Raw genomic sequence first — 56,247 nt, forward strand, 5'->3', positions numbered from 1 at the left:
AGGCCTGATAGATCGTGGCGTAGGTGCCAAGACCGAAGTCGATCTGATCGCGCGCCAGACGTTGCAGATTCTCGACAGCACCGCCGGTTGCGACCACCGTGACATCGAGCGCATCGGTGTTGTCGTTTATCGCCTGGGCCGCCGACACGGCATAGGTGTAGTGAACAGAACTCAGTGCCGTGCTTCCGTAAGTCAGGCGCTCCTGCGCATAACTTGTCGATGCCGTCAGCAGCAAACCGACAACAGTTGCTGTCGCAGCTTTCCCAAATGCGTTCATGTCTTCTCCTCCCATGAAGTGTTAGTTGGACTGCAATCCCGGCAAACCGACGACTCCACCTCCCTCCCCGGAGACTTCGTCAGGGTGTGAAATTGAATGTTCCTTTCGGTCCGAGGTCGTGCCCGAGACTAGTACCCGCCAATTCAACCAGCCGGCAAAGGATCGGGCGAGTTTCCCTGGGATCGATGATCTCCTCGATTGCGAAGGCTTCCGCGCTCCTGAAGGGCGAGGCGAGTGGGCGCAACCGCGCCTCGATCTCCTGTTCTTTCGCACCAGGGTCTTCGGCAGCAGCAATTTCCCGCCGGAATGCGGCAGCCACACCGCCTTCGATCGGCAGGGAGCCCCATTCGGCAGATGGCCAGGCCATCTTATAGTCGACACCATTCTTGTTGCAGGTCGCCATGCCCGCCATGCCGTAGCACTTCCGGATCACGAGAGTCGTCGTCGGCACCGTGAGCTGCGCGGCCGCGTGAACCACACGCATTCCTTCCAGCAACGTGGCATGTTCCTCCGCATGGCGGCCGACCATGAAACCTGGAACGTCCACCAGGAAGATCAAAGGTATGCGGAAGGTATCGCAGAGCTGCATGAAACGAATCTGCTTCCGCGCCGCCTTGTGATCGATGGCACCGCCATAGAACATCGGATTGTTCGCGACGATGCCTGTGGGACGTCCGCCAAACCGGGCAAGGATCGTATGCACCGCCTTTCCATGGGTGGGCTGGATCTCGAAACCCGAGTCTCGATCGGCGATCATCCGAACCAGCCGACGCATGTCGAAGGCTTGCCGGCGGTTCTTCGGAACCAGGCTCGCCAATGCGTCCTCGCAACGATCGACAGGATCATCGCAGCCCGTGACCGGGGGCAGTTCCCAGACGTTCTGTGGCATGAAGGACAGAAAGCGTCGTATCTGCTCGAAGGCCCCTTCCTCGCTGTCGGCTGCATTGTGGATGGTTCCAGCCATGTCAACTGCGACATGGGCACCGCCGAGTTCTTCCTTGTCGATGTCCTGCCCAAGTGAGCGTCTTACCACCGGGGGACCTGCCGCGAATATCTGGCTCTTGCCGCGAACCATGATGGAGAAATGCGACAGGATCGCGCGACCCGCGGGTCCGCCTGCCGCCGTACCGAGCACTGCGGAAACGACCGGCGAGCGTCCAAGGAGGGACACCGAACGCTCGAACCCGTGTACGCCGGGAAGCACCGCATGGCGGCGCTTCTCGATCGATGCGACCGACCCGCCAGCACCGTCGATGAGGTTGACCAGCGGCACGCGGTAATGAAAGGCGAAATCCTCGACCAGCCCCCCCTGCCCGCCCTTCCGGCGCGGCGCACTGAAGGTCGTACCACCACGTACGGTAAAATCCTCACCACCGACGGCGATGGTACGCCCGTCTATCGCGACGGTTCCGCAGACGTAGGGCGCGGGTGTCACGCCGGTCAGGGTTTCGTTGTCGTCGTAGTGACCGGCTCCGGTCAACTGCGCCAGTTCGTGGAAACTGCCCATGTCGGCGAGGCGGTCGATGCGTTCCCTGACGGTCAATCGTCCTGCTGTGTGCTGACGATCGACCGCAGCCTCGCCACCCTGCTTCAATGCCTCTGACCGACGGAATTCCAGTTCCTCAAGGTCAGAGCGCTCCAGGCAATGTCCTGCCGGATTTGTGTCCATGACACTCATGACCGGATAACGCAGAGGACCGCGTCCTCGTCGACGGCCGTGCCCTCGGCAATCGTCAAGCCCTCGACCGTTCCGCTAGCGGCGGCGGTCACCGGGATTTCCATCTTCATCGACTCGAGGATCATCAGCACGTCGTCTTCAGAGACCTGCTGGCCTTCCTTGCACTCAAGCTTCCAAACGGAGCCTGTGACAGGAGAGGTTACATCGGTGGTTGCCATTGTCTTGGCCTTTCGTTCTCAAGTCTGGTTCTTCGGCGTATGCCACGGCTCAATATGTCGTCGGCCAGCAAGCCATCTGGTGTCGCCCGACCCCAGCGGTTGGCCGCATCGTATGAATCTCGAGCATTTCCAGCAGGTAGGTGCGGGTTTCGGTTGGCCGGATGACCGCCTGGACCGCGTTCATTTCCGCGAGGCCGAAGACTGTGGAATCCTGCTCCATTGCCGTCCGGATGCGGTTGCGTTCCTCGCCACTGGCATCCCGCCCCCAGGTCACGACATCGACTGCGTAATTCGGGTCCATGAAACTGACCTCGGCGCTCGGCCATGCCGCGACCGCGTCGGAGTTCATCCCGCCTCCCATGTTCAGATAGGCCTGACCGTAACTCTTGCGCATGATGACCGAGAGCTTTGGCACGGTGCAGAGTTGGAGGGCCGACATGAAGTTCATGATCTTACCCGGCGCCTTTCGCCGCTCGCCTTCGATGCCGATCACAAAGCCAGGGGTATCGACCAGCATCACGATCGGAATATTGAAGGAATCGCACATCACCAGGAAGCGGGTGATCTTCTCGCAGGCATCGACGTCCAGCGCACCCGCCTTGAACATCGGGTTGTTGGCCACGAAACCCACGCTTTGACCACCGAGCCGCGCAAGCGCGGTGGTCGCGACCTTCCCGAGCCGTGGCTTCAGTTCGAAAACACTGCCGGGATCGGCGATCGCCTCGACGACCTTTCGCACGTCATATCCCTGGCGGCGCCCCTTCGGGACAAGCAGATTCATACGCGCCGCGGCCGCGCGGATATCGTCGCTGCCCTCGTCTGGCGCTTCCAATCGCGGCGGCGCCTCGTTGGCATGGGACGGCATATAGGACAGGAACCGCCTGATCTCCTCCAGCGCCTCTTCATCCGTGTCGACCACTCGGTCGATCAGACCCGTCCGGTCGCTGTGTAACTGCCATCCGCCGAGGTCTTCCGGCTCCACCGTCTGACCGATGGCGAGGGATGCAAGGCCGTGACTTGCGACCGCGAGAACCGCCCCTTTTCTCATGACCGCAAAGTCAGACAGACACGTATACCAGGCAGACGACCCAAAGCATTGTCCCAAAACCGCCGCAGCCCAGGGTGTCTTGCGATCACGAATATATTGAGTGGGATCATTGCCGAGCATTGTTCCCATTCCCCGCGCGCCCATGTTGTCGGGCATCCGGGCGCCGGAGGATTCGCCGAGAAACACAATCGGCATCCCACGCTCCGTAGCTGCACGCTTGACATGGCCGATCTTGCGCATGTTGGTCATGCTCGAGGATGCACCCTTGACGGTGAAGTCGTTCGACACGACCGCCACCGGACGCCCTCCAACGCGTGCGAAGCCAGTCACCTTGCCGTCCGCCGGAGTGGTCGAGCGATCCTCGGCGCGTGTCGAAACCCCAAGTTGGCCGATCTCGCGAAAACTGCCTTTGTCGATAAGGTGCTCGATGCGCTCCCGCGCGTTCAGGATGCCTTTGTCCCGGCGTTTCGCAAGTTTCGCCTCGCCTCCCATGGAGAGTGCGGCCCTTTCGCGCCGGGTGAGTTCCTCCTCGATCGGATCCGTCTCCACGCCATGTAGAGCGATCTCGTTCATTTGCTGCCTCCCGCATTTGCATGAGCAAGGACTTCGGTCGGCTCGACACCGGCGATCTCCTCACCTGTATAAAGAATTTCGTCATCGATCAGTCGAGCGATCTCGGTGAGCGAAAGGCCCAGGTCCTTTTCCAAAACCGACAACGTGTCCGCACCGATGGGTCTGCCGGGCCAATCGATGCGGCCGGGCGTTTCAGACAGCCGGGGCACAACATTCGGCATGGCGACAGGCCCGAGTTCATCATCCTCAGCCATCGCGATGGCGCCACGCGCCGCATAATGCGGATCTCCGAAAATGTCGCGCATGTCGAAGATGCGGGACACCGGCACGTTGACGCCCTGCAACACGGCCTCGACCTCGGACACCGACAAACGCGACGTCCACTCACCAATCAGCTTGTCGAGATCGTCCTCATGTTCGGAACGTGCGACTGGGTCGGAGAAGCGCGGATTCTCCATCAGTTCCGGCTGTCCCATCGCACCGGCCAGTCGACCGAACAGAGAGTTCGTGATCGCCGCGATGTGAACATATCTCCCATCGCCGGTGGGATAGAGCGAATTAGGTGTGTTGTCCGGCAGACGCGGGCCGGCCCTTCGTGCGACCACGCCGAGCTGCTGGAAGGCCGGCACATGCGGCTCCATGAAGCTGAACGCAGACTCGTACAACGCTGCATCGACAATTTGTCCGCGCCCGGTCATGTTTCGCGACAACAGGGCCATGGCCGCGCCGAATGCGCCGTATAGCCCGGTAATGTAATCCGTGAGCGACACCGCAACCCGAGCCGGCGGCCTGTCGGGATCTCCAGTGATCTCACGCATCCCGCTCACCGCCTCGCAGACCACGCCATATCCGGGGCGTGCCGAATAGGGTCCGGTCTGCCCATAACCGGAAATCCGAACCATGATGAGGCCGGGATTGGCCTTTGAGAGCGTCTCATAGCCCAGGCCCCAACGTTCAAGGGTGCCGGGTTTGAAATTCTCGACGACGATGTCCGCCTTCTCGCACATCGAAGCGACAAGCGCGCGCCCTTCCGGTCGCCGAAGATCGATCGAGACGTTGCGCTTGTTCCTGAAAATCGACGCCGCATAGAGTGATCGACTGCCATGGCGCTTGCCCATGGAGCGCACCGCGTCGCCGTCCTTCTGCTCGACCTTGATCACGTCGGCACCGAAATCCGCAAGCAACCGGCCGCAGAAGGGGCCGGCAACCGTAGAGCCTAGTTCGATAACCTTGCAGCCCTGCAACGGGCGGTCGGATGCGATCGGCGCCTCGGTCATTTCGGAATGCGCTCCCCTGTTTCCTCCCTGGCGCAGCCGAATATCGAAAGCGCCTTCGAGGCAAAACTTGACGAATGTCGTCACAACTGTCAACAATTTAAATTACAAAAATGTCGCCTTAAAAATTGAACGGAAATGGCGTGGTGATCGGAATTCCTTCATTCGGCGCTGCAGACGTCCTGCACCCAGCGCGCAAGAGGCCCGCATTTCTGGACGTCGAAGATCTTGTCTACGAGGTCGATGGAAACCGTGTTCTCGACCGGATGAATATCCACTCATCGGCCGCGCGAATTGGACTGATCGGCCGCAACGGCTCCGGCAAAAGCACGCTTGCCCGGCTTCTCGGCGGTTTACTGGAGCCATCCTCAGGACGGGTGACCATCGCGGGATTGAACCCATGGCACGACCGCAAGGGGGCTCTCGCCACCATCGGCATCCTGTTTCAGAATCCCGACCGCCAGATCATCTTCCCGATCGTCGAGGAAGAAATTGCCTTCGGCCTTCGCCAGCAAGGGCACAGCCGCGAGGAAGCAGAACGCCGGACAGGGGAAATCCTCGCCATCTTCGGCAAGACGCACTGGAAGGATGCCCCCATCTCCTGCCTTTCGCAGGGACAAAAGCATCTGCTTTGCATGATGTCGGTTTTGGCCATGCGTCCGAAACTGGTGATCGCCGATGAGCCTTTCGCCGGCCTCGATATCCCGACGCGTCGTCAGATCAAGCGCTATCTGGAGATGTCTGAATGCGGGATCATCCTTGTGACCCACGATCTTCAAGACATTGCGGACTACGACGAAGTGTATTGGCTCGATCGGGGAAAGCTTCTGGCCCAAGGACACCCGGATGACGTGCTGCGTTGTTATTCCAAAGAAATGAACCGGCAGGGAGAATCTGATGATATCGCCATTCTCGCCGGTTGAGTCCCGGGCCCACGAATGGCCTGCATTCTCCAAGCTTCTGGCACTCTGTGCCCTGTCCACTGGTCTGTTCTTCACCGACAACGTTACGGTGCTTTTCGCCGCATTCGCCTGTACCGCGCTCGTCTATGGGATCGCAGGCCCGGCCTTTCTGCGCACAGCCCTGGTAACCCTTCGGACTCTTCTACCGGTCGTAGCTCTGGTTACAATCTGGCATGGAGCCACCGGAGATCCGCGGGGCGGCGCAGTCATCATCCTGCGAATGATCACGCTGGTCGTCTGGGCCAGCGCCTTTACGATGACCACGCGACTCGGCGAGATGGTCGAACTGGTTCGAAGCTGCGCAAAGCCTTTTGAGCGGATCGGCTTCCCTGTTGGAAGCCTCGGGCTGGCGATACCCCTGACGATCCGCTTCATACCCGTCTTCATCGCACGAACGAGATCCATGGACGAAGCCTGGCGCGCACGATCGGAAAGCCGCCGGAAATGGCGCCTCTTCCTGCCGCTTCTGCTGGCGGCGATGGACGATGCCGACGACGTGGCCGAGGCAATCCGCGCCCGCGGCGGAACAAACCCCTGAGAGAGAAAGAACGAACATGGAACGAAACATCGCCCAGATTTCGCTGTTCGCCGCACTGATCGCCGCGCTCGGCCTCATGCCACCGCTAATGATGGGATTCGGAGTTCCCATCTCCGCCCAGTCGATGGGCGTCATGATCGCAGGCACGATCCTCGGCGCCCGAAAAGGCGCCGCCGCAGCGGCCCTGCTTCTTCTTCTCGTCGCCATAGGTCTGCCGATGATGTCGGGCGGACGCGGTGGCCTAGGGGTTTTCGTTTCGCCAACCGGCGGCTTCGCGCTCGGATTTCCCTTCGCAGCCTGGGTAACGGGAAAGGTGGTCGAAACCTTGCCGCTCAAGCCGGTGGGTCTGGCGGCCGCGATAGGATCGGTCCTTGGCGGGGTCGTTACCCTCTATGCCTTCGGCATCGTCGGCATGTCGATAGTCCTCGACAAGACGCTGGCTGAGGCCCTTGCGCTCTCCATCGTGTTCCTGCCTGGAGATTTTGTGAAAGCTGGCGTGGTCGGGGTCATCGCCCAATCCCTCGCCCGTGTGTACCCGCAGGCCTTGCCTTGGTGCGATTCGAATACAAGGATATCCCGCCTTTGACCGCCTCAACCCGTTGAGAACGTCGACAATGTTGGCTACAATACTGACTCATTAGCTAGAGGAAATTGGTCATGTCGAGACAGGCGGAAGCCAGAACGATGTCTGTCGACGAGGTGGTCGATGCGCTGCGCCAGCAGATAGTCGACCATGACCTGCCGCCAGGCTCGAAGCTTCGCGAAACGGCTCTTGCGGAGTCGTTCGGGATTTCCCGCCCCAGGCTTCGAGAAGCCTTTGGCATACTTGAAGACCGCGGACTGATCGAACGCATCCGCAATCAAGGCGCGGTCGTCTCGCGTCTCACTGCCGACCAGGTAGAGGCCCTCTTCGACGTGCGCGAAGTGCTTGAAGCTCTTGCGGTGCGCCTTGCAACCCAGAACGCTCCCAAGGATACGTGGGATGATCTAAGCTATCGGTTCGGCGAACCGGCGCGGGCGGCCTTGGCCCGGAACGATATCAACTACTACGTAGAAGCAATCAACGCCTTCAGGAGCCAAACTGTCCTGGAAGCCCGTAACGAGTTCCTCACGCAAAGTCTCGACAAGCTTTATGACCGGACGCGGGTGCTTGTGCGCCGCCTCGTGCTTGTACCGGGGCGCATTGCCGCCGCACTGGACGAACACGAACGGATTCTCGATGCCATGATGGCCGGCGAAGCTGAGCGCGCCGAGGAACTGAAACGCGCCAACATCCGAAGCGCGCGGCAATGGTTTTCCGACTACAAGAAGTTTCTTCTTTAGCGAGCCCATACACGACTTCGCGCGACTGGGGGCGGGCCACCTTCCCACCCCTGCCAGAGAATGAGCCGCTCAAGCAGAGAGGTCGTCCTCGGCTCCATTCGGCACTTCGGCAAGGACATCAGAAAATACCTCAGGTTCCGAGCAGCGGGACAAGGCGGCAGGCAGCCGGAGCCGCCCGCCACCTATGCGTGATCAGAAGTCGAAATTGCCGATGTTTTCCTTGGTGAAGACGGTGCGCTCCGGTAGCAGAATGATGCCATTGCCTTCGGCTTCGTAGTCATAGCCCTGAACTTTGTTTGCCGAGACTTCCACGGTGCCGATCCCCGGAATCTCGAGCTTGTCGCCGACGTTCATCGGGCCGTTCTTCAGGACATGGTCGGCGACGTAGATCGAGATCTTGCCCTGCTGCGTGACGTCCCACAGGCCAAAGCGCTGGATCGTGCCGCGTTCTATATAGGGACGCATGACATTCGGCGTGGAGAAGCCGACGATGGTCACGCCCTCGGCCCGCTTCAGATTTTCGGCTGCCTGTGCAGCGGCCGGCAGGGCGTTAGCATCGGGCGCGATGATCGCGTCGAGGTCCGGGTAGGTCTGAAGGATACTTTCCGCCGTCTGCAAGGACTTCTGTGCATCATTATAGCCGTACTGGGTGGTAACGATTTCCCAACCAGGGTGCTCCTTCGCAATCTTCGCCTTCGCGGCTTCGGCCCAAGCGTTCTGATCGGTCACGGTCGGGCTGGAATAGAAGAAGGCAACCTTGGCCTTTTCCTTCGTCACGCCTTCGGCCGCCATATCGACCAGAAGTCCGCCGAGCTGCTCGGGCGTACCCTGGTTGATGTAATAGCTGCGGCACTCGGGGTTGACGTCACTGTCCCAGGTCATGACGAGTACACCGCGCTCCATGGCCCGTTTCAAGGCAGGGCAAAGGCCGTCCGGCGAGACAGAGGAAACGACAAGAGCGTTGTAGCCCTGATTAACGAAGTTGTTGATGAACTGAACCTGGCCGGAAACGCTAGGCTCGGTTGGGCCATCATAGGTGACCTTCGCACCCAGCTCTTCACCAGCCTTCGTCGCACCGGCACCACCGGACGTGAAGAAGCCGACACCCACGAGCTTGGGAATGAAAGCAATCTGGCTTTCGGCATGGGCCACACCAGAGGCGAGTATGGTGCCGGCTAAAAGCACCGCGCCCGCAAGGCCGGATTTCGTGATAGATTTGATCATTCTCATTCTCCTCCTGAAGTGACAGCCGCCCGGTTTTGCTTTTGTTGCCGGGCGACGGCGATGAAATCGGCCAGCATTGCGCTTCCATGACGCAATGCGACCGCGACAACCAGCAACCCTCCCGAAAGTGCGCTGGAAACCTGGCTGGGGACGCCGGCCGCCTGCAATCCCTGTTGCAGATAGCCAATGACGAAGGTGGCGATGAGGGTGCCGAGGATGGAACCCTGTCCGCCATAGATGGACGCGCCGCCCAGTACGGCGGCGGTGACGGCCGGCAACAGCGTCGCCGACCCCAGGTCGACGCGCGCGGAACCGAAATAGGCCGACATGACGAGGCCGGCGATAGCGGCGGAGACACCCGTGACGACATAGGTGATCGTCTGTACGCGGCCGACCGGGATGCCCGCGAAGCGCGCGGCGCTTTCCGATTGACCGGAAAGGAAGACAGCGCGACCGAAACGGGTGAAGTGCAGCAGAACGATCAGTAGGAGGGCAAGCACGAGGAAAAGCGCGAGCGGGGCCGGCAAGCCAAGGAATTCCGCGTAGCCGAACGCGTTGAAACTTTCCGGGAAATTGCCGATGCCTTCATAACCGCCAGCGCCGACGAGGCCGGAAGCAACCGTTGCGGTGCCCTTGAACAGATAGAGGCTGCCGAGCGTGACAACGAGTGGCTGGATCTTCGACAGATGAATGACCGTAGCATTGACGAGACCGCATAGCGCGCCGGAAACGAGAGCAAATGCGATCGAAAGCGGCAGCGGCAGGCCGTAAAATGTGGCGACGCCGAAGACGATGGCGGCAAGACCGATCACCGAGGCGAAAGACACGTCGATGCCACCGGAAATAATCACAAGGGTCAGAGGCAGGGCGACGATGCCGATCTGCACGAAATCCGAAGTGCCGTAGATCAGGTTCGTGAGGTTCAGGAACCGGGGATTGATGAAGCCGAAGACGGCGAGCTCCACGACAAGCATGGCAAGGAGTGCGGTCTCCCAACGGAAGATCAGCTTTTTCATCGGCCAGCCTCCACTGCCTGCGTTTTGGTTGTTTCAGCGGATGGGGCGGGGCTGCGTTCGTGCACGGCATAACGGCGCGCGCGGATTCGGCGGTCGACGATCTGACGAATGCGTCCGTCGAGCAGCAGCACCGACAGGAGGATCGCGCCTGCAATGAAATCGTTCCAGTAGGCCGGGATTTTCAGGAAGACGAGCGCGCTGTCGATCGAGGTGATGAAGATGACGGCGGCGGCGACACCCGCAACCGAACCAGTGCCGCCGAGCAGGCTTACCCCGCCGAGCACGTTCACGGCGATGGCTTTCAACTCGATGCCGTTGCCGGCCTGATTGGGAATGAAGCCGATCTGCGCAGCGAAGACGAGCCCGGCCAGCGCCGCGCAGATGCCCGTCACGATGAAAGCAGTGAACTGGACGCGTTTGACCGGCACGCCGAGATGGTGCGCGGCCTCACGGTTGTCGCCGACGGCATAGAAGTAACGTCCGAAGTGCGTCTTGCGCAGGCCAAGCCAGACAAGCACCATAAGAACGAGTACGACAACGGTGAGCGCCGAGAAGCCAAAGCCGAGATTGCCAGCCAGCGCCTTGAGATTTTGAGGCAGATCCTCGATCCAGCGTCCACCCGTCAGGACAAGCATGATACCGCGATAGAGACCTAGCGTGCCGAGCGTTGCCACGATGGAGGGAATGCCGAGATAAGCGACCATCAGGCCGTTGAAGGCGCCGGCGGCGGCTCCCGTCAGCAGGCAGAAGGCAATGGCAAGCGGCAAGCTGACGCCGGCATCGAGCGAGAGGCCCAGAACGGCCGCGCTGAGGCCTAGAACCGAGCCGCTGGAGACGTCGATATTCCGCGTCAGGATGACGATCATCGTACCGAGCGAGATGAGCATCAGTACAAGACTGTTGGAGACGACGACCGATGCGGTCGCGCCGGAGAGATAGCCGGGTGCAGCCGCGCCAATGGCGACATAGGTGAGCACAAGGACGACGAGGAGCGTTGCGACACGGTTGCGCGCAAGAAAGTCAAGCATGACGAGCCTCCGAGGCGCCGAAGGCGAGGCGGGCGATGGAGTCCACCGAGATATTGTCCGTCAGCTCGCCACCGGATTGCCCGAAGGCCATCACCTCAACGCGGTCTGCAAGCTGTTCGATCTCGTCAAAATCGGATGAAATCAAAACGATGGCGACGCCATCGGCTGCAAGCTTGCGGATAAGGTCGTAGATATCATTGCGCGCGGCAACATCGACACCTCGCGTCGGCTCGTCGAGGATCAGCACTTTCGGACGGACCGAAAGGCATTTTGCGAGCAATACCTTTTGCTGATTGCCGCCTGAAAGGCTGCGCGCCTCCTGGCCGGGATCGGCGCACTTGATTCCCATGCTGGACCGGAACTGGTTGAAACTCTTCCGTTCCGCGCCAGGCCGCAGGAAGAAGGGCAATCGGTGTACGAGATAGGACGAGACGTTCCAGAAAAGCGGCGCTTCCAGGAAAAGACCGTGCTGTTGACGATCTTCCGGCAGATAGACGAGGCCATGATCGATGCAGACGCGCGGCGACCGCCTCTTGAGATCCGCACCGTCGAAAACGACGCTGCCCGTCATCTGGGGGCGCAAGCCAAAGAGGGTCTCGGCAAACTCCGTGCGCCCCGCGCCGACCACGCCGGCAAGGCCGAGAATCTCGCCTGCCCTGACGTCGAGGCTGATATTGCGGAATCCCTCGCCGCTGAGGCCGCGCACGCTGAGACGTGGTTTGCCGATCTGCGAGATTTTACGGGCGGTACGGTCCTTGCCGGGCATTTCCGTGATCTGTACACGGCTCATCGCATCGATGATCTGGGCGTCACTATAGCCGTCGAGCGCCCCCGAAAGCACGATCACGCCATCGCGCAGCACACTGATCCTACTACAGATTTCACGAATCTCGCGCAACTTGTGCGAAATGAAGAAGATGCCCACGCCTTGGGCCTGGAGTTTGCGCACGCGTTGGAAAAGTGCACTGGTCTCGAAGGGAGTAAGGGCGGAGGTCGGCTCGTCCAGAATTAGCACGCGCGCATCGCGCACAAGACCGCGCAGGACTTCCACGATCTGGCGTTCGGCGATTTCAAGTGTGGCCGCCTGTGCGTCGAGATCAAGGGAAACGGAAAGCTCGGAGACGAGCTGCTCGATCCGCGACCTCAGCGCGCGGGGGGAAGCGGTAAGGCCAAGGCTGATATTTTCCAGAACGCTCTGGTTGGGCAGGATATGAGCTTCCTGCGGCACCAGGTAGAGACCGAGTTCCTGCGCCGCTGCCGGCGAGGCGTGAGCCAGCGCTTCCCCGTTGATTTCGATAGCGCCTGAATTCGCCGGGATAACGCCCGACATGATCTTCATGAGGCTCGACTTGCCGGCGCCGTTGCCGCCGAGAAGCGCGTGCACTTCTCCTGCCTGCAATGTGAGTGAAACGCCCTTCAGCACCGGAACGGCGCCGTAGGATTTCCAGATGTCCGTCAGCTTCGCGACCCTCCTGACCGCTGGGCCATCACTCATTCTGCACCTGTTCACATGTAATATCTGACACTCATGTGATCATAGTGATTGATGATCGTCAATACGCTCAGATCACCCGGTGCGGCACCAGGTCGAAATTACCATGTATTATGAGAGGCTTTTTGCTGAAAACCGAGGAATTGACGCGAGAAAGGATTTTTACCCCAACAACGCGTTGACGTATCAAAAGTTTTCTTGATATTCAAATGATCACAATTGATCGAAGGAAGCCTTTGGATGGCCTTGGACAACGGGGAATGGAGTTACGCCGACGCGGACGAGGAGATTCTCACACGCATCGCCTGGTATTATTATAATGACGGGCTGACGCAGAACGAGATCGGCGAAAAGCTCAACTTGTCGCGTATCAAGGTTTCGCGCTTGCTCGAAAGCGGTCGGCGTTCCGGCATCATCCAGGTACGGATCAATTCACGCTATCAGGGCTGTCTCTCATTGGAGCGGCAAATCAAGGAGCGCTACGGGCTGCTCGAAGCCTACGTGGTGCCGGAGCTTCCCGGTCAGGATCCGAGCGACCGGCTCGGTCAGGCAGCGGCGCAATTCCTCATGCAGCGCTTGCATCCGAACGATCTTCTGGCGGTTGGCTGGGGCGCAACGGTCTCGAATACGATCCAGCGGCTCGGCCACCTCGCCAACGAGCGCAATATCGGCCTCGTAAGTCTCACGGGCGGCGTTGGTACGTATGTCGATGGTATGCGTACGGCCAATTGGGGCAGCGGTGTGCATCTCGTGCCCGCGCCGCTCGTCGTCCGTGATCCGAATGTGGCGCGCAATCTCTCATCTGAACCTGCTGTCGCCAATTTGCTCGATATGGCGCTGAATGCCACTTACCAACTCGTCGGCATCGGTGAGATTTCCGCCACCTCCACAGTTGTCCGCTCCGGTTATGTCAGCCCGGACGAGGTTGAACCGCTGCGCCGCAAGGGCGCGGTTGGCGACATTCTCTGCCAGTTCTACAACGAGCGCGGCGAAACGCTCGACCTGCCGCTGCACGACCGGGTGATCGGCGTAAAGCTGGCGGCGCTGTCGCGTGCCGAAAAAGTCGTGGCGGCAGCCGGCGGCATCCAGAAGGTGCAGGCCATCCATGCGGCGCTTCGTGGAAAATTCGTCGGCATCCTCATAACCGATGAGACGACGGCTGCCGGCCTCATCGAGTTCAGGGACTGAACCATGACGACTTCCTATCTACTCGCCGTCGACGCCGGTACCGGCAGCGGCCGCGCCGTGATCTTCAACGAAAACGGGAACCAGATTGCGAGCGCGCAGCATGAATGGTGGCACAAGACCGATCCGCGCTTTCCGGGATCGATGGATTTCGACGTGGACGGCAATTGGTCACTGCTTTCGCGTGCAATCCGGCAGGCAATCGCCGAAGCTGGTATCACCGCCGCGGAGATTCGCGCCGTCAGCGCCACCAGCATGCGCGAGGCCTTTGTTGTCTATGATCGCAGCGGCCGCGAAATCTGGGCCTGCGCCAATGTCGATAGCCGGGCCGTCGCCGAAGTGCGCGACCTGAAACGCGACTTACCCGGCCTTGAGCGCGATCTTTATGCCGAGACCGGGCAGACCTTTGCGCTCGGCGCGCTGCCGCGCCTTCTCTGGTTGAAGCGGAATCTGCCAGACGTGTATGACCGCATCGATCGGATCAGTATGCTCTCCGACTGGGTCTTGATGCGCCTTTCCGGCGTGATCGCCAGCGACCCTTCGAATGCGGGGACGACGGGCCTCTACGGCTTAGCGAAACGCGACTGGTTGCCGGAGGCAATGACCAAGGCCGGCATGCGCGATGACATTTTCCCCGAAAGCGTCGAGCCCGGAACGATCATCGGACACGTCACTGATAAAGCAGCGGAAGAGACAGGCCTTACCGCCGGAACACCCGTCGTCATGGGCGGCGGAGACTGTCAGACCGGCGCTGCAGCGATCGGCGTCGTCAACGAAGGCGATTGCGCCGTGCTTGGCGGCACCTTCTGGCAGCAGGTTGTCAATGTCGGACCCTCGGTTTCCGATCCCTCTATGGATCTGCGTATCAATCCGCACGTCGTGGCGGGTCTCAATCAGGCGGAGGCAATCAGTTTTTTCGTCGGTATGGTGATGCGCTGGTTCCGCGACAGCTTTGGCGCGGAGGAAGTGGTCGCCGCAGGGCGAGGCGGAGATGCCTATCGTCTCCTTGAAGAAAAAGCAGCACGTGTGCCGGTCGGTGCCCATGGCATCATCCCGGTCTTTTCCGACGTCATGCACTACGGCAACTGGTATCACGCCGCACCCTCGCTTCTGAATCTTTCCATCGATCCGGAAAAATCCGGCAAGGCTGCAATTTTCCGTGCCCTGCAGGAGAACGCAGCCATCGTCGCGGCCCGCAATCTCTCGGCCATCTTCAAGCTCTCCGGCAAGACGCCGGAAAAGATCGTCTTCGCAGCCGGCGCATCCAAATCCGCCCATTGGTCGCAGATCCTTTCGAGCGCCACCGGCCTTCCGGTCGTCACCCCGGTCGTCAAGGAAGCAACCGCGCTCGGGTGTGCGGTTGCTGCAGCCACCGGTATCGGCCTCTACCGCGATTTCGTCGAGGCAGCAGAAGGCTGGGTACGCTGGGACGGTCGCTTCGAGCCGAATCTCAAGCACAAAGCGATTTATGACGAGGCGGGTAAGCGCTGGGCGCGGGCCTATGCGCTGCAGCGCCAGCTTGTCGACGAGGGTGTCACCACAGCCATGTGGAAAGCACCAGGCCTTTGACCTTTCAACCGAGACTTCAACACAACGGGAATTGAGACATGCTCATCCAAATGGTCAGCATCAACGTCAAGCAGGGCTATGCCGAAGAATTTCTGGAGGCGTTCCGCATCAATTATGAAGGTACCCGCCAAGAGCCAGGCAACCTTCGCTTTGACGTACTTCGTAACCCCGATGACGACCACCGTTTTGTCATTTACGAGGTTTTCAAGTCGTCGGACGCGCTCGATGAGCATCGCAAAACTCCGCACTATCAAGAATGCGTCCGCAGGATCGATCCGATCCTCAACGGCCCGCGCACCAAGACTTTCTACAATGTGGAGATGGCAGATTTTCTTGGTGCCTGAGTTCGCTGCGACAATCCCTGCTACCAGAACCGCAATTCGTATGGCACTAGGCGTTCGCTGCAACTCATCCGCCCCCGGCAATCAAGACTGATAGTCAAGGATTGCCAGCGGCATGCGATCAACGCGGCGTTGATAATAAACTATGAAGAAGTGCCCATAGCCAGCTCAGGAAGGTTGCGGTCGCCCCATCATCAGTCGCAGCGATTCGTATATCATAACGGTCTTGCCGTTCTGGTTTCGCACGCTGTTGCGTATGCGCACTAAGGTATCGCCGACGCTGTCGATGGCTCGACAAAGACACATCCACTGCCCGTGAACCTTGATGTAGGTCTCGTTCACATGCCACGGGCAGTCGGCGGACCGCTTGCAGCGGTTATCGTTACAGCAACACCTGCGAGGAGTGGACAACCAGCAATGGTTCGTCGAATGGTCAACGCTGACGCCGCGTTCAGCCATCATCTCCTTCAGATCCCGCAGACTCAGGACATAGGCCAGATACCATCGCACGCATAGCCGGATCACCGAGTGATCGAAGTGGCCACCTTTGAATATCATGAAACGCGCTTCCAAATGGGGTTGACCTCATGCCATCAGCGGGTTTCCGAAAAGTCTGCAACAGAACTTTCCCTGTCCGCCACCCAGAAGCAGTCGGACAGGAACCCAGCCCGATCCAACCGAGACGGTCAGTTGCGTCTCATTCAAATCGCAATGGTCGATAGCGACGGGCATCATTATATTGCAATATTTTGCAAATATATTAATTTGTTGCAATTGAATGCATAAATGAGATACGCCCACAAGCACTTGATTGACTGCCAGGGAGCTTAAGCAATGGGTGCGGATGCGGCGAATGGTAATGGGATTGGGGAAGCCACCTGCTTGAGAGAAATGGCGAATGCCCTGCGTATGCTAGCGGTGGATGCAGTGGAGAATGCTCAGTCGGGACACCCTGGTATGCCATTGGGCATGGCCGACCTAGCCAGTGTACTGTTTACCCGGGTTCTTAAATTCGATGCCGCTGATCCCGACTGGCACGATCGCGATCGATTTGTCCTGTCGAACGGCCATGGATCCATGCTTCAATACGGACTCCTCTACCTTTCCGGTTACCCGGACATCTCCCTTGAAGACATAAAACGTTTTCGCCAGCGTGGCTCCATGGCTGCCGGGCATCCCGAGTTCCGTCATCCACGCGGAGTGGAAACGACAACCGGTCCCTTGGGTCAAGGTGTTGCGAACGCCGTTGGAATGGCGCTGGCCGAGCGCATATTGAACGGGCGCTTCGGCGACAAACTGGTTGATCACCGCACCTATGCATTCTGTGGTGACGGTTGTCTGATGGAAGGGGTGGCGCAGGAAGCCATCTCGCTTGCCGGGCATTTGGGACTTTCGAAGCTGACCCTTGTATTCGATGATAATGCGACGACAATCGACGGGACAACGAGCGTCGCGACATCGGAAGATCACATCAAGCGTTTCGAGGCGGCGAACTGGGCCACGATCCGCATCGATGGCCATGATATGAAGGAGATCGAGAACGCCTTTGCATTCGCCGCGATAAGTGACAGGCCCACGCTCATCGCCGCCCGCACCCGCATTGGGTATGGAGCGCCGACGAAGGAAGGGAAGTCGGTGGCGCATGGGGCACCTCTGGGCACCGAAGAGGTTGCCGGATTGAAAGCCAGCCTGGGTTGGGAGACACCAGCTTTCGAGATTCCCGCCCCCATCCTGAATGCATGGCGTCTGGCCGGGCAGCGCAGCAGGAACTTGCGCCAAGACTGGTCGGAGCGCCTGTCAGCGTCGGGTCGTGGTGGCGAGTTCTCTGCGGCAGTGGAAGGCCAGCGGTCCGGTGATCTGGAAGCACACTTCACCGGGGCGATCGCGGCTCTGGTGGCCAACCCGGTCAAGGAGCCGGTGCGCAAATCAAGTCAGCGCGCATGCGGCCTCTTGCTGCGAGATCTGGAAGAACTCATCGGCGGTTCCGCCGATCTCACGGGGAGCGTTCTGTCCGCAGCCGAAACCATGCGACCGATCGTTCCGAACGACTACTCAGGCAATCATGTAAGCTATGGGGTGCGCGAGCACGCCATGGCCGCCGTGATGAACGGCATGGCGGCTCATGGAGGCGTTTTCCCTTATGGCGGAACATATCTGACGTTCAGTGACTATTGTCGGCCCTCATTGCGCCTTGCTGCCTTGATGCAGCTGTCTGTGGTGTTCCTCTTCAGCCACGATTCGATCGGCGTGGGTGAGGATGGGCCGACCCATCAGCCGATCGAGCAACTGGCTTCTCTGCGTGCTATCCCCGGTTTGAACGTGTATCGGCCTGCGGATGCCATTGAGGCTCTGGAGTGCTGGTATGATGCAGCAAATCGGAATGGTCCGGCAGCGATGGTTGTGTCCAGACAAGCCACGCCACAGGTGCGCACCAGAGCCGAGAACCATATGCCCGCCAGGCGCGGCGGATACGTGCTTTCGCCATCCGATGGGCCGCGTGACGCAACGCTGCTTGCCACGGGCACCGAAGTCGCGCTTGCACTCGCCGTAAAAGATGTCCTGCAGGTGGAGGGCTACAAGATTGCCGTGGTTTCCATGCCCTGCTGGGAACGTTTCGATGAGCAGGACAGCATCTATCAACGGGATGTTCTTGGAAACGCCGCACGCTTTTCGATTGAAGCCGGTTCACGATTTGGATGGACCCAGTATGTAGGTCATCGGGATCATGCATTCGGGATCGATGATTTCGGTCTCTCGGCACCCGGGCCGCAAGTGTTCGAAGAGAAAGGTCTGACGGTCGAGCCTATCGCGCGCCGGATAATGGAACGACTTACCCGGTCAGAGGCTGAGCAGACGCTGGCTTGACAAGCTGGCGCGATGTGCCGCGATAATCGCGCGGTAGGGGCGTTCCCTCACCGAATGACGTTAATCTTTGAATGCGGGCGCTATGTATCTGGGTATCGATCTGGGAACCTCGTCGGCAAAATTGCTGATCGTCGATGAGGCTGAACGCGTTCAACTCTCTGCGACGCGACCGCTCCAGACACATTACCCACGCCCGGACTGGTCGGAGCAGAATCCCTCCGACTGGGTGGATGCCGTGTTCGATACGCTCGCCGAGCTTGCCGCCGAAAAACCCCATATTCTAGCTGACGTCAGATCGATTGGCTTTTCTGGTCATATGCATGCCTGTTTGCTGCTGGACGAGGCAAACGAACCGGTCCGTCCGGCTATCCTTTGGAACGATTCACGCGCGGCAGCGATCGCTGAGCGCCTGAACGCGGATTATCCATATCTGGCGGATCAGCTTGGCGTTCTTCCCATGGCTGGCTTCACGGGACCGAAACTGGCCTGGCTCGCGGAAAACGAGCCGGAAACATTTCAACGCGCAAGGCGGCTTTCGTTTCCAAAGGACTATCTTCGCTTCAAGCTTGTGGGTGAGCATGCGACCGATCCCTCCGAAGCCGCCGGCTCCTGGTTGTTCGACGAACAGAATCGAAAATGGTCTCAACCGGCCATCGAGGCTTGTGGTGCACGCCAGCTTACATTCCCGAAAGTTTGCGAATCCGCCTCCGTTGCGGGCGTTCTGCACCTGGAATTGGCCTCCCGCTGGAATATGCGTGACGATGTGCAGGTGGTTGTCGGCGCCGGCGACGTTGCAGCGGGGGCCGCCGGTGTGGGTGCTGTCTCTCCCCGGAAGGGATTGATCTCGATTGGAACGTCAGCGCAGCTGTTGACCAGCCATACAGCCTATGCTCCCAACACGCTTCAAACGGTTCACGCCTTTTGCCATGTGCTGGAAGGCGTCTGGTTCAATATGGCCGCGGTGCTGAACGGAGCAAGCGCATTGGGAGCGGTTGCCCGTTGGACAGGCCATGCCGAGCGCATGGGCGCGATGCTTGAAACCGTCGAAGCGCATTACACGGGCCCGTGTGATGTACTTGCCCTGCCATATCTCGCAGGTGAACGCACCCCTCACAACGACGCGACAGCGCGAGCGGCCTTTATTGGCATGTCTGCCGAAACCCGAGCGCATCACCTGGCTCAAGCCATGATGGAGGCTATCGCATTCTCTCTGGCAGACGGGTTGGAGGTGCTGGGCGGCGGCGGGAAGTCACCGACATCGTTCATACTCATCGGGGGCGGTGCTCGCTCACCATTCTGGGCGCAGATGATAGCCAACATTCTTGGCGTAGTGCTCGAAACCAGCGATGTTTCAGAGATGGGGCCTTCATTTGGCGCCGCACGTCTGGCGCGGTGCGCTTTCCAGACGTCGATCACCCTGGAACACTTCAAGCCGCCAGTCGCGCGACACAGGTTCGTCCCCGATGCCCAGTTGCACGCCGCCTATCAGCCACGGCTGGAAATTTTCAGGTCCCTCTACCGTTCTCTGAAGCCTGAGTTTGCCAAACTTGCATCTTCAGGCCCCTAAATTTAAGTCCGATGGTGAACCGCCGGAGGATCGGGTTTGAAACGGTCAGGCTGGCACCATCATCAGTGATCCGGAGTCTGTGATGCCGCGCCCGCCCAGGAATGAAGCAACCGTCATCAAGATAGCCCAGATGCGTTATGACCAGGGCCTCTCTCAAAGCGAGATTGCCGAGAAACTAGGCGTGTCCGTCGCCACTGTAAGCCGGCATCTCCAGATCGCCATGGATCATGGCATCGTCGAGATTCGGGTGGCTGAGAACCTCCATCGCGATACCAGTCTTGAGAAAGAGCTGTCCCAGGCCTTCCAGCTGCGTGACGCTGTTGTGGTGATCAACCAGTACGGAGCTTCCGAGACCAGCCGTGTACTGGGCAGCGCCTGCGCGCGGTTTCTTTCGCAGAACATGCACCGAGGCGACATAATCGGCGTTTCCAACGGCGAGACCGTGGCCTCCGTTGCAGCCGAGATGCGAAGGGCCAAATCGAGGGATCATCAGGTCGTGACGTTGATAGGCGGCGTTGGAAAAGCGGAGGAGCCCACTCACACGGCACAGATTTGCCGCGCATTCGCAGATGCCATCGATGCCAAGGCGCGCATTCTGCCGTTACCGGCCGTAGTGGAGAGCAGCGACATTGCTCTGACGCTTAGAAGCACGGACGCTTTCCAGGACATCAATGGACTATATAGTTCGATGAGCATGGCACTGGTCGGCATCGGCTCGCTGCACGCGGCATCGTCAAGTGTACGCGACGGCTTGTTTACCCAGCAACAATTCGCCGACATCGAGAAGCAGGGTGGGGTCGGTACCATCTGCGCGCGCTTCTATGATGGCGAGGGGCGCGTTCTGAAATCAGGCCTCGAAGAGCGAACCCTGTCGATCTTCCTGGACCAGTTTGCCCAGATACCGATGCGCGTGGGTGTGGCCTACGGTGAAAGCAAGGTGGTTGCCATTCATGCCGCCGTCAGGGGAAAGTTGGTGAACGTATTGGCAACCGACGAAACGACAGCCCGAGCTCTGCTTCAGAATCCTAAATAAATGCAAATAATTACATTTATGTAATTCATTGCAAATATTGCCGTTTAATCTAGGGTGTTGGGACCAGAGAATGCTCGACATTTCTCGAGCGGGTTTGTTTCCGGGCGGGTGGAGCGTGAAGCCTGGCAGACAAGAGGACAACCCGCTGTCCCGACAAATGTTCGGGTGCATGAAGCTGGTGCACGCGGTGTGATTACTGCGGACATTGCATTTATGAACCGGGAGGATCTGTGATGAATAAGACGAAGCTTGGAATTGCAGTGCTGTTTTCAGCAGTTGCGTTTGCGCCTTTGAATGCGCAGGCAGCTGACATATCTGCCTGCCTGATCACGAAGACCGATACCAACCCGTTTTATGTCGCCATGAAAAACGGTGCGATGCAGAAAGCGGAAGAACTCGGTGTGGAACTGAAGACCTATGCCGGACGCATCGACGGTGACAGCGAAAGTCAGGTCTCGGCCATCGAGGCGTGCATTGCCGATGGGGTGAACGGCATCATGCTTACCCCGTCTGACACGCGTGGCATCGTACCGACCGTGAAGAAGGCGCAGGATGCCGGCATTCTGGTGCTTGCGCTGGACACGCCGCTGGATCCGATCGATGCCGCCGATGGTACGTTCGCGACTGACAATTTTGCTGCCGGAGAGGCCATCGGCACGTGGGCCAAGGCATCGCTTGGCGATGATGCCGCGAATGCGAAGATCGGCCTGCTGAACGGGCTGGTCAGCCAGTCGAGCGTCGGGGTCCTGCGCAATCAGGGGTTCCTTACGGGTTTTGGTATCGATCTTGAAGACCCGAACAAATGGGGTGATGAAACCGATTCCCGCATCGTCGGCAACGATGTCTCGCAGGGAAGCGAACAGGGTGGCCGCACGGGCATGGAGAATCTGCTGCAGATCGATCCCATGATCAACCTGGTCTACGCGATCAACGAACCCGCCGCAGCCGGTGCCTATGAGGCACTGAAGGCACTCGGCCGGGAGGGTGATGTCATGGTGGTGGCGGTTGATGGTGGCTGCCCGGGTGTCAAGAATGTGAAGGAGGGGGTCATCAACGCGACCGCGCAACAATATCCGTTGCGCATGGCATCTCACGGTGTCGAGGCCATCGTCGAATGGGCGAAAAACGGCACGAAGCCCCAAAAGACCGAGGGCAAGGATTTCTTCGATACAGGCGTTAATCTGGTGACGGAAGAACCCGTTGACGGGCTGGAATCGATCAACTCCGAAGAGGCTGCCAAAATCTGCTGGGGCTAAGGACTGCTCTGTCACTCAAAATGGTCACGCGGTTCGATATCGAACCGCGTGACGGCTCGACTCCCCAGGCGGCAGATAGCTTGATGACATCGCACGATTCTACGCCGGCAGGCACAGCAATTTCGACGAAAACGGCGGATCGCGAAAATGCCCCACTTGCCGATCTCACGACATTCGGCCGAGGCAGACAGACTCTGCTCGACCGGTTTCAGAACCTCGTTCACGCGCAGCCGGCAGCGATACCGCTGCTTGTTCTAATCCTGGCCATTGCAGCCTTCGGCCTGTTGCTGGGAGGAAAATTCTTCTCCGCCTTCGCCCTGACCCTCATCCTGCAGCAGGTGATGATTGTAGGAATTGTCGCCGTGGCTCAAACGTTGGTCATTCTAACCGCCGGCATCGATCTATCGGTTGGTGCGATTATGGTGTTTTCATCCGTAGTGATGGGGCATTGCACGTTTCGCTACGGTATACCGGCAGAGGTTGCAGTGGTGATCGGCCTGGCAACCGGCGCACTTTGCGGTGCGGTGAGCGGTATGCTGGTTTCACTGGTGCGGTTGCCACCATTCATCGTCACGCTTGGAATGTGGCAGGTCGTCCTTGCGAGCAATTATCTCTATTCATCCAATGAAACAATCCGCTCGCAGGATCTTGCTGAACACGCACCGCTTCTCCAGTTCTTTGGCGAAAGCTTCAGGATTGGCGGCGCCGTTTTTACCAATGGCGTGATTGCGATGGTACTTCTGGCAGCGTTCATACATTTCGTGCTGAACAACACAGCCTGGGGGCGTCACCTCTATGCCGTGGGCGATGACCCCGTGGCCGCTCAACTGGCAGGCATAAACACCCGCGGTGTGTTGATATCGGTCTACACGGTTGCAGGCCTGATTTGTGCTTTTGCCGGATGGGCGTTGATCGGACGGTTAGGTTCCGTCTCTCCGACCGCGGGGCAATTCACCAATATCGAATCAATCACCGCAGTAGTGATCGGCGGCACCTCCTTGTTTGGTGGGCGCGGAAGCGTGCTAGGCAGTGTCTTCGGGGCATTGATCGTGGGTGTGTTCTCGCTTGGATTGCGCATGCTTGGCACCGACCCGCAATGGACATATCTGATGATCGGAGCTTTGATCATTATCGCAGTCGGTATTGACCAGTGGGCCCGGAGGATGGTCGGATGAGTTCCGCAGACACCATTCTCTCCGCGCGAAATCTCTTCAAACGCTATGGTCGGGTCGTGGCAATGAACGGTGCCGACTTTGATCTACTTCGTGGAGAGGTTCTGGCCGTCATCGGCGACAACGGCGCCGGCAAATCTACTCTCATTAAGACGTTGTCGGGTGCGACCGTCCCGGACAGCGGTGAAATCCTTCTCGACGGCCAACCTGTCCATTTCACAAATCCTCAATCTGCCCGTTCCGCAGGCATCGAGACCGTTTATCAGGATTTGGCTCTGTCCCCTTCGCTTTCGATCGCCGAGAATATCTTCATGGGACGGGAACTGCGCAGGCCCGGGCTCCTGGGGTCTGTCTTTCGAATACTCGATCAAGCGAAGATGAACGAACGTGCCCGGAAGGAACTCAGCGATCTCGGCCTCCTAACGATCCAGAATATCATGCAGCCTGTGGAGACGCTTTCAGGCGGCCAGCGACAAGGTGTTGCCGTTGCGCGTGCAGTAACGTTCGGTTCGAAAGTGGTCATTCTTGATGAGCCAACCGCAGCCTTGGGGGTAAAGGAATCCCAAAAGGTGATCGACCTCATCAAGGACGTTCGGGCAAGGGGTATCTCAATCATCCTGATCAGCCACAACATGCCCCACGTTTTCGAGGTGGCCGACAGGATTCATATCCATCGGCTAGGACAACGCTTATGTGTAATCGATCCTACACAGGTGGGGATGTCTGATGCGGTCGCTCTCATGACAGGCGCAAAACAGCCTCCAAATGAGAAGACGTAAGTGGCCCAAACGAGAATGAAAACCCAGCAAATTGCCTCTGCTTTCTGACGCTTTTAGGGGTCCGACATCAGCGTCAATGAGACAATTTTGGCTTAAGGACTTCTGGCTCATCATAGCCCTTCAAAGAGCGAAGATGAGACGGAGAACCGGGACTCGGAAGGAGCCGGCAGAAGAGAATATCCCCATCGTGCTGGAAGGCTTGCGCGGTGAGGAGTCGATCACCCCATTGTGCCGGCGTGAAGGCACAGCTGAGTGTCTATATTACAATTGGTCGAAAGAGTTCCTCGAAGCCGGCAAGAAAGATCAGCCCCTGATAAATATGACGACGAGAACGGCGCAGAACACGATATCGCAAACCCTACGAATCCTGGTGACATCCGGTCGGTTTTCGGGTTTCATCCAGCGAGAGCCTTCTTCTATCATCGGCACACCTCGTAGCGCTCCGGTACGCATTCTTCGATCGTAACCAGCAAGTTCGGCCAACGGCTCCGTTCAGGTGAAATTGATCACTCTGCGCAGCCGTACGGTAATTTCGGTCACATTGACTGTGCCTTCGTGGTCTCCTGCCTTGGTGCGATCAACCCAGCGAATGGATCAAATGGGTGAAGCCTGCAATGTGGTTTCCACTCCGAATGTTTGTTTATTGCGCTGACGGCGCCCTACCCACGAAATCCCGGATGCCAAGTACCTCATAGCGTGTTTTCCCAGCTTTGGTCCTAAGTGGAGTATAGTCTGTTACGGACAATCATCAGCGCCAGCAAGTTTAGGCCTTCAGGCCCAGTCGATACGAAGCTCCGCCCATAGCCACCTCAGGAGGGCTGTGGGCGCCCCATCATCAGCCGCAGCGGTTCGTATATCATAACGGTCTTGCCGTTCTGGTTTCGCACGATGTTGTGCGCGCGCGAGACCACAGTGTCCCTTGCTGTCGCGGTGCACGTCTGTCACCTCAATCTCAGCCTCGAGCATGGTACCGGCCACCACTGGTCCCTTAATGTCCATCGGTGTGCCAAGAAAGGTGAGCCCAGTCTCTTGCGCCGTCGCATTCAGGGCCAATCCTTCGGCCACCGCGAAATCGAGCGCGCCAGAGTTGACCATCGTCGATATCGAACAGATAGGCAGCCACCGCGCCCGAAGGTATATCTCCTAGCGGCGCAGCGTCTGGGGGCCGGCTCAGCCCCGGATCCTGCCAGTCTCGCAGGTGCAAAGTCTCGGCGGTCTGCGCAAACCGAGCGACGCGGTTCCGGAAAGCGGTTCAATCGCTCTCCGTTTCGATCGATAAAGCTTCGGCCCGCATGGCCTGCCGGCTGAGCAGTCCCGCATCCTCGAGCGCTTCGATGTCGGGCAGGTCGCGCAGCGACTGCAGGCCGAAGGCGGACAGGAAGTGTTTTGTTGTCACATAGGTGTAGGGCGCGCCGGGTGTCGGGCTGCGTGGGCCGGAGGCGAGGAGACCGGCTCCGCGGAGCGCGGCGATCGTATCGCGACTGACCTCCCTGCTAAAAATCTTCGACAGCTCGCCGCGCGTGATGGGCTGGAAATATCCCACCGCCATCAGCACCGTCGCCTCGAACTCCGAAAGTGCCGGAGCGGCGCCGCGCGTGGGCGCGGCGGAGGCACGGATGGTGTCGGCGAAACGCGTGCGCGTGCGATGCTGCCAACCGCCAGCGACCGCGACGAGTTCATAGGGCCGCCCGCGCAGCTCTTCCTGCAGATCGTCGATCAGAAGGTCGAGGCTGCAACCGCGACCGACCACCCGCGCAAGCGTCTCGCGCGACACCGGTTCGGCCGAGGCGAAGATCACCGCCTCGACGCGCAGAATCCATTCCCGCCAACGCAGTTCCGGCGGCAGGTCCGCAAGCTCCCGATCATAAAGACGTTCGTCACCCGCATCAGGTCCCGTTCCTGACCGAGGCTTGGCTGGGCGCGATCCGGTCATCGTCACAGCCCATAGATCCGGAAGGAGGAACGACCGGAGAGCTCGCGCACGGCTCCGAGCCCTTGCAAGCGGTCGAACAGTCGCGTCGCCGCCCATCGCGACAGATTACTACCAGGGTCCGATGCGGGCATGGCGTCCTCCTCGAGCAGCTTTTGCAACACGGTGCCCGCACCCCTCGTCCGCACCTTCGGCGCCACAGCGGCAAGCTTCTCGGCGCGCCGTCCGATCTCGCCTGCGCTCCGCAGGGCATCCTCCGTCGCCTCAACCAGGGCGAGACAGACGGCCCGCGGGAAGGCGGGTTCGCCTGGATGCACACGGCCCCTGCCCCCGACTGTGCGGAACGCCGGGCCGTAGCGCGCCGCCATCAGCAGCGGCACCGGTCTCTCCCAGTTCAGCATCGCGGCAAGCAGGATATCGGCGAGTGCCCAGGCAAGCGGCTCCGCATCGGAACGGTCGCCGTGGATCGCCGTCACCAGTTCTGCCGCGGCAAAGGGCGCGGCACGACCGGACTGTAGTGCTGCGTCGGCGTGGTCGACCGCCATGGTCAGTGGGTGGCTCCATGGCAAGCCCAGCAGATCGGCCAGCTCGGCAACGGCCTTCGCGGAGAAGCCAGTTTTCCGACCCGCCAGCCTTTTGTAAGCCAGAAACATCCTGCCCGCCGGGCCGGGATCGGCGTCCGGCCCCGTCAGAAGCACGGCGTCGCGAAGCGCCGCTTCATCTTCCATGCGCCCCATCAGTCGCACGGCCGCTGCTGCGCATTTCAGGGCCTGACGGGATCGCCAGCAACCGGCCCAGGCGAGATCCATCCGCACCAGATCATCTAATGATTTCAACGCCGCCCCGACGACGAAGGCAGCATCTGCCTCGGCAATCTCGGGTTCGCGCGGCGAAGCCCATCGCGGAAGCCGGGCAGCTGAGGCAACGGGGCTGGCGATTACTGCAAGGGGCGAATCCATACAATGGATGATAAATCAGATGTGCGGTTTTATCCAGGTATCATCCCCAAAACCGCACAGCTTGTCTTTATCAAAAAACGAGTGATAATCTTGCATTATCGTTCATTATGGATCATGCGGGAAATGACCTCATTCGTCGACCAAAATCACCCCGACAAGGCAGATCGACATGCAGAACGATCACAGGACACGCAGCGTCATCTCGACGATAAAGCCTCGCGATTGATGATTTCTGAATCTGGAGGCGACGACGATCTACCCGATATCATCGGTATCGTGATGGAAATGGGTCGCACCGGCGCTTCCTCTCGACCCCAAGGCGGCGATGACGGCAGCCATTCTCCTCTTCCGTCGCAACCAGATGCATCCCCACTTCCCGATCACCTGGAAAACCTCGCGGGCCGGGCACGGGGATATCTCGAAGCCGCGAGTTCTGCCAATACCCGTCGTGCCTATTCCGCCGATTGGAAGCATTTTTCAACCTGGTGCCGCAGACAGGGGCTCGGGATCATACCCCCCTCCCCCCAGACCGTTGGGCTTTACATCACCGCTTGCGCCTCCGGTGACAGCGGCGGGAAACCCAATTCCGTGTCCACGATAGAGCGCCGTCTTTCCGCACTTTCGTGGAACTATTCCCAACGCGGCCTGTCGCTCGATCGCAAGGACAGGCACATCGCCACCATCATGGCGGGAATTCGCAACACGCATGCCGTGCCGCCCCGCCAGAAGGAGGCGATCCTGCTCGAGGATCTGGTCGCCATGCTGGAAACGCTCGACCGGGGGTCCTTGCGCGGCCTGCGCGACCGGGCGATCCTGCTCATCGGTTTCGCCGGCGGCCTGCGCCGATCCGAGATCGTCGGCCTCGATATCGGCCGCGACCAAACGGAAGACGGCCGCGGTTGGATCGAAATCTTCGAGGAAGGACTTTTGGTGACCCTGCGCGGCAAGACCGGCTGGCGCGAGGTCGAGATCGGCCGTGGATCGACGGCGACCACCTGCCCCGTCACCGCGCTCGAAACCTGGTTGAAATTCGCCAGGATCGCGCATGGTCCCCTGTTCCGCCGCGTTACCGGAAAGGGACGGCAGGTCGGTGCGGAACGGCTGAAGGATCAGGAAGTGGCCCGGCTCGTCAAGCGGACGGCACTTGCGGCCGGGGTGCGCGGCGATCTGCCCGAAAGAGAGCGGGAGAAGAAGTTTTCCGGCCATTCCCTGCGCGCCGGCCTGGCCTCCTCCGCCGAGGTTGATGAACGCTATGTGCAGAAGCAGCTCGGACATGCTTCCGCTGAAATGACCCGAAAGTATCAGCGCCGCAGGGACCGCTTCCGGGTCAACCTTACAAAGGCATCCGGGCTTTGAAATCCCCCTCCCCTGCCTTTCCGTCCCGGACAAATTCCAGACTTCATCCATCAATCCCGTGAATCGGACCGTCCCGACCGATTCACCAAATCCATTGGACGCTCGCCCACGCCTTCGGGAAAGATCGGGTCATGATTGAAAAAAACTCATGTCGCCTGTTCAAGCGCATCGATCCCGAGCGCAATATGGCTCGTTTCTACACGCTCTCCGTGGAGCCGACATTGTTTGGCGATGCCGCGCTTGTACGCCAATGGGGGCGGATCGGCACACGCGGGCAGTTGAAGATCAACCTGTTCGACACCATGCCGGCTGCCGAGGAAGCCCTGTCGCGCCTTGCTGCCCGCAAATTGCGTCGTGGCTATCGCGCAATCTAAGGCATCATGCGGAAAACAAGGAGATGGGTGTCCTTTGTGTGTCCGAAAGGGCGAGGCGGCTCCTCACAGCCAGGAAGCCGGCGTTCTGGGAAGCCGGTGCTCCGGATCGATTACCCGCAATTGCGGACCTTCCTCACCGTTCCAGCGCCACAGGGCCACGCACTGCCCGCCCGGTGACATGAAAGAGGGATAAACAACCCCGTCAAATCCCTGCTCCATAAGCTCTTCCCGCGCCCTGTGGCTGCCGGGCATCCGGCCCGCATCCATGTCCGCCCGCCATTCGCACTGATGCAGTTCATCTGAAAAGCCAAACTCTGAAAGCCGGGCGGTGTCCGTAAGATCCACCAGTCTGGCTGCGGAAAGCCGAAGCTGTGCAATCAATGCCGGGTGCTGCACAAAGCCCTGATTGTATTCGGCCCAGGCCGTCGACATTTCGCGTGCGGCATAAATGGCTGCTGCTCCGACAGGATTCCAGCGCCCGCCGAAACGCCGCGCTCCCTCTCCCGAAAGCGGTGCATGCGCCCAACGCGGCACATAAGCCCGCCAGAGTATCTCTTCCTGCATGTATTCAGGCATAGACGCCCGCGCGCACAGCCTCCAGATAGGCCAGCACCTTGTCGGACTTGCCCTCGCTCACCAGATCATAAGCGGTCTTGCCCGCCCATCCCGGGATTGGCTGATGCTTGAACCATATGACGGCTCGGTGCTCCTCCCCCGCCATTTCCGCCGCCATCGCCAGTATGCGCACAACAGGGCTGAGGGCCTGATCCACCTTGCGCTGACCGGATTTCGCCGTCAGCGTATTGCGGGCAACGCCGATCAACCGCGCGAGCTCTATCATGGTAACCCCAAGAAGCTCCGAGACCCGTTTGGCCGAAAGAAAAGGCGTTCGCTCATCAGCGAAATGAGCCGCCGCGAAATCGAGGTCTGCCGCCGTCATCTCATCTCTCCCGCATACGCAGATTGAGTATAAAATGAGCTCAATTTGAACTCCACTGCGTCAATTTATGCGCAGAACATGTCATTTTCAAGCCGATCTTCCACGTTCTCCATGCCCGACGGCCTTCTGACGCGCAGAAAGCAGCGCATTGAGCATGGGCTTCACGGAAAACGCACCGCCCTCGGCCCGTTCTGTCAAACGCCGCAGATAACCACCTGGCGACCGGATTGCTTCTGCACGCTCCAAAATGGCCGCAATGGTGATCGCGGCATTGACTTCGCCCATCCGGGACCGGGCTTCCGCCCAGGCATCCGGCGAAACCCCAAGCATGGAACGCACTGTTTCCGCAGCTTTCATGAAATCGCGCCAATCGCTCAAGCCTCCCGGCGCATAATCGCGGATTTGCGGACACGCCGATGTCACCAGATCAAGGGGCATTGCCGGACCTCGGTCCTGATCCGACCTGTCCGCCTCACCCTGTTGGGAGCTGGCAACAGTCGCTTCCCTTTCAGATTTGGCCGCAGCTTTCGCTTCAAGTTTTTCCTTGCTTTTTTCAGATAGGGATTCTGGGTTTGAATTATGAATATGGCGCTCATTTTGATCGTCATTGGCGCTCATATTTCTATTTTCAGACTTATGTTCTTCTGCCTCGCGATACTGCATCTCCGCTTCTGAGAGTCCGTCGAGATAGGCCTTCTCGATCTCGATCCTCAGGCTGGCCAGCGCATCGCGGCGTTCCTTCAGCGTCTCCCAATCCGTATTGCGGCCAAGTCTGCCGGAGAGCCCTAGGAAACGCTCGGAGAAACCCTTGAAGGAAACCGCCCTGCCCTCATCTTCTGCTGCCTGAATGATGGCAGCGATATCGCGCAGGTGGATCGTCACCTCACTGCGCAATGCTCGCAAAGCCTTGGCATGACGCCGTGCGTCGGCCGCATAAGTCTCGATCTCGGCGGCACGCATGACCAACGGAGCCAGATCGAAGCCAAAGGCCGCATCGATCCTGCCATCCTCGCTACGGGTGGCGTATCGCTTCCCGTTGGCGCTGTCACGGCGCAGAATGAGACCCGCATTCACGAGAGCCGCCAGATGGCGCCGCAGCGTCGCCGGCGCCATGCCCCGCGCACGCAGCGACAGTTCGGCATTGGATGGAAATACGATCAGATCCGTGCTTGGATCGAGCAAACGCTCCGTGCTGAAGCTCACCAGTGCCTCCAGCACCACAATGGTCCGATCAGCCAGACCGAGCGCCAGGCGGGCCTCCGTCACGGCTCGCAGAAGCTGCCATTTGTCCACCGCGCTGTCAGCGCCGCCACGGCCCTGCATATCCTTTGCGTCGAACGCAGCTCGGGCGCGGCGAACCTGCTCATTCACTAGAAACTGGGCACGCGCCAACCCTTTCCCGCCGAAGGGCGAGATTGCAAATCTCTCCGTCATCGTCTCACCTTTCATCAGGCAAGAAAAAGACACCCACCGGAACACACCGGTGCTTGACATTGAACGATGGAAGTGATTCTTTCAGACTGCTACATCGAAAGGGGCTTCCGGAATGGTGACGTTCTGGGGGCCTTTTTTCTTGCGTGTTTTTCCTTTTTTCTCGTCCTCTTCAAAGGGCCGAGCGGCCCAAAAACATTCAAGCGTCCAACGGCTGCTCCGTCTGACAGCCTGCCGTTTCAGCCGCGTTCCTTCTCGAAACGCTCCGCCAACTCAGGCAGAAGGGCTGCGACATAATCCGCGAACCCCGGCCTCACTTTTTCATCGAACTCCATCCGGGGCTTTTTGCCGGAAATAACATGCGCCAGCGGGCGTCCCTTGCGGTCCGCCACAAGCGTTGGCTTGGATGCCTTTCCCTTTACCCCGGCCTTGCGTTCTTCACGTTTCGCAAGCCGCTCGAACAGCATTCCGAAACGTTCGTCGGAGCTGGCGGCACGGAAAGCATCCGAGTGGATGACATCCTGCGCGATCACAATAGCAGCATCGTCCTGGAGGAAATCGGCCAACAACATCCAGCGCGGGCGGCCGGCCTTGGGCGCGGGGCCGATAGCGCCGGCGATCTGCGCCGGCACGGCATCTGCGACCTGCAGAAAGCGCGTCATTTCCGCCTTGTGCAGTGACAGAGCGCGCTGAACAACGCCGCGCTCGAAACCGTGACGGATGAGCGCTGCAGCAAAGAAAGCGCGCTCGATAAAGGAGAGATTGCGCCGCTCGGTGTTTTCCTTGCCCTGCGCCAGCACGAGCTGATTGTCATCGAGCGCGCGCACGATTGCCTGCACGGGGCGCGCAAGACGCGCCGCCGCTCGCACACGGCGATGACCGTAAGCGACCTGGTAGCGGCCATTCGCGGTCGGATGCGGGCGCAGGAGAACCGGTACCTGCTGCCCGTTTTCCCGCACGCTCTCGACCAGCGCAGAAAATTCTTCGTCACCGTCGTCTTCGCGGCTCAGGCGGTCGCGCACCAGAGAGGGATCGATCAGGTTCGGATCGATTTCCACGACGCGCTCACCCTTGGCCAGCGCATCCTTGAGCGCGCGCGCATCCTCAACCTCGCGGCTCATGGACGACAGGGAAAGCCCCATCGCCTTGACGGCGCCGGAGGCCGTCCGCGAGGTTTCAGAAACAACAGGCCTGGGCGTTGCTTTCGTTTCCGGGGCCGGCTTCGCCATCGGGGAGGGCGCTTCATCGCCCGGCACCGGCGCTCCACCAAACAGGGCCTTGAGGTGATCCTTGCGCTTGCTCATGCGCCGTCTCCCGCCTCATTGCGGCCCCAGGCCTCTTCGATCAGGGTCTCGATCTCATCGTTGACAGATGTCAACGCCTCCATGGCGCGGTCATAGGTGGACCGGGTGAAATTATCCCGCCCGACTTCGTAAAGCGTCTGCTTGGTGAGCCCGGCATCGGAAATGGCGGTCGATTTCACCATCGGCGCGGTGAGTACGCGCGACCCGAATTGCGAACGCAGGAATCCCACGATCTGTGTTTGCGGCCCGTCATTGGGCTCGTATCGCGTCACGAGATAGCGCAGGAAATCGAAATTGAGCGTTCCGCCCGCAGAACGCACGACCGACAAGAGATCGGCAGTCATGTAGAGAAACTGGCTCATGGAGGCGACATCGAGCATCTGCGGATGCACGGTCACGATCACGGAGGTGGAAGCGCACAGGGCGGACAGCGTCAGGAAGCCGAGTTGCGGCGGGCAGTCAATGACCACGACATCGTAATCGTCGGCGACAGAGGCCAGCGCCCCTTGGATGCGTGCGAAGAAAAAATCATCCGGCGTGCTGCCGGGGCCGCGCTCTGCCAGCATGCGCGGCGTCGTGTGTTCAAACTCGTGCAGCTCGAGATTGCCGGGCACGATATCAAGCCCGTCGAAATAGGTTTTCCGGATAATATCGGAGAGCGGCCTGCGCTCCTCGTCATAACGGATTGCGCCATAGAGCGTGTCATTGCCCGACAGGTCGATTTCCGGCTGGTACCCGAAGAGCGCAGACAGCGAGGCCTGTGGATCGAGATCCACGGCAAGCACCCGATACCCCGACAAGGCCAGATGCTGAGCCATATGGGCGCTTGTGGTGGTCTTGCCGGAACCGCCTTTGAAATTGGTGACGGCGATCACCTGCAGATGTTCCTGCTCGGGATTGCGCCATTTCACATAGGAGCGGGCCTTCGAAAGATTGCCCTTGGCGCGCGCCTGGTCCGCCAGATAGTGGCGCAGCGCATTGATATCGGCAAGCGAGTAGAAGCGGCGACCGCCCACCCCCGTTTCCGGCTGAGGCCCCTCGCCGGCGATAGACAACTGCCTCAGATAGCCATCGGAAACACCGATCAGCCGTGCGGCCTCGCCGCTCGAAAAGGTCCGCAATGTCTTCTGCGCGGCTGGCGGAAAGAGCCGGTCACGCATGACGCGCAATTGCTCGGACAGTTGCGTCGCATCCGCCGCAATGGCTTCATCTGCCGGCAGCACCCTTGGCGCCCCCGCCTGATCCGCAGCCATATCCATCACCTTGTCCAAGCCACGCTCTCCACTTTGTTCGCCGGCCATATCCGTGCCCAAATCCATGCCCAATCCATGCCAAGCCGCTCCTTGCATCCAGCCCTTTCCTGCGCTCGTTGACAGCTGTCAACGAAACGCCCCATGCCGCTAAGCGCCATGCAGAGGCCCATGCCAGGCAGACGGATGCACGACAAAAGCATACGATCCGACGAACCGAAGGGGAGGGTAACCCGATTCGCTGCCCGACGGCGAGTAGCCTACGCCGTGGGGCAAAGATACGCTCTCCAAGCGGACACACTGCATGTGCGGCGCAAGTCGCTCGAAACCGCTAGTAACATCTATAACATGCGGTTACGGAAAAAACGTGCAATCGCCGACAGCACCGTTACTATTGGCCCGAGGACGCCCATCAACGTCAAGAAATTTTTGGTTAACAAAGGGTTAACGCGAGCGGCCTACATCGCGATCTTCCGTATCATGGCGCCCGAAAACGCCATGTTCACAACCTCTTAGGCGCCGGCATTCCGCAAGAACGCTTCGAAGGCAGCCGCCAAACATTTTTCCCGAGCCGCCCCAAGATCAGCTCAATCGGGGTTTCAAAACAAAACGGTTGCGTCAGGGGAGGCTAGAATCATCACATGCCCCAAACCGGGCTTGCCAAGTACCAGCCACTCCTGTCCATTCCCCAGGCGCATCACACAGGTACGAATACGGCCGCTAAGCTCGGTCCCTCCTATCAGCACCAATGTCGGGAGATGCTGCGATGAAAACGATCACCAAACTCTGGCAGGCGAGCCTTGTTGGCGCTTCGGCCTTCCTTCCCTTGCAATCGGGGGCATCTGCTTCCGAAAGCCGTGTGGAAGCCATAACGCTGTCTTCCGGAGGCCTTGCCGAGGTCAACCGCAGCGCACGCGTCAGCGGCAACGAGACGGTCGAAATCGAGATACCGCTCGAACAGGTCGACGACATTCTGAAAAGCCTCGTCGTACGCGACCCCTCCGGCAAGGTCGGCGGTCTCACTCTCGACGGTCTGTCCCCGGTCGAGGAAACATTTCGCCGTCTTCCCTTCGGCCCCGACACGATGGGCTCTCTGCCGGACCTCGCCGCCTCGCTTCAGGGCGTCAGTATTCGCGCGACATCCGGCGGGCGCACGGTGGAAGGCGTGGTGCTCGGCGTGGGGTCCGAACGCCGCGGCTCCGGCCCGGAGGCCTCGATTGAGCGCATTTTGTCCGTCATGACAGGGGAGGGGGGTATCGATGTACTGAAGCTCGGAACCGACACCACACTGGAAATTCTGGACGAGGCCATGCGCGAGAAACTGCGCGAGGCAGCAGCGGTGAGCGGGCGAGGGCGTATTGACGACATGCGGCGCATCGCCATTTCGTTGTCCGGCAAAGATGGGCGCGATATCGCTCTTTCCTATGTGGTGCCGGCTCCGGTGTGGAAAACCGCCTACCGCCTCGTTTCGGGTGCGGATGGCCAGGCGCGATTGCAAGCCTGGGCAATCATCGAGAATGCGACAGGCGAGGATTGGAAGAATGTGGCGGTCACGCTGTCTTCCGGCGCACCGGTCACGCTCTCCCAGCGGCTGCATCAAAGATATTGGCATCAACGACCAGAAATCCCGGTGACGGCGGGAGCCACGACCCCGCCGCGCCCCGACAACGCAGCCAGCATCAACGCCGACATGAGCGCCGACGCCGGCGGCGGCGCAATGCTCCAGAAGCGGATGCGCACCGCAACTCCAGCTTCCGCTCCTGTTTCCGCCGAGATCATGACCTACGCTCCGATGGCCGGGGCACGCGAACAAACCGTAGCGCAGGAAGGACAGACAAGCGCCAGCTTCCGCTTGCCCGACCCGGTCAATCTGCGGGCGGGACAGACCTTGTCCATGCCCTTCATCGATGCGGAGGTTCCGGCAGAACAGGTTTCCCTTTTCCAGCCTGAGCGCGGAGAAGCACACCCGATTGCCGCCCTGCTTCTTGAAAACGGCACGGGCGCGAGCCTGCCTCCGGGTATTCTCACCGTCTATGACGGACGTGACGGCTATGTGGGCGACGCCCAGCTCGCCGGCATCCCGGCAACGGAAAGCCGCATGGTCAGTTTTGCCGCCGACCGCAAGGTGGAAATCGCCTCCGACACGAAACCGGAAGAGGCGGTTACCCGCATCCGGGTCGTCGACGGGGCACTTCTCGTCACCAGCCTCTCGCGGCTTGTCACAACCTATTCCATCAAGGGCGCGGCGGATGGAGCTCGCACGGTAATCATTGAGCATCCGCGTCAGAACGGCTGGCGCGTGGTTTCCGATGCGCTTTCCAGTTCCACACCGACGCATCACCGTCTGCGCGTCGAGATCGGCGAGGGCGCCAGCAAGGATGTCGTCGTCACCGCCGAGCAGGATCGCACGGACCGGTTTGCTCTTGTGGATGCCGGCGCCGACGCGCTGCTGAGCTGGTCCGGTGCGGCGGCAGATCCCGAAACCGCTTCCAAGCTCGCCGAACTCGGCGAATTGCGGCGCAAGGCCGCCAATGCGCAGAACGAACTGCGGGATATCGAGGACGCGATCGAGCGCACCGCCGATGCCCAGGGCCGCATTCGCGACAATCTTGCCGCCGCTCCCGCCGACAGCGCGCTCGCCAAGCGTTATCTGGGGATGCTTGAAAAGACGGAAGACGAGATCGCCGCTCTCACCGGCCGGCGCGACGAGATGGACGTCCTGCGCAAGCGGTTCGAAGCCGACGTCAGCGCTTTCGTTCGCGATTTCTGAAAGCGAAGGGTGGGGACTGAATTTCCGTCCGCACCAATCCTTGACTGATGGCGCACCGCCTGCCTACCGGCACCTTCTCTCCCGAGTGAGGAGACGGTTCCGGTGGGCGCGATATCAGCATGGATTATCTCCAATCGTCACGAAGCAGCTTCATCGCGCGCCCGTTCCGGCCCTAAAACCTGCTGAGCGCGCCCGCCGCCTCGCTCGCCAGCGGAGCAAAGCGACGACAAAACCCTTCCGGTTCCCATTCGCTGAGAGAACCCGCGATATGGATCGCACCCAGGGGCGTGCCATCCGGCGCCAGAATGGCTGCCGCCAGCGCCACCTCGCCTTGCAGGACTTCCTCCATGGCCAGCGCGTATCCGTTCTGACGGGCCTCGCGCACCTTGGCGCGAATACCTTCGGGATCCGTGATCGTCTTTGGCGTGATCTCGCGTCTTTCCGAACGTTCGATGATTTCGTCCACTTCCGCATCGCTCAGATGCGCCATCACGGCGCGCCCGCCCGAGGTGCAGTAGATCGGCACGCTCTGACCGACCAAAGTCGCGAAAAAGGTTTCCCGCTTGCTTTGCAGCCGCGCCGCATAAACCAGGCGCAGCCCGTCACGCAGGCTGAGGTCGACACGCTCGCGCACATTGCGGCGTAACTCCAACAGGACAGGAGAGGCACGCGCCACCAACGGGTTGAGGCGCAGATAATCGCGCGTGTGATCGAGAATTCGAATGCCCGGCACGAAGCCCCTGTCATCCGCGTCGCGCTCCACATAGCCAAGCTGCCTGAGCGTATGAACGACGCGTTGCGCAGCACTGCGTCCCATGCCGCTCGCGGTTGCGATCTCGTTCAGCGAGAGCGGACGACCCGTATCGTGGAAGGCCGACAGAACCTGCATGGCGCGGGCTACTGCCTGCACGAACAGCGGGTCGTCTTCATCCACATGGCTGGCCGGGCGAACGCCATATTCTGCACGCTGAACATAACTCAAGCGACGTCTCCAAAAACCGTTTGACACATCAAGCGTACCACACTTATCGTAAATACGATACAAATGTATCGCTCAGCGATACTTTCCAATTTGCCTTGTCATCCCATCTTCGAAACCGGTCTTTCGAAGTCTGTTCTTTGCGAAGCGGTAGCGTCCGGATGCCTTTATGCGTTTGTGCAGGGAGAAAGGTATGAGAAAGCGGGTCGCGCTGGCCGGTTTCCTGCATGAAACGAATACCTTCGCACCGACGAAAGCGACCTATGCGGACTTCGTGCAGGGTGGCGGTTACCTGCCGATGTCGCGCGGACAGGAAATTCTGGAGCGTTGTCCCGGCGTCAATCTCGGCATTTCCGGCGCTGTCGAGCATGCGGAAAAGGCCGGCTGGGAGATGGTTCCCATTCTGTGGACAGGTGCAATTCCTTCCGCCCATGTGACGCGCGACGCCTATGAGCGGATCACTGCGGAAATCGTAAACGGCATTGCCGCGGCGGGCCAGCTGGACGGCGTATGCCTCGACCTGCATGGCGCGATGGTGGCCGAACATCTGGATGACGGCGAGGGCACATTGATCGCCCGCGTACGCGAGGTCGTCGGTCCCCAGGTGCCGATTTCCGTCAGCCTGGACCTCCACGGAAACACGACCCGACTGATGGTCGAGCAGGCGGACCTTCTGGTCGCCTTCAGAACCTACCCGCATGTCGACATGGCCGAAACCGGCCGGCGGGCTGCCGAAGGGCTGAGCCGCCTCATGGCGCGCGGAAAGCCGTTCGCCAAGGCGTTCCGCCGCCTCCCGTTCCTCACCTCCATTCCATGGCAGTGCACATTCATCGAGCCGGCAAAGAGCCTTTATGAAGAAGTCGCCGCTTTGGAGGCTGGCGACATCGCCAGCATGTCCTACTGGATGGGCTTTCCCGCCGCCGACATCGAGGAATGCGGGCAGACTTTGCTTGCCTATGGCGAGACACAGGCTGCGGCCGACAAGGCCGCCGACCGTTTGCATGCCAGCATCATGGCCCGTGAAGGGGATTTCGCCGGAAAAGCCTACGCCCCGGACGAGGGCGTTCTCGAGGCGATGCGTATTGCGGCGAGCGCCACACGGCCCGTCATCATTGCCGACACGCAGGACAATCCCGGCGCCGGTGGCGATTCCAACACGACAGGCATGTTGCGTGCGCTTCTGCGCAACGGCGCCCAATGCGCGGCCATCGGCATGATGGTCGATCCGGCGGCCGCGCGCGCTGCCCATGAGGCAGGGGAGGGGGCGGACATAAGCATTGCGCTGGGCGGCCAGTCGGCCATACCCGGCGACGCACCCCTTGAAGCCACTTTCCGCGTGGAAAAGCTTTCAGACGGGGACCTTCACGCGACCGGCCCGTATTACGGCGGCACCCATATGAATGTCGGCCCCTCCGCCTGTCTTTCCATCGGCGGGGTACGGATCGTCGTGGCGACCCACAAGGCCCAGATGGCCGACCAGGCCATGTATCGCTTCGTGGGCATCGAGCCAACGGAAATGGCCATTCTGGTCAATAAGAGCTCGGTGCATTTCCGGGCCGATTTCGAACCGATCGCCGAAACCATTCTGGTCTGCACCGCACCGGGTCCCATGCCGCTCGATCCGGCCGCGCTGGCCTGGACAAAACTCGCAGACGGCATGCGCCTGTCACCGAACGGGCCTACCTTCGAGCGCATCCGCTCCCATCAGGCGATGGAGGGCTGAAAGAACAAAGCGCGGCAGGAGAACCGCGGGAACGACGTCGCAGAAAGAGTTCACACGTAACAAAAGAGGGAACATCATGTTGCGTCTTCAGGAGAGACTTCACCACGCAAGGGGGCAGCTTCGCGGAACCGCGTTCGCTCTCTTAGCAGGCGCCGCGCTCATGACCGGTGCAGGCACCGCCACACCGGCAATGGCCGAAGGCAAGACGATCACCGCCGTCATGCATTCGGGACTGCGCGTGCTCGATCCGATTATCACCACCGCGCACATCACCCGTAATCACGGCTACATGATCTATGACGTGCTGATCGCGGTGGACGAGAACTTCAAGCCGCAGCCGCAAATGGCGGACTGGACCGTATCCGACGATGGCCTGACCTACACCTTCACCTTGCGGGACGGATTGAAGTTCCACGATGGTGCGCCAGTCACTGCTGCCGATGCCGTGGCCTCGCTGAAACGCTGGGGCAAACGCGACAGCGGCGGACAGCTGATTTTCGATGTGACCGACAGCCTCGAGGCCGGCGACGACAAGACGATTGTCTGGAAACTCAAGAGCCCCTTCGGCCCTCTGCTCGACATTGTCGGCAAACAGTCGGCCGTTCCGCCATTCATCATGCCCGAGCGCGTGGCCAACACGCCCGCCGAAGAGGCCATCACCGGCTACACGGGTTCCGGCCCCTTCGTTTTCGTTCAGGACGAATTTCAGCCCGGCGTCTCGGTGACCTATAAAAAGTTTGCCGACTATGTTCCGCGCAATGAGCCGGCGAGCTGGATGGCCGGTGGCAAGAAAGCTATGGTCGATGAGGTGAAATGGGTGACGATGCCCGATGCTCAGACCTCGATCAACGCGCTCCTTTCCGGTGAGATCGATTATCTGGAACAGGTGCAGATCGACCTTCTGCCGCTTCTGGAGAGCAGCGAGGATGTGAGCGTGGAGACCCGCGATGCCCTTGGCTACCAGACAATGGGACGTTTGAACTTCAAGCATCCACCATTCGACAACAAGAAGATCCGTCAGGCGGCGCTCATGGCGCTCAGCCAGGAAGATGTGCTCGGCACGCTGATCGGCAATCCGGACTACTACAAGGTCTGCGGAGCAATCTTCGGTTGCGGCACGCCGCTCGGCGATGAAACCGGCGCCGATACGCTGATTTCAGGCGGTGATACGGAAGGCGCCAAGAAGCTGCTGGAAGAAGCCGGTTATGACAACACGCCCATCGTGCTGATGCAGCCGACCGATGTGATCAGCCTTGCACCGCAGCCCGTCGTCGCCGCCCAGGCCCTGCGCAATGCCGGCTTCAATGTCGACATGCAGGCGATGGACTGGCAAACGCTGGTAACACGCAGGGCAAGCCAGGCCAAACCCGCCGAAGGCGGCTGGAACGTGTTCTTCACCAACTGGATGGTGCCTGAAATCAGTTCGCCGCTCATCAGCGCCATGCTGAACGGCCGCGGCGACGATGCTTGGTTCGGCTGGCCGAAGGACGACAAGATCGAGGAGCTGCGCGCAGCCTTCGTGGCGGCTGACACGCCCGAGAAGCAGAAGGAGGTGGCCTCCGAGATTCAGAAGCACACAATGGATGAGGTGCTCTACATCCCGCTCGGCCAGTATCTGATGCCGCAGGCGCGCAGCAACAAGCTGACCAACATGATCCCGTCGCCGGTTCCCGTCTTCTGGAACATCGAGAAAGCGGACTGACGACAATGCCCCGATAATGCCTCTGGCCGGCGGGAGGATATGCCGGCCGGAGGCACGCATCGCAAATCCGGTGCCGCGCCCAAGGCTTCCATCATGCAAGGATGGGAGGAGCCCGAGGGAAGGCGAGGAACGCTGCACCGCTTGATAACCAAGGCACGGGACCCATGCTTGGCTATATTCTCCGGCGCATATTGGCCGTCATCCCGGTGATGGCGATTGTTGCCGTTTTCGTTTTTCTTCTTCTGCGGCTGACGCCCGGCGACCCGGCGGCAATCATCGCCGGAGATGCAGCAACCCCCGCGCAGCTGGAACGCATTCGCACATCCCTCGGCCTCAGCGACCCGCTGCATGTGCAGTTTTTCACCTGGGCCAAACTTCTCTTCCAGGGAGATCTCGGCACGTCGCTGATCTCCAGCACGCCGGTCACCCAGATGATCGGCCAGCGCATCTGGCCGACGATCAACATCGCGCTGATGACCATCGTGCTGTCGGTTCTGCTTGCCGTGCCGATGGGTGTCCTGGCCGCATGGAGGCACCGGACATGGGTCGACTATGTGGTGATGGGTTTTTCCGTTCTTGGCTTTTCCATCCCCGTTTTCGTGATCGGCTATCTGTTCATTCTCGCCTTTTCCATCGAACTGCGATGGCTGCCGGTTCAGGGCTATGTCGCGCCGTCGCAGGATTTCGGAAAGTTCCTGGCGCGCGCCATACTGCCATGCCTGACGCTTGCCACCATCTATGTCGCGCTGATCGCACGCATGACGCGGGCCTCGATGCTCGAGGTCCTGGGTGAGGACTATATCCGCACCGCCCGCGCCAAGGGCGTGAAGGAAACGGTCGTCCTGTTTCACCACGCGCTGCGCAACGCGGCCGTACCCATCATGACGATTATAGGCACCGGGTTCGCGCTTCTCATCGGCGGCGTGGTCGTGACGGAAAGCGTGTTCAACATTCCAGGCATCGGCCGGCTGACCGTGGACGCGATCCTGGCGCGCGACTACCCCGTCATTCAGGGCATGATCCTTCTGACGAGCGCCATCTATGTCTTCATCAATCTGCTCGTCGATCTTTCCTACACGTTCTTCGACCCGAGGATTCGCTACTGATGGCTGCCAATCCACAACCCGCAGCCCGGCTGCAATGGTTCTTCGGCGCTATCGCGCTGCCAAGCGGATGGCGTGTCGGCGTCGGTCCGATGATTGCTGCAACCGTGCTCACGCTGATTGTGCTTTCCGCGTTGTTCGCCCCGCTTCTTGCTCCCCACGATCCACTCGCCATGGACGCGCTGCAAAGGCTCAAGGGCCCGAGCGATACCTATCCGCTCGGCACCGACGCCTATGGTCGCGACCTGATGTCCCGAGTGCTGACAGGAGGACAGATCTCGCTCTTCATCGGCATCGGGGCGGCCATCGTCAGCGTGGTCATCGGCCTGTTGATCGGCCTCGTCTCCGGCTTCTTTCGCGTTGCCGATGCGATCATCATGCGCCTCATGGACAGCCTCATGGCGATCCCCTCGATCCTGCTCGCCATCGCGCTGGTAGCGCTCAACGGGCCAAGCATCTGGTCGGTCATGGGTGCCATCACCATTCCCGAAATTCCGCGCGTGGTGCGGCTCGTGCGCTCCGTGGTCCTGTCGGCACGGGAGGAGCCCTATGTGGAAGCGGCCATGGCGCTCGGCTCCTCCATGCCGAAAATTCTCTGGCAGCATCTCATGCCCAATACGCTGGCGCCACTCATCGTGCAGGGCACCTATATCTGCGCCTCGGCGATCCTGACGGAAGCGATCCTGTCGTTCCTGGGCGCCGGCGTTTCCACGGAGATTCCCACCTGGGGAAACATCATGGCGGAGGGCCGGGTCTACTTTCAGATCAAGCCATCGCTGATCTTCTGGCCCGGCCTGATGCTGTCGCTGTGCATCCTGTCGATCAACCTTCTCGGCGACACCGCGCGCGACCTGCTCGACCCGCGGCTGAAGAAGAGGGAGGGGTGAGATGAAATTCAAATCCCGCAATTTCGACCAGGCGTCGAACGTCCTTGAAATCACCGGACTGACGGTGCGGCTTACCGGCAACGACAAGGCCGATCCGGTGCTCGACGCGGTATCGCTGAAGATCCGGCAGGGCGAGACCGTGTGTCTGGTGGGCGAATCCGGCTCGGGCAAGTCCGTTACCTCGCTTTCCATCATGGGGCTCCTTCCAAAGGGGGTCCTGGCAGCGACCGGCGGACACATCGAACTGGAGGGCCGCAACCTCCTCGAACTCAACGCACAGGCCATGCGCGACATGCGCGCACGCAAAATCTCCATGATCTTTCAGGAGCCGATGACCGCGCTTAACCCCGTGTTGCGCGTGGGCGAGCAGATCGGCGAGGTGCTGGACACGCATACAAAGCTGCCGGCACGCGAGAAGAAGGCACGCGTGCTCGACATCATGAACCAGGTGCATCTGCCCGATGTGGAGCGCATCTACCGGTCCTATCCGCACCAGCTTTCCGGCGGCCAGCGCCAGCGCATCATGATCGCCATGGCGCTCATCCTGGAGCCGCAACTCCTGATCGCCGACGAACCGACCACGGCGCTGGACGTGACCACGCAGAAGCAGATCCTGAGCCTGATCGCGGAATTGCAGGAAAAACACGGAACGGCCGTTCTCTTCATCACCCATGACATGGGTGTGGTGGCGGAAATCGCCGACACGGTGCATGTGATGAAGCTCGGCCGGATCGTCGAGCACGCCCCGGTGGAAACCCTGCTACGTGCGCCCAAGCAGGACTATACGCGGCAATTGCTGCAATCGGTCCCGAGCCTTTCCCCGCGCGCACCACGCGCGATGCCCGAGGGGCAAACCGTTCTGGCAGTGGAAGGGTTGCAGAAAGTCTACGGGGCGCACGGCGTCTTTTCGCGCCGCGAGCCCACCCGCGCGGCAAACGATGTGCGGTTTTCCATCCCGCGCGGGCGCACACTGGGCATTGTGGGGGAAAGCGGATCGGGAAAATCCACCGTGGCGCGGTGCATCATGCGGTTGATCGATCCGACGGAGGGCGAAATCCGTGTTGCCGGAAAGGAAATCGCCACTCTCACAAGGCGGCAACTGCGCCCCTATCGGCGACACATACAGATCGTATTCCAGGATCCCTTCCGTTCGCTCAATCCGCGCTGGACCATCGGCCGCAGTCTCATCGAGGGGCCCCTCAACATAGGCGAGGACAAGCAGGCGGCGCTGGCCCGCGCCGCCGACCTCCTGACCCTTGTCGGCCTGCCGGACGACGCGGTGCATCGCTACCCGCACCAATTCTCCGGCGGCCAGCGCCAGCGTGTCGCGATCGCGCGCGCCATCGCCATGGAGCCGGATGTTCTGGTGGCGGACGAGGCGGTCTCAGCGCTCGATGTCTCGGTACAGGCGCAAGTGCTGGACCTGCTCGACGAACTGCAGCAGAAACTCGGCATCGCCATTCTGTTCATCACCCACGACCTGCGGGTCGCGGCACAGATTTGCGACGAGGTTCTGGTGATGCAGCACGGTCATGTGGTCGAGCATGGCACAGCCGCCGAAGTGCTTTCCAACCCGCAGCACGCCTATACCCGCGCCCTCATAGAGGCAGCACCGGGCCGCTCATGGGATTTCGCCAATTTCAAGGAATTGCAAGGCGCCTGACGAAGCGCCGTAACCAACTTATAGAGAGGAAAACATGCCGGTCCTGCCCAAGATCAACGAGTATGCCGACGAGCTGACGGCGATCCGCCGCGACTTCCACGAGCATCCCGAAATCGGTTTCGAGGAAGTTCGCACCTCCGGCATCGTTGCCGACCTGTTGCGCAAATGGGGCGTGGATGAAGTGCATACCGGCATCGGCAAGACGGGTGTCGTCGGCATCATCAACGGCAAGCGCGAAGGCAAGCGCACGATAGGGCTTCGTGCGGACATGGACGCGCTGCCCATGCAGGAACTGACCAATCTGCCATACGCTTCCAAGAACCCCGGCGCCTTCCATGGCTGCGGCCACGACAGCCACACGACCATGCTTCTGGGCGCTGCCCGCTATCTTGCCGAGACGCGCGACTTCGCAGGCCGCGCGGTCGTCATTTTCCAGCCGGCGGAGGAAGGGCTCGGCGGGGCCCGCGCCATGCTGGCGGACGGGCTGTTCCAGAAATTCCCGTGCGACGAGGTCTATGGCATGCACAACAACCCGCTGGCCGAGCCGAACAAATTCGGTGTGAAGCCCGGACCGGCCATGGCGGGAGCGACCTTTTTCGATATCACCGTCAACGGCGTGGGCAGCCACGGCGCAATGCCCCATCACGCCCGCGACCCAATCGTGATCGCCACCGCGCTGGTACAGAATCTGCAATCCATCGTCAGCCGCAATGTGCAGCCGACACAACCAGCCGTTCTTTCCGTGACGCAGATCCATTCGGGATCGGCCTATAATGTCGTGCCCGACAAGGCGGTGATCTCGGGCACCATCCGCTATTTCTCCGATGAGGTGCGCGATCTGATCCACACGCGTCTCAACAAGCTCTGCAAGGGCTTTGCCGAAAGCTATGACGTGGAGATCGTTCCTGATCTGAGGCCCGTCTTCGATGTGCTGATGAACGATGCCGATCTCTCGGAATCCTATCGCGAGGCCGCCGCCGAAATCGTCGGCGAGGAGAACGCGACCATCACCAAAGAGCTGGTGATGGGCAGCGAGGATTTCGCCGACATGCTGCGCGCCGTGCCGGGAGCCTATTGCACGCTTGGGCACAAGGGTTCGGTGCCAGTGCACAATCCGGGCTTTCTCCTCGACGACGCCATGCTGCCGGTGGGCGCCAGCATCATGGCTCGCATCATCGAGAGACGGTTGGCCGCCTGAAGCCTCCTTCACCGCCGCGACAAGACGACTTCCCAACAGGACAAGCACCATGAATTTCCAGAAACTGCCCTTCGACACGGACACCATGCTCGCCGGCCTGAAGCCGTGGATCGAATGTGAGAGCCCGACCTTTGATCCGACCGCCGTCGACCGGATGGTGGACCTTGCCGCTTACGAGCTCGCGGCCATCGGCGCCGAAATCGAGCGCATTCCCGGACGCATGGGCTTCGGCGGATCGGTGCGCGCGCGTTTCCCGCACAGGGACTTCGGCAAGCCCGGCATCCTCATTTCCGGGCATCTCGACACGGTGCATCCCATCGGCACCCTGGAAAAGAACCCGTGGCGCATCGAGAACGGGCGCTGCTACGGCCCGGGCATTCAGGACATGAAGGGCGGCAATTATGTGAGCCTGGAAGCCATCCGCCAGCTCATCCTTGCAGGCATCGAGACGCCGCTGCCCATAACCGTGCTCTTCACGCCCGACGAAGAAGTCGGCACGCCCTCCACACGTGAACTGATCGAGATGGAGGCCCGAAAGAACAAGGTCGTTCTGGTGCCCGAGCCTGCCCGCCCCGATGGGGGCGCGGTAACGGGACGCTATGCCATCGCCCGCTTCAATGTGAAGACCTCGGGCAGGCCGAGCCACGCCGGCTGGGCGTTGAAGGATGGCCGCTCGGCCATTGCCGCCATGGCGCGCAAGGTGCTTGAGATCGAGGCCATGACCGGCGAGGACTGCACCTTCTCCGTCGGCGTCATCCATGCCGGACAGTGGGTGAACTGCGTATCCTCCTTCTGCGACGCGGAAGTGCTGTCCATGGCCAAGCGGCAGAAGGATCTGGACCATGGCGTGGAGCGCATGCTGGCGCTCGCGGGTGAGGAGAACGACGTCGTGATCGAGGTGAAGCGTGGCGTCACCCGCCCCGTCTGGGAACCGGACGCAGGCACCATGGCCGTCTACGAGCTGGCGCGCGATATTGCCGGCGAGATCGGCTTCAACCTCAGCCATGCCAGCGCCGGTGGCGGCTCGGACGGCAACTTCACCGGCGCTCTCGGCATCCCCACGCTGGATTCCATCGGAGTGCGCGGGGCAGGGTTGCATACGCTTGGCGAATATATCGAGGTGGACAGCCTGGTGGAGCGCGCGCAGCTCATGGCCGGCCTGCTGCTGCGTCTGAAATAGCCACGCAAGAGCGCCGTGCGTTCTCCTTGATGCATGGCGCTCGATCTTGGTTTCAGTACATTTCTGCGGGCTTCAGGTGTGTTTGCCCGACCACAAGCCGGTCTATCCAGGCAAACCATCGAAGCCGGGCGCGTCCTCCAGCCCGTTGTCCCAGGCCGCGCGACTGGACAGGCAGACATGCGCGGTCGGTCGCATATCAAGCGGAGTGTCGAGACAACCTGCCGGTACGACCAGCATGTTGCCGCCCGCTTCCTCGCGGGGCAGGGCGGATCCGCATTCGACGCAAAATGCCTTTTGATGCCGCGTTCCCGGCACGCGATAGGTCCTGACCACCTCGCCGCCCGACAGCCATCGGATCGAGGCGCGGGAGGAGAAGAGATTGGCAGCGTGGGCCGATCCGGTATCCTTGCGGCACCGGCTGCAATGACACAGGAAAAAATGTTCGAAATCGCCCTCGATTTCGAACTTGGCCGCGCCGCACTGGCATGAGCCGCTGCTCAACCTGGTCATGAATTCCTCCCTTTTCGAGCTATTCAGCAGAGCTCCGCAGAAGTTGCTCCGCCGCTTCGCCCGCGCTGCGAATATATGAGACGTCGTGGTGAACGAGCATGGTGGAAAACGCTCCGTCAAGGAGCAGAACCACATGGCGCGCCAGAAGCGGGGCGTCGTGCGGTTTTTCCACCGCAATCACCTCGGTCAGCCAGGCTTCAAGACGCTTCTTGTGCGCAGCGGCCCTCTTTACCGCCGGGTGGCCGGGCGTCTCGACGAGTTCGGCGGCCGTGCGCAGGAAGCCGCATCCTTTCCAACGGCGGTTGGCCGCGCCGGCTGCGATGTTCTCGAAGATCGCGCCAATCCTGTCGGCGAGCGTGCCATCGGCCTCGGCGAACCACTTCGCGAAGAGTTCGAGATTGGGCTGGTCCCGCGAGGCAAGATATGCGGCGACCAGATCGTCCTTGCTGCGGAAGTGATAATAGAGCGTCTTCTTCGTCACCCCTGCCTTTTCCGCAACGGCATCGACGCTGACGGCGCGGATTCCTGCGCCGTAAAAGAGGCGGCTCGCCGCCTTGACGATTGTTTCCCGTGTCCGTCCGGCATCTCTGGGCATGATCAAACTATACTGACTAGTGAGTTTATAGGCTGTCGGCGCGATGTTACCCCCGATGCGGTTTTTCGCAAAGCATATCGGAGGTTTCCATGTCGGACGGCACAGTGCTCTTTCAAAAGCGCGGCAAGGTGGCATTGCTCACCCTCAACCGCCCTGAAAAGCTGAATGCCCTGAACTACGCCACCAATGATCTTCTCATGCAGCTTCTCGACGGGATCGAGGAAGACCGGGAGATCGAAGCAGTGATCCTGACGGGAGCCGGCGACCGTGCGTTTTCGGCCGGCGGCGACATCCATGAGTTCTCGCAGAGTATAAGGCAGGGCGCAGACATCGCTGTTCGCGCCTTCGTGCGGCGCGGACAGGCGATGACCTCGCGCATGGAAGCCTTCTCGAAGCCCATCATTGCAGCCGTGAACGGCCTTGCCTTCGGCGGCGGCTGCGAAATAACGGAAGCCGTTCATCTGGCCGTCGCCAGCGAGCGGGCGCTTTTCGCCAAGCCGGAGATCAATATCGGCATTCCGCCGACCTTCGGTGGCACCCAGCGCCTGCCACGGCTTGCAGGACGCAAGCGGGCGCTGGAATATCTGTTGACCGGCGACCCCTTCGGGCCTGAGCGGGCTTTCGACATGGGGATCGTCAACCGGGTTGTTGCCCATGACGATCTGCTCGACGCCGCCTTCGAGCTCGCCGGTCGCATTCTGCGCCACTCGCCGCTTGCAAGCGCGCGCATTCTCAGCGCCGTGACACGCGGTCTCAATGCGACGATCTCGGAAGGATTGCAGATCGAGAGCGAGCAATTCGCCCGGATGGCTGCGAGCCAGGACGTACACGAAGGTCTTGCTGCCTGGATAGAGCGGCGCACACCCCTTTACGACGGCCGATGACGAGGTGGGGCGCAGCCGGACCGCATCGCATGACATGTCTTCAGAAGTCGAGCTGTGCCCCATCCACCACTTCCTTCATTACGAAGAAAGTGCGCGTCTGGCGCACGCCGGGCAGACCGATCAGCTGGCTGCCATGCAGGCGGTTGAAATCCGCCATGTCGCGGGCGCGAATCTTCAGGAAATAATCGAAATCGCCCGCCACCAGATGACAATCGAGGATGAAAGGCAGCTTCTTCACCGCGCTTTCGAAGGCAGCGAAACTCTCCGGCGTCGAGCGGTCGAGCACCACACCGACCATGACCAACGCGCCACGCTCCACCCGTTCGGGCGCAATGGCAGCATGCACACCACGGATATGGCCTGCCTTGAACAGGCGTTCGGTGCGGCGATGGCATGTGGCTGCACTCACCCCGGCGAGTCGCGCCAGATCGGCGTTGGAAAGCCGCCCATCGCGCTGCAAATGCCGCAGAATGCGCAGGTCGATCCTGTCCAGCCCTTCGCCTTCGGAAGATTCTTTCATTTTTCTGAAAATTATCTCTCTAATATATCGATATTTTACGCTACCTGTATGGTGTTGGAAATCAAAGCGCTAAAATATGAAAGCACATTCCGCATGAAATCCGCTAGCGTTCAAGGCAAGATCGCTCTTTGGAAAGGCTTGCCATGCTGGAAAAATTCGAACGCTATCCGTTGACCTTCGGTCCCACGCACATCGAGAAGCTGGAGCGCCTTTCGGCGCATCTGGGCGGCAAGGTGGAGCTTTACGCCAAGCGGGAGGACTGCAATTCCGGTCTTGCCTTCGGTGGCAACAAGCTGCGCAAGCTCGAATACATCGTGCCGGACGCCATTGCCTCGGGCGCGGATACGCTGGTTTCCATCGGCGGCGTCCAGTCCAACCACACGCGCATGGTGGCGGCGACCGCGGCGAAGATCGGGTTCAAGTGCAGGCTCGTGCAGGAAAGCTGGGTGCCGCATGAAGATGCGGTCTACGACCGCGTCGGCAACATCCTGCTCAGCCGGGTTATGGGCGCGGACGTCCAGCTGGTCGATGAAGGTTTCGACATCGGCATCCGCAAGAGCTGGGAAGACGCCCTGCAGGATGTGAAGGACAAGGGCGGCAAACCCTATCCCATTCCTGCCGGCGCCTCGGTGCACAAATATGGCGGCCTCGGCTATGTGGCCTTCGCCGAAGAGGTGCGCGCGCAGGAAGAGGAACTGGGCTTCAAATTCGACTACATCGTCGTCTGCACGGTGACCGGCTCGACCCATGCCGGCATGCTGGTGGGTTTTGCCGCCGATGGCCGCGCCCGTAATGTCATCGGCATCGATGCCTCCGGCACGCCGGACCAGACACGCGCGCAAGTTCTGGAGATCGCCCGCCGCACCGCCGGCCTGGTTGAGCTTGGCCGCGAGATCGGGGACGAAGATCTCGTGCTGGTCGAGGACTATGCCTATCCGGCCTATGGCGTGCCCTCGCAGGAAACCAAAGACGCCATCCGCCTCTGCGCCCGCCTTGAGGGCATGATGACGGACCCGGTCTATGAGGGGAAATCCATGCAGGGCATGATCGACCTCGTGAAGAAGGGCTATTTCCCGGAAGGCTCCCGCGTTCTCTACGCGCATCTCGGCGGCGTGCCGGCGATCAACGGCTACTCCTACGCTTTCCGCAACGGGTAGCCCAAGGCTGCGGGCCGGGTCGGGACCATCGCTCGACCCAGCCCATCCCCGTCAGACGATGCGATAGACTTCGCCGCTGCCGGCGTCGCGGTAGAAGTCCACCCGCTGGCCGTTCCAATGATAATCGATGTGCCGTCCCTGCGTGGGGTTTTTCGCCGTGTCGGGATAAAATAGGCCCGCACAGGCCCCGCCGGAAAGTCGCACGCTTGGATAGGCAATCCCTTCCGAGCCTGCTGCCCTGAGCCGCGCAGCCAGGGCCTGGCTGGCGCTGTAGTCGTTCGGCAAAAGAACATCGTCCCAGCCGCCCCCGCCAACATCGTGAAGCGAGGCCGAAACATCGAGCAGAATTTCCCGGAACTGCGAGGTCCATCCTGCAGCTTCTCCGGTCGCAGCCATGAAGCGGGCATGGTGGTGGATCGTCTCGAAAAGCGCCGTTTCGAAACGGTCGGCAATGTAGAGCACGCCGAAATGCCCGTCGCTGAAGCGGCTCGGCCTGTCGGGGCTGACATGGGTGAAGGGGGCCATCAGCCAGGTCGCGCCCTGCCCGGAAACACGCCGCTCCTCGGGCACGAGGTCGAGATTGCCGATGGTTTCCATTAGCCGTGGATTGGTCTTTTGCTCGGCGGCGATCAGAAGCGGCCAGTCCGCCGGGTCCGCGATGTCCTCGAAAAGATCGATGGGCGGAAAGGCGCTGCGAATGATGCGCACCGCGCCATGCCATTCGACAGCAGAAAGGGGAGGGATATCGGCTGCGCTCACCAGCCGCCCCGCTCGGCATCGAGATAGCGACGTACACGCATGAGATCGGTCAATTCGCCGCCCAGCATGATGTCGAGCGCCGAGCGACCTCCAAAGGCGGCATTGGGCTTGCCGATCCAGCCATAGGCGCGCTGCGGCTCTCGGAAGATCAGGCGCAGCGCCTTGTGAATGCCCATCAGATTGGAAAGCCTCGCCTTGCCGTCGCGGTCGATCCGCCCGATCTCTCCGGCCTTCCAGCGGCGGTAGGTGCGCAGCGGGAGATCGAGAAGCACCGCCGCCTCTTCATCGGTCAGTTCCCACAGCCTGAACAGATTGACGGCGGCACGGAACATAGCCCCCGCTTCGTCATCCGTGATGGGTGCAGGGCGGAAATCCGGCAATGTGGTGTCGACCAGTTGCAACGCCATGGCAGTCTCCTTTTGGCATTAAATAATACCAAGACTGCCAAATGGCAAGATCGTGTCAAAAGAGGTGGCGTTACCTCAGTTCAGAATGTAGGCGAGAAAGGGCGCAGCCAACACGTTGAGCAAGCCCACCATGACCATGACGAGACCGGCGATGGAGCCTTCTTCACGGCCGATCTGATGGGCCTTGGCCGTGCCCGCGCCGTGCGCGCCAACCCCGAGCAAGGCACCGCGGGCAAGCGCCGACCGGATGGGCAGGAACGACAGCATGAATTCGCCAAGGATCGCACCCAGAACACCGGTCATGACCACGAACACCGCCGTGAGGTCGGGCACTCCGCCGATATCCTGCGAAACCTCCAGCGCAAAGGGTGTGCTGATGGAGCGCGGCAACAGGCTGAGCCGCAAGGTGCCGTCGAGACCGAGTAAGGTTGCAAGCCCCCACCCGCTAAGGATCGCCGTGGCGCTGCCGGCCACCATGCCGATGAGCAGCACCGGCCATTGTCTGCGGATAAGCGCCCTCTTCTCATAGATCGGGACAGCGAAGGCGACCGTGGCGGGGCCTAGCAAGGTTATGAGCCAGCCGGCACCTCGCATGTAATCGCCATAGGAGGCATGCAGGAACAGCACGATCATGATGAGCGCTGCGGGAGTGACGGCAAGCGGCATCAGCCACCAGTACGGCCAGCGGCGGTAAAGGCGCTTGGCCGTTAGATAAAAGCCTATGGTCGCCGCCGACCAGAAAAAGCCCTGAAAGAGCGGGTTACCCCAGGAGAGGCTCGACGCGATCATCACGCTCTCTCCAGCGGTAGCAGAGGTCAACGGTTAGAGCCGTGACACCCATGACGGCAATCGTACCGCCGAGAATGACGAGCAAAATCTTCAATCCAAGCAAGCCCAGCAGCTCCTCGTGATCGACCACGGCCAGGACCGCCGGCACGAAGAAGAGAAGCATCTCTGCCAGGAACCATTCCGCCCCGCGCTTCAGGCTGAAAAGGCTGAGCCGGTGGCTTGCCAGAAGCAGAAGCACGAGGATCATGCCGACAATGCCGCCCGGCAGGGGAAGTCCGGTCAGTCGAACGACCGCCTCGCCCAGCAGCCAGAACAGGATCAGCAGAGCGATCTGCACAAGGCGGCGGTTGTGAACGCTGCGACGAAAGCGAAGGGAAAAGGCGCGGGTCGTCATGAATCAATCTCCTGCGCAAACATATGCTGCATCGCAACATGATCAAAATGACTTGTTTTCATACAAACTATTCTGATATCGAATATCGATGGAATTCAGAACCATGCGCGCTTTCGTCGAGGTGGTTCGCCAAGGCGGCTTCTCCCAGGCCGCCAAGGCGATCAACGCCACGCAATCCACCGTCAGCAAGGCGGTCAAGCAGCTAGAGGAGGAGATCGGTGTGCCGCTGCTCGACCGCATCGGCCATCGCAGCACGCTTACCTCAGCCGGCGAAATCGTCTATCGGCGCGCAGTGCGAATGCTCGCGCAACGCGAGGAACTGTTCGTCGAGCTCGACGATCTGCGCGGCTTGCGGCGCGGCACATTGCGGCTGGGTCTGCCGCCCATCGGATCGAACCTCTTATTCGCACCGCTTTTTGCCAAGTTCCGGCAGCGTCATCCGCATGTGGATATCCGGCTCACGGAGCACGGCAGCGACCAGCTTGAGGAGATCCTGCGCGCAGGCGAGATCGACCTTGCCGGCTCGCTGTTGCCTGTCGCCAGGGATTTCGCCTGGCAGGCGGTGCGGCGCGAGCCGCTTGTGGCCCTCCTGCCACATCGTCATCCTCTGGCAGAGCGCGAGCAGATCACGCTGATCGATCTCAAAACCGTACCGTTTCTTCTTTTTGAAAAAGGGTTCGCTCTGAACCGCATTATCCTGGCCGCATGCGCCCGCCATGGTTTCGAGCCGCAAATCGCTGCGCGCAGCAGTCAGATCGAGTTCATTGTCGGGCTGGCGGCGACAGGTCTGGGCGTCGCATTCTTTCCCCGCCTCATTGCCGAGCAGCGCCATCATCCCGGCGTGCGCTACGTGCTTCTGGCGGAGCCGGAGACCGATTGGAGCATGGCGATGCTTTGGCGCCGCGATTCTTATCTTTCTTATGCCGCAAAGGCGTGGCTTACAATCGTTCGAGAGTCTTATTCAGGAGAATAGATTTGTAGAAATTGTTCAATATTTAAGCAACAATTATTATATACATAACTTTTATTTAAAAAAATAATTTAAGATCACCATGAAAATGAAATCGATAGTCGTCGCGGCACTTGTATCTGCCGCGCTTGCGTCAATGGGCGGATATCTTGCGATACAATTTCGCACCATAGCGCCCACCCACAAGGCTCTTAACGGCAATGCGTTGCAACCTCTCATTCCGGTGCGCGCCTTTTATGCAAATCTTGGCGACAACTGGAATTACAGCCCTTCCCACGACGGCTCCATGATCGCCTGGTATGCCTACAGCTGGGCGCAAAAGGTCATCAATATCCGGCGCAAGGATGAAGATGCTCCTTTTATTGTGATCCCAGCGCAAAACATCGACCTCTTCACCTGGTCGGCCTATGATCAAACCCTGCTGGTGCATATGGACGGACGCCAGTGGCGGGTCGATCCCATGAATCCCGAACGGGAAGAGTGGGTAGACGTGACACCCCGCGGCTTCAACCACAGTTGGGCCATCACCACGCCTCGCAGCCCCGAGGAGCTTGTGGTCGTCTCCTCCAGCGATCGAAACCCGGCCTTCTCCGATCTCTACACGGTACGGCAGGACGGAGGGGGCAAGCAGCTCCTCGCTCAGAACACCGGCAATATCCTGCAATGGTGGCTCGATGCGAACAATGTTCCCATTCTGCGGCTCGACCGCGAAGAGGATGGCGCAAGCCAGCTTATGACCCGTTCCTCAAACGAGGACAGCTGGCGACCGCTGATCAAAATCGACCGCCGTGACAACTTCACCCCTATCGGCGTACCAAGGCCGGGTGAAGCTTTTTATGCGGCCTCGGATCGCGGCCGCGACAGGCTGGCGCTGGTCTCGGTGGATCCCCAAAGCGGAACGGAGACCGAGATTGTCGCCTCCTCATCCGAAACCCTGACCGGCGCATGGCTGTTCAACCCCTGGGAACACCGGCCTGACATGCTTCTGATGGGGGATGCCGGCACATCCTTCGTGCCGCTTACACAGAATGGAGAAACGGCAAGGCAGCTCCTGACGAAGGATGCGGGTTCGGTTGCCGCCGAGTTCGCGAACTATGCCGCGCAGGGTCGCTTCGTCGTCGTCGCTCGATCACTGCAAACGCAGCCCTATGAGAATTTTCTCTATGACTTCCAGCGGAAAACAGCCACGAAGCTCGGCGAGAACCCGCTTGCGGCCTACGCCAACGACCTTCCGCGTAAGGTCTCGCTGTCCTTCAAGGCGCGGGACGGTATGGATATTCCGGCCTATCTCGTGCTGCCGACCGGCGTCCGGGCGTTCTCACTGCCGGCAGTCGTCATGATTCACGGTGGGCCGGCAGAGCGTTTCGAACCGGGCTTCGACGTGGAAAGCGCATTTCTCGCCAATCGCGGCTATGCGGTTTTGCAGGTGGATTTTCGCGGTTCGACGGGGCATGGGCGCGCCCATCAGGAAGCCGGTTACCGCCAAGTCGGTAAAACCATGCAGGACGACATCGTGGACGCGGCCCATTGGCTGATCGAAGAAGGCATTGCCGATCCCAAGGCGATTGCGGTCATGGGAGGAAGCTATGGCGGTTATTCCGCAGCCCTCGCCATGACGCGGGACCCCGGTCTGTTCAAGGCTGCCATCGTGGAATCCGCGGTTCTTGACGTGCCCTACCAGATGCAGAACAACCCGTATGCCTGGGGCCTCAACCGGGACGAGGCCGAGCGCTATTTCGGCAATCCCGAAAACCCCGCCGACCTGAAAGCAATGGAAGCCGTGTCACCGCAAACGCAGGTCGACAAGGTGCAGGATGCAATCCTCCTTTTGGCAGGCAAGGAGGATCCAGTTGTGGGCTTCGAACAAAGCGAAGAATTCGCGCGTTCATTGAAAGCCGGAGGCAAGTCCGTGGAAGCCGTTTTCTTCGAAGGGGAGGGACACACGATTTCATCTCTCCCGAACAGGATCACACGCGCGCGTCTGATCGAGGATTTCCTGGCAGAGCATCTGGGCGGGCGCAGCAGTGGCTTCGACCTTGCCGAATGGTACGGACGCTGGATCGAATGAGCCCGTCTCCGATGTTCTTCAGGCGAT

54 protein-coding genes and 1 pseudogene (2 of these 55 running past the window's edge) are annotated in these 56,247 nt (G+C 60.4%); 29 read left to right on the forward strand and 26 right to left on the reverse strand.

Annotation, left to right across the window (positions count from 1 at the left end):
• The 5 genes from NA8A_RS07890 to NA8A_RS07910 all read right to left on the reverse strand — a co-directional run.
• Positions 1-277 carry the beginning of a TAXI family TRAP transporter solute-binding subunit gene (locus tag NA8A_RS07890; protein WP_009756387.1) on the reverse strand. 707 nt of this gene lie to the left of the window's left edge, so 277 of the gene's 984 nt are visible here — the first part of the coding sequence; its start codon is at positions 275-277; its stop codon lies off the left edge, out of view.
• 79 nt (positions 278-356) lie between these two features.
• Positions 357-1,955, reverse strand: coding sequence for an acyl-CoA carboxylase subunit beta (locus tag NA8A_RS07895; protein ID WP_009756388.1), 1,599 nt, complete (start codon positions 1,953-1,955; stop codon positions 357-359).
• Positions 1,952-2,173 carry an acyl-CoA carboxylase biotin carboxyl carrier protein subunit gene (locus tag NA8A_RS07900; protein WP_009756389.1) on the reverse strand — a complete coding sequence of 74 codons (222 nt, stop codon included), beginning with the start codon at positions 2,171-2,173 and terminating at the stop codon, positions 1,952-1,954. The genes NA8A_RS07895 and NA8A_RS07900 overlap by 4 nt, the downstream gene beginning before the upstream one ends.
• Positions 2,174-2,222: 49 nt before the next feature.
• Positions 2,223-3,794 carry an acyl-CoA carboxylase subunit beta gene (locus NA8A_RS07905; protein WP_009756390.1) on the reverse strand — a complete coding sequence of 524 codons (1,572 nt, stop codon included), beginning with the start codon at positions 3,792-3,794 and terminating at the stop codon, positions 2,223-2,225.
• Positions 3,791-5,071, reverse strand: a complete 1,281-nt coding sequence (locus NA8A_RS07910) for a CaiB/BaiF CoA transferase family protein (RefSeq protein WP_009756391.1) — start codon at positions 5,069-5,071, stop codon at positions 3,791-3,793. The genes NA8A_RS07905 and NA8A_RS07910 overlap by 4 nt, the downstream gene beginning before the upstream one ends.
• A 140-nt stretch (positions 5,072-5,211) precedes the next feature.
• Between NA8A_RS07910 and NA8A_RS07915 the strand changes: the two genes are divergently transcribed.
• From NA8A_RS07915 to NA8A_RS07930, 4 genes are all read left to right on the forward strand, one after another.
• Positions 5,212-5,991, forward strand: a complete 780-nt coding sequence (locus NA8A_RS07915; RefSeq protein WP_009756392.1) for an energy-coupling factor ABC transporter ATP-binding protein — start codon at positions 5,212-5,214, stop codon at positions 5,989-5,991.
• Positions 5,966-6,568: an energy-coupling factor transporter transmembrane component T family protein gene (locus tag NA8A_RS07920; RefSeq protein WP_009756393.1), complete on the forward strand. Its 603-nt coding sequence runs from the start codon at positions 5,966-5,968 to the stop codon at positions 6,566-6,568. Before NA8A_RS07915 ends, NA8A_RS07920 begins: the two co-directional genes overlap by 26 nt.
• A 16-nt stretch (positions 6,569-6,584) precedes the next feature.
• The gene (locus NA8A_RS07925; RefSeq protein ID WP_009756394.1) at positions 6,585-7,154 is read left to right on the forward strand and encodes a biotin transporter BioY; all 570 of its coding nucleotides are present in this window, start codon (positions 6,585-6,587) and stop codon (positions 7,152-7,154) included.
• A 71-nt stretch (positions 7,155-7,225) separates the two neighbouring features.
• A complete protein-coding gene (locus NA8A_RS07930) occupies positions 7,226-7,891 on the forward strand; it encodes a GntR family transcriptional regulator (protein ID WP_009756395.1) in 666 nt (221 codons plus the stop codon).
• 192 nt (positions 7,892-8,083) lie between these two features.
• On the opposite strand, the gene lsrB is transcribed toward NA8A_RS07930, so the two are convergent.
• Genes lsrB through lsrA form a run of 4 tightly spaced genes read right to left on the reverse strand, consistent with a single transcriptional unit; the run spans position 8,084 to position 12,654 of the window.
• Entirely contained in the window at positions 8,084-9,115 is a 1,032-nt protein-coding gene (gene lsrB / locus NA8A_RS07935) for an autoinducer 2 ABC transporter substrate-binding protein LsrB (protein WP_009756396.1), read from the reverse strand.
• A 2-nt stretch (positions 9,116-9,117) separates the two neighbouring features.
• Positions 9,118-10,131, reverse strand: coding sequence for an ABC transporter permease subunit (locus NA8A_RS07940; RefSeq protein WP_009756397.1), 1,014 nt, complete (start codon positions 10,129-10,131; stop codon positions 9,118-9,120).
• Positions 10,128-11,159: an autoinducer 2 ABC transporter permease LsrC gene (gene lsrC / locus NA8A_RS07945; protein WP_009756398.1), complete on the reverse strand. Its 1,032-nt coding sequence runs from the start codon at positions 11,157-11,159 to the stop codon at positions 10,128-10,130. The genes NA8A_RS07940 and lsrC overlap by 4 nt, the downstream gene beginning before the upstream one ends.
• Positions 11,152-12,654, reverse strand: a complete 1,503-nt coding sequence (lsrA, locus tag NA8A_RS07950) for an autoinducer 2 ABC transporter ATP-binding protein LsrA (RefSeq protein WP_009756399.1) — start codon at positions 12,652-12,654, stop codon at positions 11,152-11,154. The genes lsrC and lsrA overlap by 8 nt, the downstream gene beginning before the upstream one ends.
• A gap of 237 nt (positions 12,655-12,891) precedes the next feature.
• Here lsrA and NA8A_RS07955 point away from each other — a divergent pair, with 237 nt between their 5' ends.
• The 3 genes from NA8A_RS07955 to NA8A_RS07965 are packed head-to-tail and all read left to right on the forward strand — an operon-like array spanning position 12,892 to position 15,749.
• Positions 12,892-13,839, forward strand: a complete 948-nt coding sequence (locus NA8A_RS07955; protein ID WP_009756400.1) for a sugar-binding transcriptional regulator — start codon at positions 12,892-12,894, stop codon at positions 13,837-13,839.
• 3 nt (positions 13,840-13,842) lie between these two features.
• Positions 13,843-15,405, forward strand: a complete 1,563-nt coding sequence (gene lsrK, locus NA8A_RS07960) for an autoinducer-2 kinase (protein WP_009756401.1) — start codon at positions 13,843-13,845, stop codon at positions 15,403-15,405.
• Between the two features lie 38 nt (positions 15,406-15,443).
• On the forward strand, positions 15,444-15,749 hold the full coding sequence (locus NA8A_RS07965; protein ID WP_009756402.1) for an antibiotic biosynthesis monooxygenase: 306 nt from the start codon (positions 15,444-15,446) through the stop codon (positions 15,747-15,749).
• 165 nt (positions 15,750-15,914) lie between these two features.
• Here the strand turns inward: NA8A_RS07965 and NA8A_RS07970 are convergent, their stop codons facing one another.
• A complete protein-coding gene (locus NA8A_RS07970; protein WP_276274830.1) occupies positions 15,915-16,301 on the reverse strand; it encodes a DDE-type integrase/transposase/recombinase in 387 nt (128 codons plus the stop codon).
• On the opposite strand from NA8A_RS07970, the gene NA8A_RS25250 reads away from it, so the two are divergent.
• From NA8A_RS25250 to NA8A_RS25075, 8 genes and pseudogenes are all read left to right on the forward strand, one after another.
• Positions 16,275-16,532, forward strand: coding sequence for a hypothetical protein (locus tag NA8A_RS25250; RefSeq protein ID WP_177203391.1), 258 nt, complete (start codon positions 16,275-16,277; stop codon positions 16,530-16,532). The two genes, NA8A_RS07970 and NA8A_RS25250, sit on opposite strands and share 27 nt — an antisense overlap.
• Positions 16,533-16,580: 48 nt before the next feature.
• The gene (tkt, locus tag NA8A_RS07975) at positions 16,581-18,611 is read left to right on the forward strand and encodes a transketolase (RefSeq protein ID WP_051017970.1); all 2,031 of its coding nucleotides are present in this window, start codon (positions 16,581-16,583) and stop codon (positions 18,609-18,611) included.
• A gap of 82 nt (positions 18,612-18,693) precedes the next feature.
• Entirely contained in the window at positions 18,694-20,178 is a 1,485-nt protein-coding gene (xylB, locus tag NA8A_RS07980) for a xylulokinase (protein ID WP_009756406.1), read from the forward strand.
• 82 nt (positions 20,179-20,260) lie between these two features.
• Complete coding sequence (locus NA8A_RS07985) at positions 20,261-21,211, forward strand: sugar-binding transcriptional regulator (RefSeq protein WP_009756407.1); 951 nt, start codon at positions 20,261-20,263, stop codon at positions 21,209-21,211.
• Between the two features lie 233 nt (positions 21,212-21,444).
• The gene (locus NA8A_RS07990; protein ID WP_009756408.1) at positions 21,445-22,467 is read left to right on the forward strand and encodes a sugar ABC transporter substrate-binding protein; all 1,023 of its coding nucleotides are present in this window, start codon (positions 21,445-21,447) and stop codon (positions 22,465-22,467) included.
• A 20-nt stretch (positions 22,468-22,487) separates the two neighbouring features.
• On the forward strand, positions 22,488-23,642 hold the full coding sequence (locus NA8A_RS07995) for an ABC transporter permease (RefSeq protein WP_009756409.1): 1,155 nt from the start codon (positions 22,488-22,490) through the stop codon (positions 23,640-23,642).
• Positions 23,639-24,418, forward strand: coding sequence for an ATP-binding cassette domain-containing protein (locus tag NA8A_RS08000; protein WP_009756410.1), 780 nt, complete (start codon positions 23,639-23,641; stop codon positions 24,416-24,418). The genes NA8A_RS07995 and NA8A_RS08000 overlap by 4 nt, the downstream gene beginning before the upstream one ends.
• A gap of 133 nt (positions 24,419-24,551) precedes the next feature.
• Positions 24,552-24,719: pseudogene (locus NA8A_RS25075) on the forward strand (IS3 family transposase); the annotation flags it as partial.
• Positions 24,720-25,670: 951 nt separating this feature from the next.
• Here NA8A_RS25075 and scpB read toward each other — a convergent pair.
• Positions 25,671-26,351 carry an SMC-Scp complex subunit ScpB gene (scpB, locus tag NA8A_RS08015; protein ID WP_040672048.1) on the reverse strand — a complete coding sequence of 227 codons (681 nt, stop codon included), beginning with the start codon at positions 26,349-26,351 and terminating at the stop codon, positions 25,671-25,673.
• A 2-nt stretch (positions 26,352-26,353) separates the two neighbouring features.
• The gene (locus NA8A_RS08020) at positions 26,354-27,307 is read right to left on the reverse strand and encodes a DUF1403 family protein (protein ID WP_009756414.1); all 954 of its coding nucleotides are present in this window, start codon (positions 27,305-27,307) and stop codon (positions 26,354-26,356) included.
• 123 nt (positions 27,308-27,430) lie between these two features.
• Here NA8A_RS08020 and NA8A_RS08025 point away from each other — a divergent pair, with 123 nt between their 5' ends.
• Positions 27,431-28,663: a site-specific integrase gene (locus tag NA8A_RS08025; RefSeq protein ID WP_420864574.1), complete on the forward strand. Its 1,233-nt coding sequence runs from the start codon at positions 27,431-27,433 to the stop codon at positions 28,661-28,663.
• 131 nt (positions 28,664-28,794) lie between these two features.
• Positions 28,795-29,037, forward strand: a complete 243-nt coding sequence (locus tag NA8A_RS08030) for a WGR domain-containing protein (protein WP_009756416.1) — start codon at positions 28,795-28,797, stop codon at positions 29,035-29,037.
• A gap of 63 nt (positions 29,038-29,100) precedes the next feature.
• Here the strand turns inward: NA8A_RS08030 and NA8A_RS08035 are convergent, their stop codons facing one another.
• The 5 genes from NA8A_RS08035 to repA form a co-directional block, all read right to left on the reverse strand.
• Positions 29,101-29,613, reverse strand: a complete 513-nt coding sequence (locus tag NA8A_RS08035) for an RES family NAD+ phosphorylase (protein WP_009756417.1) — start codon at positions 29,611-29,613, stop codon at positions 29,101-29,103.
• A complete protein-coding gene (locus NA8A_RS08040; RefSeq protein ID WP_009756418.1) occupies positions 29,606-29,977 on the reverse strand; it encodes an antitoxin Xre/MbcA/ParS toxin-binding domain-containing protein in 372 nt (123 codons plus the stop codon). Before NA8A_RS08040 ends, NA8A_RS08035 begins: the two co-directional genes overlap by 8 nt.
• 87 nt (positions 29,978-30,064) lie before the next feature.
• Positions 30,065-31,411 (reverse strand): plasmid replication protein RepC, encoded by a 1,347-nt coding sequence (repC, locus tag NA8A_RS08045; RefSeq protein ID WP_009756419.1) that lies wholly within the window; start codon positions 31,409-31,411, stop codon positions 30,065-30,067.
• Between the two features lie 236 nt (positions 31,412-31,647).
• Entirely contained in the window at positions 31,648-32,712 is a 1,065-nt protein-coding gene (repB, locus tag NA8A_RS08050; protein ID WP_009756420.1) for a plasmid partitioning protein RepB, read from the reverse strand.
• The gene (gene repA, locus NA8A_RS08055; RefSeq protein WP_040672144.1) at positions 32,709-33,971 is read right to left on the reverse strand and encodes a plasmid partitioning protein RepA; all 1,263 of its coding nucleotides are present in this window, start codon (positions 33,969-33,971) and stop codon (positions 32,709-32,711) included. Before repA ends, repB begins: the two co-directional genes overlap by 4 nt.
• A gap of 757 nt (positions 33,972-34,728) precedes the next feature.
• Between repA and NA8A_RS08065 the strand changes: the two genes are divergently transcribed.
• A complete protein-coding gene (locus NA8A_RS08065; protein ID WP_009756423.1) occupies positions 34,729-36,732 on the forward strand; it encodes a DUF4139 domain-containing protein in 2,004 nt (667 codons plus the stop codon).
• A 172-nt stretch (positions 36,733-36,904) separates the two neighbouring features.
• Here NA8A_RS08065 and NA8A_RS08070 read toward each other — a convergent pair whose 3' ends face one another.
• Complete coding sequence (locus NA8A_RS08070) at positions 36,905-37,714, reverse strand: IclR family transcriptional regulator (RefSeq protein ID WP_009756424.1); 810 nt, start codon at positions 37,712-37,714, stop codon at positions 36,905-36,907.
• A 190-nt stretch (positions 37,715-37,904) separates the two neighbouring features.
• Here NA8A_RS08070 and NA8A_RS08075 point away from each other — a divergent pair, with 190 nt between their 5' ends.
• The 7 genes from NA8A_RS08075 to NA8A_RS08105 all read left to right on the forward strand — a co-directional run bounded on the left by NA8A_RS08075 (position 37,905) and on the right by NA8A_RS08105 (position 47,167).
• Complete coding sequence (locus tag NA8A_RS08075; protein WP_009756425.1) at positions 37,905-39,434, forward strand: M81 family metallopeptidase; 1,530 nt, start codon at positions 37,905-37,907, stop codon at positions 39,432-39,434.
• Between the two features lie 76 nt (positions 39,435-39,510).
• Positions 39,511-41,136, forward strand: coding sequence for an ABC transporter substrate-binding protein (locus NA8A_RS08080; protein WP_009756426.1), 1,626 nt, complete (start codon positions 39,511-39,513; stop codon positions 41,134-41,136).
• Between the two features lie 164 nt (positions 41,137-41,300).
• Positions 41,301-42,242 (forward strand): ABC transporter permease, encoded by a 942-nt coding sequence (locus NA8A_RS08085; protein WP_009756427.1) that lies wholly within the window; start codon positions 41,301-41,303, stop codon positions 42,240-42,242.
• Positions 42,243-42,331: 89 nt separating this feature from the next.
• On the forward strand, positions 42,332-43,126 hold the full coding sequence (locus NA8A_RS08090) for an ABC transporter permease (RefSeq protein WP_375295355.1): 795 nt from the start codon (positions 42,332-42,334) through the stop codon (positions 43,124-43,126).
• Between the two features lies 1 nt (position 43,127).
• Entirely contained in the window at positions 43,128-44,789 is a 1,662-nt protein-coding gene (locus NA8A_RS08095; RefSeq protein WP_009756429.1) for an ABC transporter ATP-binding protein, read from the forward strand.
• Between the two features lie 34 nt (positions 44,790-44,823).
• The gene (locus NA8A_RS08100) at positions 44,824-45,987 is read left to right on the forward strand and encodes a M20 aminoacylase family protein (protein ID WP_009756430.1); all 1,164 of its coding nucleotides are present in this window, start codon (positions 44,824-44,826) and stop codon (positions 45,985-45,987) included.
• Positions 45,988-46,036: 49 nt separating this feature from the next.
• Positions 46,037-47,167 carry a M20/M25/M40 family metallo-hydrolase gene (locus tag NA8A_RS08105; protein WP_009756431.1) on the forward strand — a complete coding sequence of 377 codons (1,131 nt, stop codon included), beginning with the start codon at positions 46,037-46,039 and terminating at the stop codon, positions 47,165-47,167.
• Between the two features lie 102 nt (positions 47,168-47,269).
• Here NA8A_RS08105 and NA8A_RS08110 read toward each other — a convergent pair whose 3' ends face one another.
• Together NA8A_RS08110 and NA8A_RS08115 are read right to left on the reverse strand one after the other, a co-directional pair.
• Positions 47,270-47,677, reverse strand: coding sequence for a GFA family protein (locus NA8A_RS08110; RefSeq protein ID WP_009756432.1), 408 nt, complete (start codon positions 47,675-47,677; stop codon positions 47,270-47,272).
• 19 nt (positions 47,678-47,696) lie between these two features.
• Positions 47,697-48,272: a TetR/AcrR family transcriptional regulator gene (locus NA8A_RS08115; protein WP_009756433.1), complete on the reverse strand. Its 576-nt coding sequence runs from the start codon at positions 48,270-48,272 to the stop codon at positions 47,697-47,699.
• 89 nt (positions 48,273-48,361) lie between these two features.
• Between NA8A_RS08115 and NA8A_RS08120 the strand changes: the two genes are divergently transcribed.
• A complete protein-coding gene (locus tag NA8A_RS08120; RefSeq protein ID WP_009756434.1) occupies positions 48,362-49,156 on the forward strand; it encodes a crotonase/enoyl-CoA hydratase family protein in 795 nt (264 codons plus the stop codon).
• 40 nt (positions 49,157-49,196) lie between these two features.
• Here the strand turns inward: NA8A_RS08120 and NA8A_RS08125 are convergent, their stop codons facing one another.
• Positions 49,197-49,676 carry an Lrp/AsnC family transcriptional regulator gene (locus tag NA8A_RS08125; RefSeq protein ID WP_009756435.1) on the reverse strand — a complete coding sequence of 160 codons (480 nt, stop codon included), beginning with the start codon at positions 49,674-49,676 and terminating at the stop codon, positions 49,197-49,199.
• A 143-nt stretch (positions 49,677-49,819) separates the two neighbouring features.
• Between NA8A_RS08125 and NA8A_RS08130 the strand changes: the two genes are divergently transcribed.
• Complete coding sequence (locus tag NA8A_RS08130) at positions 49,820-50,833, forward strand: 1-aminocyclopropane-1-carboxylate deaminase (RefSeq protein ID WP_009756436.1); 1,014 nt, start codon at positions 49,820-49,822, stop codon at positions 50,831-50,833.
• Positions 50,834-50,884: 51 nt separating this feature from the next.
• Here NA8A_RS08130 and NA8A_RS08135 read toward each other — a convergent pair whose 3' ends face one another.
• From NA8A_RS08135 to NA8A_RS08150, 4 genes are all read right to left on the reverse strand, one after another.
• Positions 50,885-51,592 carry an RES family NAD+ phosphorylase gene (locus NA8A_RS08135; protein ID WP_009756437.1) on the reverse strand — a complete coding sequence of 236 codons (708 nt, stop codon included), beginning with the start codon at positions 51,590-51,592 and terminating at the stop codon, positions 50,885-50,887.
• Complete coding sequence (locus NA8A_RS08140; protein WP_009756438.1) at positions 51,589-51,999, reverse strand: MbcA/ParS/Xre antitoxin family protein; 411 nt, start codon at positions 51,997-51,999, stop codon at positions 51,589-51,591. Before NA8A_RS08140 ends, NA8A_RS08135 begins: the two co-directional genes overlap by 4 nt.
• A gap of 75 nt (positions 52,000-52,074) precedes the next feature.
• Entirely contained in the window at positions 52,075-52,788 is a 714-nt protein-coding gene (locus NA8A_RS08145) for an LrgB family protein (RefSeq protein ID WP_009756439.1), read from the reverse strand.
• On the reverse strand, positions 52,760-53,182 hold the full coding sequence (locus NA8A_RS08150) for a CidA/LrgA family protein (RefSeq protein ID WP_009756440.1): 423 nt from the start codon (positions 53,180-53,182) through the stop codon (positions 52,760-52,762). Before NA8A_RS08150 ends, NA8A_RS08145 begins: the two co-directional genes overlap by 29 nt.
• Positions 53,183-53,270: 88 nt before the next feature.
• Here NA8A_RS08150 and NA8A_RS08155 point away from each other — a divergent pair, with 88 nt between their 5' ends.
• Positions 53,271-54,155 carry a LysR family transcriptional regulator gene (locus NA8A_RS08155; protein ID WP_009756441.1) on the forward strand — a complete coding sequence of 295 codons (885 nt, stop codon included), beginning with the start codon at positions 53,271-53,273 and terminating at the stop codon, positions 54,153-54,155.
• A gap of 85 nt (positions 54,156-54,240) precedes the next feature.
• Positions 54,241-56,220: an alpha/beta hydrolase family protein gene (locus tag NA8A_RS08160; RefSeq protein WP_157174138.1), complete on the forward strand. Its 1,980-nt coding sequence runs from the start codon at positions 54,241-54,243 to the stop codon at positions 56,218-56,220.
• Positions 56,221-56,238: 18 nt separating this feature from the next.
• On the opposite strand, the gene NA8A_RS08165 is transcribed toward NA8A_RS08160, so the two are convergent.
• On the reverse strand, positions 56,239-56,247 hold the 3' portion of the coding sequence (locus tag NA8A_RS08165) for an ABC transporter ATP-binding protein (protein WP_009756443.1). 1,107 nt of this gene lie beyond the right edge of the window; only the last 9 of its 1,116 coding nucleotides appear in the window; its start codon lies beyond the right edge, outside the window; its stop codon occupies positions 56,239-56,241.

Origin of the sequence: Nitratireductor indicus C115, assembly GCF_000300515.1 — a bacterium.
Lineage (GTDB): Bacteria > Pseudomonadota > Alphaproteobacteria > Rhizobiales > Rhizobiaceae > Nitratireductor > Nitratireductor indicus.

What these genes read in the sequence shown, in the direction of transcription:
- NA8A_RS07895 (WP_009756388.1), bottom strand. Translation starts at nt 1,955, where the DNA reads ATGAGTGTCATGGACACAAATCCGGCAGGACATTGCCTGGAGCGCTCT.
- NA8A_RS07900 (WP_009756389.1), bottom strand. Translation starts at nt 2,173, where the DNA reads ATGGCAACCACCGATGTAACCTCTCCTGTCACAGGCTCCGTTTGGAAG.
- NA8A_RS07905 (WP_009756390.1), bottom strand. Translation starts at nt 3,794, where the DNA reads ATGAACGAGATCGCTCTACATGGCGTGGAGACGGATCCGATCGAGGAG.
- NA8A_RS07910 (WP_009756391.1), bottom strand. Translation starts at nt 5,071, where the DNA reads ATGACCGAGGCGCCGATCGCATCCGACCGCCCGTTGCAGGGCTGCAAG.
- NA8A_RS07920 (WP_009756393.1), top strand. Translation starts at nt 5,966, where the DNA reads ATGATATCGCCATTCTCGCCGGTTGAGTCCCGGGCCCACGAATGGCCT.
- NA8A_RS07925 (WP_009756394.1), top strand. Translation starts at nt 6,585, where the DNA reads ATGGAACGAAACATCGCCCAGATTTCGCTGTTCGCCGCACTGATCGCC.
- NA8A_RS07930 (WP_009756395.1), top strand. Translation starts at nt 7,226, where the DNA reads ATGTCGAGACAGGCGGAAGCCAGAACGATGTCTGTCGACGAGGTGGTC.
- lsrB (WP_009756396.1), bottom strand. Translation starts at nt 9,115, where the DNA reads ATGATCAAATCTATCACGAAATCCGGCCTTGCGGGCGCGGTGCTTTTA.
- NA8A_RS07940 (WP_009756397.1), bottom strand. Translation starts at nt 10,131, where the DNA reads ATGAAAAAGCTGATCTTCCGTTGGGAGACCGCACTCCTTGCCATGCTT.
- lsrC (WP_009756398.1), bottom strand. Translation starts at nt 11,159, where the DNA reads ATGCTTGACTTTCTTGCGCGCAACCGTGTCGCAACGCTCCTCGTCGTC.
- lsrA (WP_009756399.1), bottom strand. Translation starts at nt 12,654, where the DNA reads ATGAGTGATGGCCCAGCGGTCAGGAGGGTCGCGAAGCTGACGGACATC.
- NA8A_RS07955 (WP_009756400.1), top strand. Translation starts at nt 12,892, where the DNA reads ATGGCCTTGGACAACGGGGAATGGAGTTACGCCGACGCGGACGAGGAG.
- lsrK (WP_009756401.1), top strand. Translation starts at nt 13,843, where the DNA reads ATGACGACTTCCTATCTACTCGCCGTCGACGCCGGTACCGGCAGCGGC.
- NA8A_RS07965 (WP_009756402.1), top strand. Translation starts at nt 15,444, where the DNA reads ATGCTCATCCAAATGGTCAGCATCAACGTCAAGCAGGGCTATGCCGAA.
- tkt (WP_051017970.1), top strand. Translation starts at nt 16,581, where the DNA reads ATGGGTGCGGATGCGGCGAATGGTAATGGGATTGGGGAAGCCACCTGC.
- xylB (WP_009756406.1), top strand. Translation starts at nt 18,694, where the DNA reads ATGTATCTGGGTATCGATCTGGGAACCTCGTCGGCAAAATTGCTGATC.
- NA8A_RS07985 (WP_009756407.1), top strand. Translation starts at nt 20,261, where the DNA reads ATGCCGCGCCCGCCCAGGAATGAAGCAACCGTCATCAAGATAGCCCAG.
- NA8A_RS07990 (WP_009756408.1), top strand. Translation starts at nt 21,445, where the DNA reads ATGAATAAGACGAAGCTTGGAATTGCAGTGCTGTTTTCAGCAGTTGCG.
- NA8A_RS07995 (WP_009756409.1), top strand. Translation starts at nt 22,488, where the DNA reads ATGGTCACGCGGTTCGATATCGAACCGCGTGACGGCTCGACTCCCCAG.
- NA8A_RS08000 (WP_009756410.1), top strand. Translation starts at nt 23,639, where the DNA reads ATGAGTTCCGCAGACACCATTCTCTCCGCGCGAAATCTCTTCAAACGC.
- scpB (WP_040672048.1), bottom strand. Translation starts at nt 26,351, where the DNA reads ATGACCGGATCGCGCCCAGCCAAGCCTCGGTCAGGAACGGGACCTGAT.
- NA8A_RS08020 (WP_009756414.1), bottom strand. Translation starts at nt 27,307, where the DNA reads ATGGATTCGCCCCTTGCAGTAATCGCCAGCCCCGTTGCCTCAGCTGCC.
- NA8A_RS08025 (WP_420864574.1), top strand. Translation starts at nt 27,431, where the DNA reads ATGACCTCATTCGTCGACCAAAATCACCCCGACAAGGCAGATCGACAT.
- NA8A_RS08030 (WP_009756416.1), top strand. Translation starts at nt 28,795, where the DNA reads ATGATTGAAAAAAACTCATGTCGCCTGTTCAAGCGCATCGATCCCGAG.
- NA8A_RS08035 (WP_009756417.1), bottom strand. Translation starts at nt 29,613, where the DNA reads ATGCCTGAATACATGCAGGAAGAGATACTCTGGCGGGCTTATGTGCCG.
- NA8A_RS08040 (WP_009756418.1), bottom strand. Translation starts at nt 29,977, where the DNA reads ATGACGGCGGCAGACCTCGATTTCGCGGCGGCTCATTTCGCTGATGAG.
- repC (WP_009756419.1), bottom strand. Translation starts at nt 31,411, where the DNA reads ATGACGGAGAGATTTGCAATCTCGCCCTTCGGCGGGAAAGGGTTGGCG.
- repB (WP_009756420.1), bottom strand. Translation starts at nt 32,712, where the DNA reads ATGAGCAAGCGCAAGGATCACCTCAAGGCCCTGTTTGGTGGAGCGCCG.
- repA (WP_040672144.1), bottom strand. Translation starts at nt 33,971, where the DNA reads ATGGATATGGCTGCGGATCAGGCGGGGGCGCCAAGGGTGCTGCCGGCA.
- NA8A_RS08065 (WP_009756423.1), top strand. Translation starts at nt 34,729, where the DNA reads ATGAAAACGATCACCAAACTCTGGCAGGCGAGCCTTGTTGGCGCTTCG.
- NA8A_RS08075 (WP_009756425.1), top strand. Translation starts at nt 37,905, where the DNA reads ATGAGAAAGCGGGTCGCGCTGGCCGGTTTCCTGCATGAAACGAATACC.
- NA8A_RS08080 (WP_009756426.1), top strand. Translation starts at nt 39,511, where the DNA reads ATGTTGCGTCTTCAGGAGAGACTTCACCACGCAAGGGGGCAGCTTCGC.
- NA8A_RS08085 (WP_009756427.1), top strand. Translation starts at nt 41,301, where the DNA reads ATGCTTGGCTATATTCTCCGGCGCATATTGGCCGTCATCCCGGTGATG.
- NA8A_RS08090 (WP_375295355.1), top strand. Translation starts at nt 42,332, where the DNA reads ATGATTGCTGCAACCGTGCTCACGCTGATTGTGCTTTCCGCGTTGTTC.
- NA8A_RS08095 (WP_009756429.1), top strand. Translation starts at nt 43,128, where the DNA reads ATGAAATTCAAATCCCGCAATTTCGACCAGGCGTCGAACGTCCTTGAA.
- NA8A_RS08100 (WP_009756430.1), top strand. Translation starts at nt 44,824, where the DNA reads ATGCCGGTCCTGCCCAAGATCAACGAGTATGCCGACGAGCTGACGGCG.
- NA8A_RS08105 (WP_009756431.1), top strand. Translation starts at nt 46,037, where the DNA reads ATGAATTTCCAGAAACTGCCCTTCGACACGGACACCATGCTCGCCGGC.
- NA8A_RS08110 (WP_009756432.1), bottom strand. Translation starts at nt 47,677, where the DNA reads ATGACCAGGTTGAGCAGCGGCTCATGCCAGTGCGGCGCGGCCAAGTTC.
- NA8A_RS08115 (WP_009756433.1), bottom strand. Translation starts at nt 48,272, where the DNA reads ATGCCCAGAGATGCCGGACGGACACGGGAAACAATCGTCAAGGCGGCG.
- NA8A_RS08120 (WP_009756434.1), top strand. Translation starts at nt 48,362, where the DNA reads ATGTCGGACGGCACAGTGCTCTTTCAAAAGCGCGGCAAGGTGGCATTG.
- NA8A_RS08125 (WP_009756435.1), bottom strand. Translation starts at nt 49,676, where the DNA reads ATGAAAGAATCTTCCGAAGGCGAAGGGCTGGACAGGATCGACCTGCGC.
- NA8A_RS08130 (WP_009756436.1), top strand. Translation starts at nt 49,820, where the DNA reads ATGCTGGAAAAATTCGAACGCTATCCGTTGACCTTCGGTCCCACGCAC.
- NA8A_RS08140 (WP_009756438.1), bottom strand. Translation starts at nt 51,999, where the DNA reads ATGGCGTTGCAACTGGTCGACACCACATTGCCGGATTTCCGCCCTGCA.
- NA8A_RS08145 (WP_009756439.1), bottom strand. Translation starts at nt 52,788, where the DNA reads ATGATCGCGTCGAGCCTCTCCTGGGGTAACCCGCTCTTTCAGGGCTTT.
- NA8A_RS08150 (WP_009756440.1), bottom strand. Translation starts at nt 53,182, where the DNA reads ATGACGACCCGCGCCTTTTCCCTTCGCTTTCGTCGCAGCGTTCACAAC.
- NA8A_RS08155 (WP_009756441.1), top strand. Translation starts at nt 53,271, where the DNA reads ATGGAATTCAGAACCATGCGCGCTTTCGTCGAGGTGGTTCGCCAAGGC.
- NA8A_RS08160 (WP_157174138.1), top strand. Translation starts at nt 54,241, where the DNA reads ATGAAATCGATAGTCGTCGCGGCACTTGTATCTGCCGCGCTTGCGTCA.